Raw genomic sequence first — 57,671 nt, forward strand, 5'->3', positions numbered from 1 at the left:
TGGCGGAGCCCGTCGAGAGCAACTAGGACAGACTGACACAGTGAGCAACGAACGCCGGGTGCTGGTTCACCCCGACAAGGAATCGCTGGGCGCCTCAGTCGCCGCGCGCTTCATCACCAAGATCATCGACGTCCTGGAGGAGCAGAACTACGCCTCCGTCGTCGTCAGCGGCGGGTCGGTGAGCACGGTCGTGCTCGCGGCCATCAACGCCTCCCCCGCGCGGGACAGCGTCGACTGGTCCAAGGTCTCGTTCTGGTGGGCCGACGAGCGCTGGGTCGAGAGCGGCCACGACGACCGCAACGACCGGCAGGCCGAGATCGACCTGCTCGGGCACATCGGGGTCGAGCCGCAGAACGTGCACCGCTTCGGCGCCGTAGGCGAGTTCGGCGATGTCGAGGCCGCCGCGGTCGCGTACCGGGCCGAGCTCCTCGAGCACGCCCAGGGCGACGACGAGGCGCCTCGCTTCGACATCACGCTCCTCGGCGTGGGCCCCGACGGCCACGTCGCGTCCCTCTTCCCGGACGCGCCCCAGGTGCGCATGAGCGGACCGACCGTGCTGACGGTGGACGACTCCCCCAAGCCGCCGCCGGTCCGGCTCACGTTGAGCCTGCCCGTCATCAACAACTCGCAGCGGGTGTGGATGATCCTCGCCGGCGCGGAGAAGGCGTCGTCGCTGGGCCTCGCCCTCGCCGGTGCCGGTGCCGACCAGGTCCCCGTGGCCGGCGTCAAGGGCCGGAAGCGCACGGTGTTCTTCGTGGACAGCGACGCCGCGTCAGAGGTCCCCGAGAACCTGATCGCCTCGACGTACTGATCCACGGGCCCGGTCCGGCGACGGACCGGGCCTCGACACGAGAGAAGCCCCGCAGCCGAGCTGCGGGGCTTCTCTTGCGGGCGACCGGTGGCGACCGGACGCGGGGGCCGGGCTAGGCCTTGCCCCGGCGGACGCGCAGCTGCTGCAGCGCCTCCTCCAGGAGCTGGGCAGCCTCCTCCTCGGACCGTCGCTCCTTGACGTACGCGAGGTGCGTCTTGTAGGGCTCGAGCTTCGCGACGGTCGGCGGGTCGGCCTTGTCGCGTCCGGCGGGGAGGCCGCTGGACGGGGAGTCGACCGTCTCGGGGATCTCTTCGTCAGGCACGTTCGCGGCGAAGTGGCGGACGACCTCGTTGCCCAGGGCGTCCCAGTACGAGATCGTCACGCGCTCGGCGTGGTACCCGCGGTCCTGCTCGCCCATGGGGCCGGCGCCGACGCGCGAACCACGGATGGCGCTGCCTCCGGAGGCCATCAGCTGACCGCCGAGAACTTCGTGATGAGGCCGAGGACCACGATGCACGTGATCCAGACGAGCCCGAGGAACACGGTGATGCGGTTCAGGTTGCGCTCGGCGACCCCGGATGCACCGAGGTTGCTCGTGACACCGCCGCCGAACATGTCGGACAGACCGCCGCCGCGACCGCGGTGCAGCAAGATGAGGAGGGTCAGCAGGAGGCTCGTGATGCCGAGCAGCACCTGCAGGATGACCTGCAGAATTTCCAAGGGGGACCTTTCGATGCGGTGAGACCGTTGACGAGTATAACTGCCGCACGCGGCGACGGGTCCCTCACCCGCGGGCGGGAGAGGGACCCGTCTGTCGGTCGGCGTCAGACGCCGACGTGGGACTCGAAGCGCACGATGCGGGCGAACTCGTCCACGTCGAGGCTCGCACCGCCGACGAGCGCACCGTCGACGTTCGGCTCGCGCAGGAACGACGCGATGTTCGTCGACTTGACCGATCCGCCGTAGAGGATGCGGGTCGCCGCGGCGCGGTCGGCCCCGACGAGCTCGACGAGGGCCTGACGGAGGGCTGCGCAGACCTGCTCGGCCTGGTCGGCGGTCGCCGCCTTGCCCGAGCCGATCGCCCAGACGGGCTCGTAGGCGACCACGATCTCGGCCGTGTCGGGGACCTCGGCCAGGGAGGCGCGGAGCTGGGCTACCGGGACGGCGCTCGGCCCGTGCGTCTCGAGGTCGTCCGCGGTCTCGCCGACGCAGATCACGGGGACGAGCCCGTTGCGGTGCGCGGCCGCGACCTTCGTCGCGACGACGGTGTCGTCCTCGGCGTGCAGGGTGCGGCGCTCGGAGTGGCCCACGAGGACGTAGTGCACGTCGAGCTTCGCCAGGGAGGCGCCGGAGACCTCGCCCGTGTACGCACCGCTGTCGTGCGCCGACAGGTCCTGTGCGCCGAGGACGAGCGAGAGGCCGTCCGCGTCGAGCAGGGTCTGCACGCTGCGCAGGTCGGTGAAGGGCGGGAAGACGGCGGCCTCGACGGAGGAGGGGTCGTGCTTCGCGTCCTTCAGGCTCCAGGCCAGCTTCTGCACGAAGGCGATGGCCTGCAGGTGGTCGAGGTTCATCTTCCAGTTGCCGGCGATGAGGGGCGTGCGCGTGGTCACCATCCGAGGACCTCCAGTCCGGGGAGTCGTTTGCCCTCGAGGAACTCGAGGCTGGCTCCACCACCGGTGGAGATGTGGCCGAACTGGTCGTCGTCGAAGCCGAGGGCACGGACGGCCGCGGCCGAGTCCCCTCCCCCGACGACGCCCAGGCCGTCGACGCGCGTGAGCGCCTCGGCGACCGTCTTCGTGCCGTGGGCGAAGGCGTCGAACTCGAACACGCCCATGGGCCCGTTCCAGAACACGGTCTTCGAGGCGGCGACGATCTCGGCGAAGCGGGTCGCCGTGTCCGGTCCGATGTCGAGGCCGATCGCCCCGTCCCCGAGCTCGGAGGTCTCGATGCCGTCCGCGGGGACGACCGCGTGCTCGGCGTCGGCCGAGAAGGCCGAGGCGACGACGACGTCGGTGGGCAGGACGATCTGCACGCCGCGCTCCTCGGCGTCGGCGAGGTAGCCCCTCACCCGGTCGAGCTGGTCCTTCTCGAGGAGGCTGCCGCCCACGGCGTGGCCCTGTGCGGCGAGGAACGTGAAGAGCATGCCGCCGCCGACCAGGATCGAGTCGACCCGGGGCAGCAGGTGCTCGATGACGCCGAGCTTGTCGGACACCTTCGAGCCGCCGAGCACCACCGTGTAGGGGCGCTCGGGCGTCTCGGTGAGCTTCTCCAGGACGGAGAGCTCGGTCTCGATGAGCGTGCCGGCCGCGCTCGGGAGGAGCTGCGGCAGCTCGTAGACGCTGGCCTGCTCGCGGTGCACGACGCCGAAGCCGTCCGAGACGAACAGGTCGCCGTGCGCCGCGAGCTGCTCAGCGAAGGCGCGACGCTCGTCGGCGTCCTTCGAGGTCTCCGCCGGGCTGAACCGGAGGTTCTCGAGGACGACCACCTGGCCGTCGGCCAGGCCGGCCACCGCCTCCTCGGCCTCGCTGCCGACGGTGGAGGGAACGAACGAGACGTCGGCGTCGAGCAGCTCGCCGAGGCGGGCCGCCACGGGGCGCAGGCTGAACTCGTCGACGGGCTGGCCGTCGGGGCGGCCGAGGTGCGAGATGACGACGACGCGGGCGCCGTCGGCCACGAGCGCCTGCAGGGTGCCGACGGAGGCGCGGACGCGGCCGTCGTCGGTGATGGCGCCGTCCTTCAGCGGGACGTTCAGGTCGCAGCGCACGATCACGCGCTTTCCCGACGTCGAGCCGAGCGACTCGAGGGTTCGGAGGGTCATGGAACTCGATTCTGTGGAGGGGGTCGGTGGAGAGACGAGAAGGCGGCCAGGCCGAGGGCCTGACCGCCTCCCGGGTCGATCGTGGTGCGGACGCCTACAGGCGGTCGGCGACGTACTTCGTCAGGTCGACGAGGCGGTTGGAGTAGCCCCACTCGTTGTCGTACCAGGACGTGATCTTGACCATGTTGCCGATGACCTTCGTGAGGCCCGAGTCGTAGATCGAGGAGTGCGGGTCGGTCGTGATGTCGGACGAGACCAGCGGGTCCTCCGAGTAGAGCAGGATGCCCTTGAGGTCGCCCTCGGCCGCGGCCTTGTAGGCCGCGTTGATCTGCTCGACCGTGACGGGGGTGCTGGTCTGCAGCGTGACGTCGGTGATCGAGCCGGTCGGCACCGGGACGCGGAGCGCGTAGCCGTCGAGCTTGCCCGACAGCTCGGGGATGACGAGGCCGATGGCCTTGGCCGCACCGGTCGAGGTGGGGACGATGTTGATCGCGGCGGCGCGGGCACGACGCGGGTCCTTGTGGGGGCCGTCCTGCAGGTTCTGGTCGGCCGTGTAGGCGTGCACCGTCGTCATGAGGCCGCGCTCGACGCCGAAGTTGTCGAGGAAGACCTTCATCAGGGGCGCGAGGCTGTTCGTGGTGCACGACGCGTTCGAGATGATGTGGTGGTTGGCGGGGTCGTAGATGCCCTCGTTGACGCCGAGGACGATCGTCGCGTCGTCGCCGGTGGCGGGCGCCGAGATCAGGACCTTCTTCGCGCCGGCGTCGATGTGCTTCTGCGCGTCCTCCGCCTTCGTGAAGAAGCCGGTCGACTCGACGACGATGTCGACGCCCAGCTCGCCCCAGGGCAGGTTGGCGGGGTCGCGCTCGGCGAGGACCTTGATCGGCTTGCCGTCGACGACGATCGAGTCGCCGTCGAGCTCGACCGTGGCGTCGAGACGGCCCGTGATGGAGTCGAACTTGAGCAGGTGCGCGAGGGCGGCGTTGTCGGTCAGGTCGTTGACGGCGACGATCTCGATGTCGGTGCCCTTGGCGAGCGCCGCGCGGAAGTAGTTGCGGCCGATGCGACCGAAGCCGTTGATGCCGATCTTGACGGTCAAGGGAACTCCTGTTGATCAGGCGTCGCGGGGACGCGTGGAGGGGGCGGGCGACCAGGCCCGTGGCTCACGATCCGGCCGGGGCGACCGGGCTTCGCGTCCGTCTACGACAGTACCAGTCGACCGCCTCCGTGACTCCGGGAGCGCGGCCCGCGTCGGAGGCGTCAGTCGAGGTCGAGGTCGGACGGCAGGCTGGCCTCGGTGCCGGGCAGGCCGAGGTCGGACGCCTTCTTGTCGGCCATGGCCAGGAGGCGGCGGATCCGCCCGGCCACGGCGTCCTTCGTCATGGGCGGGTCGGCGTGGTGGCCGAGCTCGTCGAGGCTCGCGTCCCGGTGCGCCAGGCGGAGGTCGCCGGCGTACTTGAGGTGGTCGGGGATGTCCTCGCCGAGCAGCTCCATGGCACGCTCGACCCGGGCGCAGGCGGCGACGGCGGCCTGCGCGCTGCGTCGCAGGTTCGCGTCGTCGAAGTTCACGAGCCGGTTGGCCGTGGCCCGGACCTCACGGCGCTGGCGCATCTCCTCCCACTCGCTGACGCTCTTGAGGGCGCCCATGACCGTGAGCATCGCGCTGATCGCCTCGCCCTCACGGACCAGCACCCGGTGGACGCCGCGGACCTCACGGGCCTTGGCCGCGATGCCGAGCCGCCCGGCCGCGCCGACGAGCGCCATGGCCGACTCGTTGCCGGGGCAGACGACCTCGAGCGAGGCGGACCGGCCGGGGTCGGTCAACGAGCCCTGGGCCAGGAAGGCACCGCGCCAGATAGCCGCCAGGTCGTCGCGGGACCCGGTCGTGAGACGGTTCGGCAGCCCGCGGACCGGACGACGGCGGGCGTCCATCAGACCCGTCTGGCGGGCCAGGGTCTCGCCGGCCTCGTGGACGCGCACGAGGTACTGGGCGGTGCGTCGCGTCCCCGACGCGGACACGACGGACACGTCGCTGCGTGCACCGTAGAGCTCCGCGAGGTCCTTGCGGACACGGCGGGCGATGACCGGGCTGTCGAGCTCGGCCTCGACGGCGATGCGGCCCGAGATGACGTGCAGCCCGCCGGCGAACCGCAGGATGGTCGCGACCTCGGCGGCCCGGACCGTCGTCCTGCTCACCTCGACGCGGGCGAGTTCTTCTTTGACGTCGGCGGTCTGTGCCACTGGTCGTTCCTCTTTCATCAGTCGTTGTCGGGCGTGCGGGGCACGGCCCCGCGCAGCCGGAGGGCGCGCCCGTGCGACCGCCGGGTCACTCCCGGCCCAGGTCGCGGTGCTTCACGGCGACGGCCACCCCGGGGAGCCCGCGCAGATGCGCCGCCAGCTCGCCGACCAGGGTGACGGATCGGTGCTTCCCGCCCGTGCAGCCGATGGCGATCGTAGCGTGTCTCTTGTTCTCGCGCTGGTAGCCGGCGAGCACGGGCTCGCAGGCGGCGCCGAAGGCCCGGACGAAGTCGCGGGCCCCGCTCTGGGCCATCACGTAGCTCGTCACGGGCTCGTCCAGGCCGGTCTGCGAGCGGAGCTCGGGGACCCAGAACGGGTTCGGCAGGAACCGGGCGTCGCCCACCATGTCGGCGTCCGCGGGCAGCCCGTACTTGAAGCCGAAGCTCAGCACCGTGACCTGCACCCCGGCGCGCTCGGACTCGGCGAACTTCTCGGTGATGGTGGTCGCGAGCTGGTGGATGTTGAGCTCGGAGGTGTCGATGATGACGTCGCTCGTCTCGCGCAGCTCCTCCATCCGCGAGCGCTCGGCGACGATGCCGTCGAGCAGCGTGCCGTCCCCCTGGAGCGGGTGGGGCCGACGGACCTGCTCGAACCGGCGCACGAGGGCGGCGTCGGTGGCGTCGAGGAACAGGACGCGGACCTTGCTCGGCATGCTCTCACGGAGCGTGCGCACCGCCTCCTGCGCCTCGGAGAAGAGGCGACCGCCTCGGACGTCGACCACCGCGGCGATCTTCGGCAGCGAGTCGCCGGCGCGCTCGGCGAGGTCGAGGAGGGGCCGCAGCATCTGGGCGGGCAGGTTGTCGACCACGTACCAGCCCAGGTCCTCGAGGGCGTTGCCGACCGTCGACCGGCCGGCACCGGACATCCCGGTGACGATCATGACCTCTTGCTGCTCGTGTGCGTCGCTCATGGTGGCGGGGCCTTCGCTGGTGGCGGGTCGGTGCGGGACGGGCGGATCGAGTCTAGGCGGGAGCGCGGGCGTCGTCGGCCTCGCTCGTGGTCTCGGCCGCCGCCTCGGCGTCGACCGAGGCGACGGTGTCGGTGTCGGCCGAGGTGACGGTGTCGGGCTCGACGTCTCCGAGCTCCGCGGACCCGAGCTGACCGACGACGGCCGCGGCGAGTGTCGGGCCGATGCCCCGGATCGACGAGATCTCGTCCGGCGTGGCCTGCTTGAGCCGCTTCACCGAGCCGAAGTGCTTCAGCAGGCGTGCGACGCGTGAGGGCCCGAGGCCGGGGATCTCGGCCAGCTGGGTCGTGATGTCGCGCTTGCGACGCTGTCGCTGGTGCGTGATCGCGAACCGGTGGGCCTCGTCGCGGATCCGCTGGATCAGGAAGAGCGCGTCGGAGTTGCGCGGCAGGATGACGGGGAAGTCGTCGTCGGGCAGCCAGATCTCCTCGAGCCGCTTGGCGATGCCGCAGAGCGCGATGTCGGTCACGCCCGCGTCGTCGAGCGCCCGCCGGGCGGCGGCCACCTGGGGCTGGCCCCCGTCGACGATCAGCAGGTTCGGTCGGTAGGCGAAGCGCTTGCGCTCCTCGCCGACCTCGGCGACCGGGGCGAGCTCGTCGTCGAGGCGCGAGAGCCGCCTGCTGAGCGTCTGGTAGATCGACTCCGTGTCGTCGGTCGACTGCGGGATGTTGAAGCGCCGATACTGGTCCTTCCGGGGCAGGCCGTCCTCGAAGACGACCATCGAGGCGACGATGTTGGTGCCGGACAGGTGCGAGACGTCGTAGCACTCCATCCGGAGGGGCGCCTCGGTCATGCCCAGCGCCTCCTGGATGTCGGCCAGGGCGGTGGACCGCGTCGCGAAGTCGGCGCTGCGACGGGTCTTGTAGAGCATCAGGGACTGCTGCGCGTTGAGCGTGGCCGTCTGCATGAGCGCGGCCTTCTCGCCGCGCTGCGCGGTGCGGACCTGCACCCTGCCTCTCCCCCGGATCTCGCTGAGGACGGCCTCCAGGGCGTCGTTGTCGTCGGGCACCGTCGTCACGACGATCTCGCGCGGCACCTCGGAGCCGGCGGTGTACCGGCCCTGCAGCACCTGCTCGACGAGCTCGCCCGAGGTGATGTCGATCTCCTTGTCGACGACCCAGCCCCGTGAGCCGCGGATGCGGCCGCCGCGGACCGTGAACAGCTGCACGGCGGCCGCCAGCTCGTCCTCGACGAGGGCGTAGAGGTCGAGGTCGACGGAGTCGCGGAGCACCACGGCGGACTTGTCGAGCACCGCCTCGAGAGCCTGAACCTGGTCGCGGTAGCGCGCCGCGTCCTCGTAGCGCTGCTCGAGCGCGGCCGTCTTCATGGCCTTCTGCTTGTCGGCGATGACCTTCTTGTCGTAGCTGCCCATGAACTTGACGAACTCGTCGACGATCGCGCGGTGCTCGTCGATCGACACCTTGTGCGAGCAGGGCCCGCCGCAGCGACCGATCTGGCCCGGGAAGCACGGCTTGCCGGATTCCATCGCCTTCTTGTAGCTGCTGTCGGAGCAGGTGCGGATCGGGAAGACCTTGATCATCTGGTCGATCGTGTCGTGCACGGCCCAGATCTTCGGGTACGGCCCGAAGTACTTCGCGCCCTTGATGCGCGGGTTGCGCGTGACCATGACCCGGGGGGCCTCGTCGCCGAGGGTCACCGCCATGAACGGGTACGTCTTGTCGTCCCGGAACTTGACGTTGAAGGGCGGGTCGAACTCCTTGATCCAGGTGTACTCGAGCTGGAGCGCCTCGATGTCGCTGCCGACGACCGTCCACTCGACGCTGCGGGCCGTGAGGACCATCCGCCGCGTGCGCTCGTGCAGGGTCGGCAACGGCGCGAAGTAGTTGCTCAGCCGGGCACGGAGGCTCTTCGCCTTGCCGACGTAGAGGACACGCCCGCGCTCGTCCCGCCAGCGGTAGACTCCGGGGTCGGTCGGGATCTCACGCGCTGGCGGCCGCCAGGAGACCGTGTTGCTCATCGAGCCTCGACTGCCTCCCGACGTCGGCTGCCCGTCGTCGTCGCGACCTTCTTCTTCTTGGCCGCGGCCGGGCCGGGCGCGGCGTGGCCTGACTCGAGGATCTCCGCGAGGAAGACGCCGGTGTGGCTCTCCGGCACGGTGGCGAGATGCTCGGGCGTGCCCGTGGCGAGGACGGTGCCTCCCCCGGCTCCGCCCTCGGGGCCCATGTCGATCAGCCAGTCGGCCGACTTGATCACGTCGAGGTTGTGCTCGATCGTGATCACGGTGTTGCCCTTGTCGACGAGGCCGTCGAGCACGAGCAGCAGCTTGCGGACGTCCTCGAAGTGCAGGCCGGTCGTGGGCTCGTCGAGCACGTAGATGCTGCGCCCGTTCGAGCGCTTCTGCAGCTCGGTCGCCAGCTTGACGCGCTGCGCCTCGCCGCCGCTCAGGGTGGTCGCGCTCTGGCCGAGGCGCACGTAGCCGAGGCCGACGTCCACCAGCGTCTTCATGAAGCGCGAGATCGCCGAGATGGGCTCGAAGAAGTCGGCCGCCTCGCTGATCGGCATGTCGAGCACCTCGGAGATGTTCTTGCCCTTGTACTGGACCGCGAGGGTGTCGCGGTTGTACCGCGCGCCCCCGCAGACCTCGCAGGCGACGTAGACGTCGGGCAGGAAGTTCATCTCGATCTTGATCGTGCCGTCGCCCGCGCAGTTCTCGCAGCGACCGCCCTTGACGTTGAAGCTGAACCGGCCCGGCAGGTATCCGCGGGCCTTCGCGTCGACGGTCTCGGCGAACAGGTTGCGGATCCGGTCGAAGACGCCGGTGTAGGTCGCGGGGTTCGAGCGCGGCGTCCGACCGATCGGCGCCTGGTCGACGTGCACCACCTTGTCGAGGTGCTCGAGACCGGTGACGCGCAGGTGGCGGCCCGGGATCTGGCGCGCACCGTTCAGCTTGTTGGCCATCACCTTGTAGAGGATGTCGTTGACCAGGGAGGACTTGCCCGAGCCGCTCACCCCGGTCACCGCGACGAAGACGCCGAGCGGGAAGTCGACGGTGACGTCGCGCAGGTTGTTGGCCTTCGCGCCGACGACGGAGACCACCCGGTCGCGGTCGACCGGGCGACGCGTGGTCGGCGTGGCGATCGAGCGGCGGCCGGCGAGGTAGTCGCCGGTGTAGGACTCGGTGTTGGTCAGCAGGTCCTCGTAGCTGCCCGAGTGCACCACCTTGCCGCCGTTGACGCCGGCGCCCGGTCCGATGTCGACGACCCAGTCGGCGGTCTTGATCGTGTCCTCGTCGTGCTCGACGACGATGAGCGTGTTGCCGAGGTCGCGGAGCTTGACGAGGGTGTCGATCAGCCGTCGGTTGTCGCGCTGGTGCAGGCCGATGCTCGGCTCGTCCAGCACGTAGAGCACGCCCGTCAGGCCCGAGCCGATCTGGGTCGCCAGCCGGATGCGCTGTGCCTCGCCGCCGGAGAGCGATCCCGCGGCACGGCCGAGGGACAGGTAGGTGAGCCCCACCTCGAGCAGGAACTCGAGGCGCACGCGGATCTCGCGGAGCACCTGCGCGGCGATGCGCGCCTCGCGGGTCGTCAGCGTGAGCCCGTTCATGAACGCGAACGCGTCGGTGAGGCTGAGCTCGGCGACGTCCGCGATGCTCTGCTCGGCGACCGTGACCGCGAGCACCTCGGGCTTGAGCCGCTTGCCGCCGCAGACGGAGCACGGGATCTCACGGAGGTACTCGGAATAGCGCTGGCGCTGTGTGTCGGTCTCGGCCTCGGCGTACTTGCGCTCGATGTAGGGCATCACGCCCTCGAACCCGGTCGAGTACTTCATCTCACGGCCGAAGCGGTTCTTCCACTTGACCGTCACCTCGAAGTCGTTGCCCTGCAGGACGGCCTGCTGGATGCGGGCCGGCAGCTCTCGCCACGGGGTCTTGAGGCTGAAGTCGAGGTCGGCCGCGAGCCCCTCGAGCAGCTTCTGGAAGTAGTTGTAGAGGCCCTTGCCCGAGTTCGTCCAGGGCAGGATGACGCCCTCGGCCAGGCTCAGGTCGGGGTCGCCGAGCACGAGGTCGGTGTCGACCGACATGCGCGTCCCCAGACCGGAGCACTCGGGGCACGCGCCGAACGGGGCGTTGAACGAGAAGGTGCGGGGCTCGATCTCGGTGAGCTGCACCGGGTGGCCGTTCGGGCACGAGAGCTTCTCGGAGAAGGTGCGGTACTTGCCGGCGGCACCGGCGTCCGTGTCGACGAAGTCGACGGTGACCAGGCCGTCGGTGAGGCGCAGGGCGGTCTCGAGCGAGTCGGTCAGGCGCGTGAGGCCCTCGTCGGAGGCGACGAGACGGTCGACGACGACCGAGATGTCGTGCTTGACCTGCTTCTTCAGCTTGGGCGGCGAGCTCAGCTGCACCTGCTCGCCGTCGACGATCGCCCGGGAGTACCCGCTCGAGGCGAGCTCGGCGAAGAGGTCGACGAACTCGCCCTTCTTCTGCGAGACGACTGGGCTGAGCACCTGGAAGCGCGTGCCGGTCTCGAGCGTCATCAGCTGGTCGGCGATCTGCTGCACGGTCTGGCGGCTGATCACCTCGCCGCACACGGCGCAGTGCGCGATGCCGATGCGGGCCCAGAGCAGACGCATGTAGTCGTAGATCTCGGTGATCGTGCCGACCGTGGACCGTGGGTTGCGGTTCGTCGACTTCTGGTCGATCGACACGGCCGGGCTGAGGCCCTCGATGAAGTCGACGTCGGGGCGGTCGACCTGCCCGAGGAACTGGCGCGCGTAGGCGGAGAGCGACTCGACGTAGCGCCGTTGGCCCTCGGCGAAGATCGTGTCGAACGCGAGGGACGACTTGCCCGACCCGGAGAGGCCGGTGAAGACGACCATCGAGTCGCGGGGGATCTCGAGGTCGACGTTGTCGAGGTTGTGGACTCGGGCACCCCGCACGCTGAGCACGGAGGAACCTTCTACGGGTGAGATTGACACTCTTACCATTCTACGGAAGCCCCTGACATCGAGGTCGGCCGACGGGGAGATCGGCCGGGTGACGGCACCAGGAGGAGCGTCCGCGCGCTAGAGGACGGGTTCTGTGTGGGTGAGCTCGGCCGAGACGGCCCAGAGCCGTTCTGCCGCGGCTGGGTCTCGTGCGTGCTTCTTCGTGGGGACGACAGCGGGCGCGCCGGTCAGCTGGAACCACCCGGAGGGGCCCCAGTATTCCCCGCCCTGCACGCCGGGGTCGACGGTCGCGTGGACGAGCGGCTCGGCCCCGGCTTCCTTGCCCTGCGAGAAGACGTGCATGGCCGAGGTGACGACGGCGGGCGGTCGGCGAGGCTCGACGACGGGCGGTCGCGGGTCGCTCAGCGACTCCCACGACAGCCCCGGGTGGGCGATCACGCTCGACACCGACGAGCCGGCGGCCCGGAGGCGCCGGTCGAGCTCGAGGCCGAAGGTCATGACCGCGAGCTTCGATCGTGCGTAGGCGACGGCCCCCGAGTAGCTCGAGACCATCATCGGGTCGTCGAGGTCGAGGCGGACGAAGCGGTGGCTGATGCTGCCGAGGTGCACGACCCGGCCCCGAGGAGACTCGGAGAGCGCCGGCAGCAGGTGCGAGACGAGCGCGAAGTGCCCGAGGTGGTTCGTGCCGAACTGCAGCTCGAACCCGTCGGCCGTCGTCTGACGCCGGCGCGAGCCGACGACCCCCGCGTTCGCGAGCAGGGCGTCCACTCCCCCGGCGGCCGTGAGCGCGTCCGCGCCGGACCGCACCGAGGACAGGTCGGCGAGGTCGAGGTCGACGGTCGAGACGTCGGCGCCGGGGACGCGGTCGCGCACGGTGTCGGCCGCACGGACGGCCCGCTCCGGGCTCCGGGCCGCCACGACGACCTGGTGACCGAGGGCGGCGAGGCGCTCGGCCGCGAAGTAGCCCAGCCCCGCGGTCGCCCCGGTGACGACGACGCGGAGGCGACGATCAGCGGGCATGGCCGGCCGCCTCCATCTGTCGCAGGTCGCGCTTGAGGTCGGCGACCTCGTCACGCAGGCGACCGGCGAGCTCGAACTTGAGCTCGGCGGCGGCCTGGAGCATCTGGTCGTTGAGGTCGGCGATGATCGACTCGAGTCCGTTGGCGGCGTTCGCCGCCTTGCCCTCTCGACGGAGGTTCGGGGTCGGGGCGCGCTTGCCGCCCTGGCGGCCTGCCAGCAGCTCGGCCGTGTCCGCGCCCTCGCGAGCCAGGACCTCGGTGATGTCGGCGATCTTCTTGCGGAGCGGTTGCGGGTCGATGCCGCGCTCGAGGTTGTAGGCGACCTGCTTCTCGCGCCGCCGGTCTGTCTCCTCGAGGGCGTTGCGCATCGAGTCGGTCATGACGTCGGCGTACATGTGCACCTCGCCGGAGACGTTGCGCGCCGCGCGTCCGATGGTCTGGATGAGCGACGTCGACGACCGCAGGAACCCCTCCTTGTCGGCGTCGAGGATGGCGACCAGCGACACCTCGGGCAGGTCGAGGCCCTCGCGGAGGAGGTTGATGCCGACGAGGACGTCGTAGACGCCCTGACGCAGCTCGGTCAGCAGCTCGACCCGTCGCAGGGTATCGACGTCGGAGTGCAGGTACCGGACCCGGACGCCGGCCTCGGTGAGGAAGTCAGTCAGTTCCTCGGCCATCTTCTTCGTGAGCGTCGTGACGAGCACGCGCTCGTCCTTCTCGACCCGGACCCGGATCTCGTCGAGCAGGTCGTCGATCTGGCCCTCGGACGGCTTGACGACGATCTGCGGGTCGACGAGACCCGTCGGGCGGATGATCTGCTCGACCACGCTGTCGGTGATCCCGAGCTCGTATTTGCCCGGGGTCGCCGACAGGTAGACCTTCTGCCCCACCCTGCCGAGGAACTCCTCGAACTTGAGCGGGCGGTTGTCGAGGGCACTCGGCAGCCGGAAGCCGTGGTCGACGAGCGTGCGCTTGCGAGAGGCGTCGCCCTCGTACATCGCGCCGATCTGCGGGACCGTCACGTGGGACTCGTCGATGACGACGAGGAAGTCGTCGGCGAAGTAGTCGAGGAGGCAGTGCGGGGCCTCGCCCGGACCGCGGCCGTCGATGTGCGCCGAGTAGTTCTCGATGCCGTTGCAGAACCCGATCTGCTCCATCATCTCGAGATCGAAGGTCGTGCGCATGCGGAGGCGCTGCGACTCGAGCAGCTTGCCCTGCTTGTCGAGCTCGTCGAGGCGGGTGGCGAGTTCTTCCTTGATGGTGCCGATGGCGCGGTGCATCACGTCGGTGCCCGCGACGTAGTGCGAGCCGGGGAACACCGACACGGCGTCCATGGTGCGGACGACGTCGCCCGTGAGGGGGTGGAGAGCGTAGAGCGCCTCGATCTCGTCGCCGAACATCTCGATGCGGATGGCCAGCTCTTCGTACATCGGGATGATCTCGATGGTGTCGCCGCGCACTCTGAAGTTGCCACGGGAGAAGTCGATGTCGTTGCGCTGGTACTGCATCGAGACGAAGCGCCGGATCAGCGTCTCGCGGTCGATCTTCATGCCGACCTGCAGGGCGATCATCGCCTGCATGTAGCCCTCGGGCGTGCCGAGGCCGTAGATGCAGGACACCGTCGAGACGACGATGACGTCGCGACGGCTGAGCAGAGAGTTGGTCGTGGAGTGCCGCAGCCGCTCGACCTCGGCGTTGATCGAGCTGTCCTTCTCGATGAAGGTGTCGGTCTGCGGGACGTATGCCTCGGGCTGGTAGTAGTCGTAGTACGAGACGAAGTACTCGACGGCGTTGTGCGGGAACATCTCGCGGAACTCGTTGGCCAGCTGGGCCGCGAGGGTCTTGTTGTGGGCCAGGACGAGGGTCGGGCGCTGGACCTGCTCGACGAGCCAGGCGGTCGTCGCGGACTTGCCGGTGCCGGTCGCGCCGAGCAGCACGACGTCGGTCTCGCCCGCGTTGATGCGCCCCGCGAGCTCGGCGATGGCGGCCGGCTGGTCGCCGCTCGGCTCGTACTCGCTGACTACTTCGAAGGGGCGGACACTGCGGGTCGGTTCCATGTCTCCGAGTCTAGGAGCGACCACTGACACTCGGCCCCGAGGGACCCGCTGCCTTCGCCGCTGACAGCGAACGCAGCACCTCTGCGACCTCGTCCGCCCTCGCGAGGGTCGCCTCCAGCGAGATCGAGGAGTCGACCACGAGGTCGGCGACGGCGAGGCGGGCCTCGTCGTCGGCCTGGGCGTCGACGCGGCGGACCGCCTCCTCGGGGCTCATCCCCCGGAGCTCGACCAGGCGCGTCAACCGCACCTCGCGAGGCGCGTGGACGACGACGACCACGTCGAACTCGCCCGCACCCCGCGTCTCGACCAGGAGGGGCACGTCGTACACGACGACCCTGGTCGGGTCGTCAGCCACCGCCTCCTCCATGCGCCGGCGGGAGAGCTCGCGGACGGCCGGGTGGGTGATCGCCTCGAGGTCCCGACGGGCAGCCGGGTCGGAGAAGACGACGGCGCCGAGCGCCGGCCGGTCGAGCTCTCCCGAGGGCGTGAGCACGTGGTCGCCGAAGCGCCGCCGGATCGCTTCGAGGCCCGGCGTGCCCGGCGCGACCACCTCGCGGGCGAGCTGGTCGGCGTCGATGTGCGCCGCACCCCGCTCGGCGAGACGGCGGGACACGACGCTCTTGCCGGCGGCGATGCCACCGGTCAGGCCACAGACGAACATCCGTCGAGGTTACCCGTGCCCCGGAACGCCGAACGGCGGCCCCCTCCAGGAGGGGACCGCCGTTCGACGTGGTCAGGTGCCGAGGCACCGACCGGGGCGTGCTAGTTGCTGCTGGACAGCTTCTCGCGCAGAGCGGCGAGCGACTCGTCGTCGGCGAGGGTGCCGGCACCGGCGGTCTCGCTCGAGAAGGTCGAGCCCGAGGGAGCCTCGAAGGAGGCCTCTTCGGTGAGCGACGCAGCGACCTGCTTCTTGTGCGCCTCCCAGCGAGCCTGGGCGGCAGCGTAGTCCTGCTCCCACTTCTCGCGCTGCGAGTCGAAGCCCTCGCGCCACTCGTTCGTCTCCGGGTCGAAGCCCTCGGGGTACTTGTAGTTGCCCTGGTCGTCGTACTCGGTGAGCATGCCGTAGAGCGCCGGGTCGAACTCGGTGCCCTCGGGGTCCACGCCCTCGTTGGCCTGCTTGAGGCTCAGCGAGATGCGGCGACGGTCGAGGTCGATGTCGATGACCTTGACGAACACCTCGTCGCCGACGGCGACGACCTGCTCGGCCAGCTCGACGTGCTTCGCCGACAGCTCGGAGATGTGCACGAGGCCTTCGATGCCGTCCGCGACGCGGACGAACGCGCCGAAGGGGACGAGCTTCGTGACCTTGCCCGGCGCGACCTGTCCGATCGCGTGGGTGCGGGCGAAGACCTGCCACGGGTCCTCCTGCGTCGCCTTGAGCGAGAGCGACACGCGCTCACGGTCGAGGTCGACCTCGAGGATCTCGACGGTGACTTCCTGACCGACCTCGACGACCTCGCTGGCGTGCTCGATGTGCTTCCAGCTGAGCTCGGAGACGTGCACGAGGCCGTCCACGCCGCCGAGGTCGACGAAGGCGCCGAAGTTGACGATCGAGGAGACGATGCCCTTGCGGACCTGGCCCTTGTGCAGGTTGTTGAGGAACGTGGTGCGGCTCTCGGACTGCGTCTGCTCGAGGAGCGCACGGCGCGACAGGACCACGTTGTTGCGGTTCTTGTCGAGCTCGAGGATCTTCGCCTCGATCTCCTGGCCCAGGTAGGGCGTGAGGTCGCGGACGCGGCGCAGCTCGATGAGCGACGCGGGCAGGAAGCCACGGAGGCCGATGTCGACGATGAGGCCGCCCTTGACGACCTCGATGACCGTTCCGGTGACGACGCCGTCGGCGTCCTTGATCTTCTCCACGTCGCCCCAGGCACGCTCGTACTGAGCGCGCTTCTTGGACAGGATCAGACGGCCTTCCTTGTCCTCCTTCTGGAGGACGAGGGCCTCGACGGTGTCGCCGACCTCGACGACCTCGGTGGGGTCGACGTCGTGCTTGATCGACAGCTCGCGCGAGGGGATGACGCCCTCGGTCTTGTAGCCGACGTCGAGGAGGACCTCGTCGCGGTCGATCTTGACGACGGTGCCCTCGATGAGGTCGCCGTCGTTGAAGAACTTCAGGGTCTTCTCGACCGCGGCCAGGAAGTCATCAGCGGATCCGATGTCGTTGATGGCGACCTGCTTGGGTGCCTTGGTCGTTACGGTTGTCATGTAGTTAGTGCTCCAGTGAAAGCATGTATCGGGCCGTGGTCGTCCCGAGGGCTGGGCCTTCTCGGGGGTGTCGACCGCGGCGTGCGGACAGATCGGCGCAGATAGCGCTGGTACATACTACCTGCGCGTCGCCCCGACGGGCAACGATCAAGAGAGCAGCGCGCGCCGCAGCGTGTCGAGCCCGACGCCGCCGAGCTGCAGCGCCTCGCGGTGGAACGCACGGAGGTCGAAGTCGGCTCCCTCGCGACGAGCCCGCTCAGCCCGCAGGTCCTCCCAGATGCGCTGTCCGACCTTGTACGAGGGCGCCTGGCCGGGCCAGCCGAGGTAGCGGTCCACCTCGAAGCGCACGAACTCGTCGTCCATGTTGACGTTGGCGCGCATGAACGTCAGGGCGGTCTCGTGGCTCCAGGGCTCGGTCGAGCCGGGGAACGTCTTGCCGAGGTGCACGCCGACGTCGAGCACCACCCTGGCGGCGCGCATCCGCTGGCCGTCGAGCATGCCGAGGCGGTCGCCCGGGTCGGAGAGCCAGCCGAGCTCGTCCATCAGCCGCTCGGCGTAGAGGGCCCAGCCCTCGGCGTGCCCCGACGTGCCGGCGAGCTGACGGCGCCAGGTGTTCAGCTGCGCGCTGTTGTAGACCGCCTGGCCGAGCTGGAGGTGGTGCCCCGGCACGCCCTCGTGGAACACGGTCGTCGTCTCGCGCCAGGTGCCGAAGCGCGTGACGCCCTCCGGCACCGACCACCACATGCGGCCGGGACGGGAGAAGTCGTCGCTGGGGCTCGTGTAGTAGATGCCGCCGTCCTTCGTCGGGGCGATGCGGCACTCGAGGCGCCGGACGGGCTCCGGAACGTCGAAGTGCGTGCCGGCGAGCTCGGCCACGGCGCGGTCGCTGAGCCGCTGCATCCACTGCTGGAGCGCCTCCGTGCCCTCGAGCTGCCGCGCGGGGTCGGCGTCGAGGACGGCGATCGCCCGCGCCACGTCCGCGCCCGGCTCGATCTCGCGGGCCACCGCCTCCTGCTCGCTCGTCATGCGGGCGAGCTCGTCGAGGCCCCACTCGTAGGTCTCGTCGAGGTCGACGGTCGCCCCGAGGAACCGCCTCGAGTGCAGGGCGTAGGCGTCGCGGCCGACGCCGTCCTCGACGGCGGCCGCGGGCAGCAGCTCGTCGAGCAGGAACCGGCGGGCGGCGAGGTAGCCCTCACCCGCCGAGGAGGCGCCCCTCGCGAGGTCGGACGCGAGCGCCGACGAGGGGGCGGTGCCGTCGGCCAGTCGTGCGGACGAGGCGAGCTCGGCGAAGAAGCCGTCCGGCGACCCGATGCGGGCGCACTGCTCGGCCACCGCCTCCACCTGACGCCGCGCCGGGACGACGCCCTCGGCGATGCCTTGCCGGAAGGTCTCCACCAGCTGCCCGATTGCCCGGTCGACCCGTCCGAGCCGCGAGGCGACGTCGGCCCAGTCGCCCTCGGTCTCGGTGGGCATCAGGTCGTAGACCTCGCGGATCGCCTGGATCGGCGAGGCGATGACGTTGAGGTCGCGCAGCTGCAGACGCTGCTCGGCGTACTCGAGGTCGAGGCGGAGCTCGGCCCCCAGGTCGTCCTGGGTGACGCGGTCGACGTCGTCGACGGGCACCGCGTCGTCCAGCTCGGCGAGCACGCGGCGGACCGCCTCGACGTGGCGCTCGTGGCCCGCCGGCGAGTAGTCGCCGTACTCGCCCGTGCGGCCCTCGCGCCCGATCCACGTCGCGGTGGTGGGGTCGAGGTCGACGAGCTGGTCGACCCAGCGCTCGGCGATGCCGTCGATCGGGGTCTGCGGTCGGACGGGAGGCGTCGTGGGCTCGGTCATGGGACNGAGCAACGTGGCCAGCTCGTCGAGGGCCGCGTCGGCGTTGTCGCCGTCGGTGGCGAGGACGACCTCGTCGCCGTGGCCGATGCCGAGCGAGAGGACGCCGAGGATGCTGGCGGCGTTGACGGTCTTGCCCGCGGGCGAGGTCAGCGTGACCTTGGCGCCGCTCTTGCCGGCGGCCTGGCTGAACAGCGAGGCGGGGCGGGCGTGCAGGCCGACGCTCGAGGCGATGGTGACGGTGCGTTCTGGCATTTCTTCTCCTTGGTCGAGACCGGTCTGGTCGGGGTGCGGGCCGGGGCCCTGGACATGTCAGTCGTGGGTGGTCGGTCGATCGTCGCGGTGGGGCTCGATCGTGACCTTGATGGCCTCGCCGCTGGCGATGGCCTCGAGGGCGTCGTGCAGGCGGTCGAGCGGGAAGCGGTGGGTGATCAGGTCGCCCACCACGACCTCGCCCGAGGCGATGAGCCGCAGCGCCTCGCGGTTGTGGGCCGGGCTCGACCCGTTCACGCCCACGATCGTCAGCTCACGGTAGTGCACGAGGTTCGAGTCGATGCTGATCTGCGAGTCGTCCCGGGCGAGGCCGCCGAAGAGGCTGAGGCGGCCGCCGGGCGCGAGGAGTGCGAGAGCCTGCTCCTGGGCGGGTCGTGACGCCGCGGCCGTGATGACGACGTCGACCCCCAGACCGCCGGAGGCGGCACGGACCTGGTCGAGGACGACCTGGCGTCCGTCCGCTCCCGCCTCCACCGCGAGGGCGAGGTCCGGGCGGACGAGGGCGGCAGCCCGCGCGAGACGGTCCGCGTTCGCGTCGACGAGGATCACCTGACGCGCGCCCCGGGCGCGGGCGAGGCGGACGTGCATGCAGCCGATCGGTCCCGAGCCGATGACGAGGACGCTGTCCCCCGCGCCGACCCGCGCGAGCTCCTGGCCGTTGAGGACGCAGGCGAGGGGCTCGACGAGCGACGCCTCCTCGGAGGAGACGTGGTCGGGGACTCGGTTCACGCCGTCGACGGCCAGGACGGCCGCGGGGACGACCATGAACTCGGCGAAGCCGCCGGCGTACTGGTAGCCGATGCTCGTCTGGCGGGGGCAGACGCTCGGCCGGCCGGCTCGGCAGACGTCGCAGGTGCCGCACGGCACGGCCGCGATCACCTGGACGCGGTCGCCGACGGCCCAGCCGTCGACGTCGTCGCCGGCCTCGACGACGGTGCCGGCGACCTCGTGGCCCATCACCTGCGGGCCGGTCATGTGGGGGTGGCCCGACCGCAGGATCTTGAGGTCGGTGCCGCAGGCGGAGCAGTTGTCGACGCGGAGGAGGAGCTCACCGCGAGAGACCCCGGGCGTCGCCACGTCGTCGAGACGCACGTCGCCCGGGGCCCACCACTTCGCTGCTCTCACGAGGAGTCCGAGCCGCCCGTCACTCGTCGTCGTCGGTCGACGCGAGCAGCTCGTAGACCTCCGACGTCGTCGTGGCACCGCGCAGGGCCGCGGCGGAGTCGGGGTCCATCAGGATGCTGGCGAGCTGGCTGAGGATGGCGATGTGGCCGTTGCCCGCCGCGGCGATGCCGACGGCGACCGAGACCTCGTTGCCGTCCCAGTCGACCGGGGTCGGGAAGCGGAGCACGACGAGCGCGTCCTTCTTCACCGAGTCCTTGCCGGCGAGCGTGCCGTGCGGGATCGCGACGCCCTCGCCGACGTAGGTCGACACCGAGTTCTCGCGCTCGAACATGGCGTCGACGTAGGTCTCGTCGATCGCCCCGGCCTCGATGAGCGCCTTGCCCGCGGCGCGGATGGCCTCGTCGCGGCTCGAGGCCTTCTCGTCGAGACGGATCGACGACTCCGCGAGGAGCGACGTCAGCTCGGGTGCCTGCTGGTCCGCCATCGTCAGACCTCGACCGTCGTGCCGTCCTGGATGGCCTTGACCACCTTGGCGACCGAGGGGTCGCCCATGAACAGCTGGAACGGGACGACGGGGATGTTCGGCACGACGCCGCGCGCGCGCTCGGCGAGGTTGTTCTGCGTCACGACGACGTCGGCGTCGGCCGGGATGTCGGCGACGGGCGAGTGCTCGACGGTGACGCCGCTCTTCTTGAGCTGCTTCTTGAGGGTCGAGGCCAGCATGACGCTGCTGCCCATGCCCGCGTCGCACGCGACGATGAGCTTCTTGATGGAGGAACCGTCGAGGGTTGCCATGTCAGTCTCCTTGTTTCTCAGGGTGGGGGGCCGGCCGGAGCCGACCCCCCGAGTCAATCAGTTGGACGCTGAGGGCGCGGCCGTGCCCTTGCTGGTCGCCTTGTTGGCGGCCGTGGCGGCCTGGGCGTCGGCGAGTGCCTGCGCCTGGGCGGCGTCGTCCTCGGCGGCGGCCTCGCGCTTCTCCTTGCGGCCGAAGCCCATGAGGAACGAGCAGACCACGAACGAGACGGCGGCGGACAGCAGGATGCCGACCAGGATCACCGGGAAGTCACCGGGGGCGGCGACGAGGGCGTAGGCGATGATGCTGCCGGGCGAGGGGCTGGCGACCAGGCCGACGCCCGTCAGGAGGAAGAAGCCGACTCCGGTCGCACCGCCGAGCACGGCGCCGATCAGGAGGATCGGCTTCATCAGCACGTACGGGAAGTAGATCTCGTGGATGCCGCCGAAGAACTGCACGATGATCGCAGCCGGTGCCGACGGACGGATGGCGCGCGGTCCGAAGAAGAGGAACGCGAGCAGGATGCCGAGGCCCGGGCCGGGGTTCGACTCGAGCATGAACAGGATGGACTTGCCGGACTCGGCAGCCTGGTCGATCCCGAGGGGCGTGAGCACGCCCTGGTTGATGGCGTTGTTGAGGAACAGGATCTTCGCCGGCTCGATCAGCAGGGACGCCAGCGGCAGCAGGCCGCGCTCGACGAGGAAGTCGACCCCGTTGCCGAGGACCGTGGTCAGGCCCGAGGTGAGCGGCGCGATGCCGAAGTAGGCGCCGATCGCCATGGCCCCGCCGAAGATGCCGAGCGAGAAGTTGTTGACGAGCATCTCGAAACCGGACTTGATGCGGCCGTCGAGCGCGCGGTCGAACTGCTTGAGCAGCAGCGCAGCCAGCGGGCCGACGATCATCGCGCCGAGGAACTGCGGCTTGTCGGTCGCCACGATGACGCCCATCACGGCGATCGAGGCGATGACGGCGCCGCGCTGCCCGTGGACCATGCGGCCACCGGTGTACGCGATCAGGATCGGGAGCAGGTACAGGATGATCGGGTCGACCAGCGACGCGACGGTCTCGTTGGGCGTCCAGCCCGTGGGGATGAAGAGGGCCGTGATGAGGCCCCAGGCGATGAACGCGCCGATGTTCGGCATGACCATGCCGGCCAGGAAGCCGCCGAAGCGCTGGACGCGCGCGCGGACTCCCGTTCCGGTGACCGTGGGGGTGAATTCGGACATGAGGGGCGGTACTCCTTCGTACTCAGTGGTGAGTCTCGGTGAGGGTGGTGGGCAGGGACGTGGTGCGTCGGGTGGGGATCGAGGAGGCGGCGGCCGCGTCCCCGACGAGCGGGCTCGTCAGGTCGGGCTGCGCCAGGAGCGACGCCTCGGAGGCGTCGAGGTCGGAGGGCGCCGGGACCGCGGTGCCGGGCAGCCTCGTGGCGGCGGCACCCCAGGTCAGGGCGGCGAGGAGGGCGTCGCGGGGGGCGCCTCCTGCGGTCTCGCTCGCGAGGTACCCCGCGAGGAAGCTGTCGCCCGCGCCGACGGTGCTGCGCGGGACGGCGACGTGGGACGTGCCGACGACGACGCCGTCGGGGCCGACGAGGACGGCGCCCTCCGCCCCGAGGCTGACGAGCACGGTGCCGACGCCGGAGGCGCGGACGGCCTCGGCGGCCGCCACGACGTCGCCCAGCGTGTCGAGCGTGCGGCCGGCGAGCTCGGCGAGCTCGGCGAGGTTCGGCTTCAGCAGGTCGGGCCGGGCCTCGACCGCCGCGGACAGGGCGTCGCCGCTCGTGTCGACGGCGAGCTTGGCGCCGGTCCGGCGCACGTCGTCGACGAAGCGGGCGAACGTCGCCGTGCTGATCTCGGGCGGCAGGCTGCCGGACACGACGATCCAGGTGGCGTCCTCCGCCGTCGCCCGGACGACGGCCGTGATCGCGGTCAGGTCGTCGTGGCTCAGGGCGAGACCGGGCTCGTTCAGCTTGGTCACCGTGCCGCCGGGCTCGGCGACGGTCAGGTTGGACCGGGTGCGACCCGAGACGGGCACGTACCGTGCGCTCACGCCAGCTGCGTCGAGCAGGGCGCTCAGCTCGGCGCCCTCGCGGCCGCCGACCGGGAGCACGGCCACGCTGTGCACCCCGTGGGCGGTCAGGGCGCGGGCGACGTTGACGCCCTTGCCCGCCGGCTCGAGGAGCGGTGCGCCGGTTCGGACGACGTCGCCGCGGTCGAGACGACCGACCTCGACGGTGCGGTCGAGGCTCGGGTTGAGGGTCACGGTGACGATCACACGATCACCACCCGGGGGCCGGAGCGCTCGACGTCGTCGGCGAGGTCGGCGTCGACGCCCGTGTCGGTGATGACCGTGTCGACCTCGGAGAGCGGAGCCACGCGGGCGAAGTCCTCCCGGCCGAACTTCGAGTGGTCGGTGAGGATGACCGTGCGCCGGGAGGCCGCCATCAGGGCCTTCTTCACCCGCGCCTCGGCGAGGTCGGGCGTGGTGAGGCCCCGCTCGGCCGAGAGGCCGTTCGTGCCCATGAAGGCCACGTCGGCGAACACCTCGGCGATCTGCGTCCGGGTCCACTCCCCCACCGCGGCGAGGGTGCGGCCGCGGACGACTCCGCCCAGGAGGTGGAGGGTCACGTTGGGCCGGGCGACGAGCACGTTCGCGACGGGCAGCGAGTGCGTCACGACGGTGAGCTCGCGGTCCGTCGGCAGCAGCTCGGCGAACCGGACGGTCGTCGTGCCGGCGTCGACGATGATCGACCCGCCGTCAGGCAGCTCGTCGAGGGCTGCGCGGGCGATGCGCTCCTTCTCGCCGGCAGCCGAGCCCTCACGGTCGGCGACGTGCGGCTCGATGCCGAGGCGCTCGACGGCGATGGCCCCGCCGTGCACGCGCCGCAGGACCCCGCGCCGCTCGAGCGCGGTCAGGTCGCGGCGCACGGTCTCCGGCGTCACGGACAGCTCGCGGGCCAGACCGGCGACCTCGACGCGGCCGCGCGTGCGCGCCGAGTCCAGGATCTGCTGGTGGCGCTCGGGAGCGTACATGCGCGGAGACTCCGTCGTCAGTCGTGCGGCTCGCGGGGCGGTGAGGCCGAGCGGGGAGAGCGGGGGTGGACAGCTGGGGCAGGCAGAGCAGGAACAGATGTTGTTCCGGGTTTATATAAGTCCGTTCGCGTCCCCTGGTCAAGTCAGACGCGCGTGTCGCCCCCGCTTGTGCCCGTTTCGGGGGACGAGAGCGACGTCGCGACCCCCGACATCGTCGACGTGACGGTCCGGTGCCGGCCCTGGTGCGTCGCTGATCTGCCGCTAGTGAGCCGCAGCGTCCCAGCTGCTGCCGAGGCCCACGCTGACGTCGAGCGGCACGCGGAGTTCGGCGGCCCCGCTCATGCGACGGCTGACGATGTCGCGGACGTCGTCGACCTCGCCCGGCGCGACCTCGACGATCATCTCGTCGTGGACCTGCAGCAGCACACGGCTGGCCATCTCGCGCTCGTCGAGTTCGCTGCGGACGCCGAGCATGGCCCTCTTCATGATGTCGGCCGCCGAGCCCTGGATGGGCGCGTTCAGCGCAGCGCGCTCGGCGTTCTCGCGCAGCACCCGGTTGGGCGACTTGAGGTCGGCGAAGGGGCGCCGGCGACCGAAGATCGTCTCGGTGTAGCCGTCCTCGCGTGCCTTCTCCACGACGTTGCGCAGGTACTCCCTCACCGCGCCGAAGCGCTCGAAGTAGTCGGTCATCAGCTGCTTCGCCTCGGAGCTCTCGATGCGCAGCTGCTTCGACAGGCCGAACGCGCTGAGCCCGTAGGCCAGTCCGTACGACATCGCCTTGACCTTGGTCCGCATCGCCGGGCTGACGTCGGCCGGCTCGACGCCGAAGATGCGGGCGCCGACGAAGCGGTGCAGGTCTTCTCCGGCGTTGAAGGCCTCGATCAGGCCGGCGTCACCGGAGAGGTGGGCCATGATGCGCATCTCGATCTGCGAGTAGTCGGCCGTGAGGAGCGTCTCGTACTCGGGGCCGTGGACGAAGGCCGCGCGGATCTCGCGACCGACCGCGGCCTTGACCGGGATGTTCTGGAGGTTCGGGTCGACGGACGAGATGCGACCGGTGGTGGTGCCGGTCTGGTCGTAGGTCGTGTGGATGCGGCCGTCGTCGGCGATCGACTTGTCGAGCGTGTCGATGATCTGACGGAGCTTGGTGGCGTCGCGGTGCTGCAGCAACAGACCGAGGAACGGGTGCGGGTGCTTCTCCTGCAGGTCGGCGAGGGACGCGGCGTCGGTGGAGTACCCGGTCTTGGTCGCGCGGGTCTTGGGCATCTCGAGCTGCTCGAAGAGGACCTCCTGCAGCTGCTTCGGCGAGCCGAGGTTGACCTCGCGGCCGATCTCGGCGAACGCGTCCGTGGCGAGACCTGCCGCCGTCTCGCCGAGGCGCGTGGAGAGCTCGGCCAGGACCGGGTGGTCGGCCGCGACGCCCGTGAGCTCCATGTCGCCGAGCACGGGGACCAGGGGCAGCTCGAGGTCGGTGAGGACGGTGCGGGAGCCCTCGTCGAGGGACTCGTGGAACGACTCGGCGAGCCGGAGCGTGTACCAGGCCTCCGTCGCGACGCTCACCTGCTCGTCGGCCGGGACGAGCTGGTTCGGGTCCGCGACCGGGAGGGTCTCGCCGAGCTGCTCGTAGACGAGGTCGGTCAGGGCGAAGGAGGTGCGGCCCGGCCTGAGCAGCCACGCCGCGACCCGCGTGTCGCCGGCGATGCCGGTGAGCGCGAGACCCGCCTTGGACAGGGCCTTGTAGGCACGCTTGGCGTCGTGCAGCACCTTCGGCGAGTCCGCGTCGAGCCAGGCCTCGAGTGCGACGTAGTCGCCGCGGCCCGTGGCCCACGGCACGTAGGCGGACTCGTCGTGCGACGAGATGCCGAGCCCCACGACGCCCTCGGCGCCGTACTCGACGCTGAGCCCGACCGGCGACGCCGGGTCGGACGCGTGCTTCTTCAACCAGAACGCGAGTTCCTCGTCGATCAGGGTGCGGACGACGGGCAGGCCCGCCGGGGCCGCCACGACGGCCCCCTCACCCGAGGCGTCGGGCGCGGCGCCGCTCGCGTCGGCGAGGGTGAGCACCCGCTCGAGGAGGGTGCGGAACTGGAGCTTGTCGAAGAGCTCGCGGACGGCCTCGGCGTCGACGGCGCGGCGCTCGAGGTCGCCGGGCGCCACGGGCAGCTCGACGTCGGTCACGAGGCGGTTGAGCCGCCGGTTGCGGATCGCGCGCTCTTTCTGCTCACGGAGGTTGCCGCCCACGACGCCCTTGATGTCGTCGGCGTGGGCGATGACCTCGTCGAGGCTGCCGAACTGGGTGATCCACTTGACGGCGGTCTTCTCGCCGACCTTGTCGATGCCGATCAGGTTGTCGCTCGTCTCGCCGACGAGGGCCGCGATCTCGGGGTACTGGTGCGGTTCGATGCCGTAGCGCTCGAACACCTTGTCGCGGTCGTAGCGGGTGAGCTCGCTGACGCCGCGCGCCGAGGGGTAGAGCAGGGTCACGTCGTCGTTGACCATCTGGATGGCGTCGCGGTCGCCGGAGACGACGAGGACGCGGTAGCCGTCGTCGCGACCCCGCACGGCGAGGGTCGCGAGGATGTCGTCGGCCTCGAAGTCCTCTTTCGTGATGGTGGTGATGCCCATGGCGTGCAGCGCCTCCTGCAGGAGGGGGATCTGCCCCACGAACTCGACCGGCGTCTCGGAGCGCGTGCCCTTGTATTCGGGGTACTCACGCGTGCGGAACGAGAACCTCGAGATGTCGAAGGCGACTGCGAGATGGGTCGGCTTCTCGTTCTTCAGGAGGCTGAGCAGCATCGAGATGAACCCGTGGATCGCGTTCGTGTGCTGACCCTCCCGGTTCACGAAACTGTCGACGGGCAGGGCGTAGAACGCCCGGAACGCGAGGGAATGGCCGTCGATGACCAGGAGGGTAGGCTTCGTTTCGTCCGACACCCCGTCAGCCTAGCGGGCGCCCCCGACAGCGGATCCGGAGCACCATGACCGACGCGACCACCTCCTCCTCGTCCAACGACGCCGAGCGGACCGTGCGTCCCGACGCCGCCCTCAGCGACGACGCGGTCGAGCTCTTCGGGCGCCGAGGCGTCGGCGCCCTCGCCGAGAAGATGGGCATCGAGATCCTCGAGATGAGCGCGGAGCGCGCGGTCGGCCGGATGCCCGTCGAGGGCAACACCCAGCCGGTCGGCATCCTGCACGGCGGGGCGCACGTGGTCCTGGCGGAGACCCTCGGCTCCGTGGCGGCGAACGTCCACGCGGGGGCGGGGCGGCTCGCCATGGGGATCGAGCTGAACGCCAGCCACAGCAGGTCGGCCACGACCGGGTGGGTGACGGGCACCTGCACCGCGGTCCACCTCGGCCGCACCCTCGCGACGCACCAGGTCGTCATGACGGACGACGACGGACGCCTGTTGTCGACGGTCCGCATCACGAACTACCTGACGGACGCCCGCGGCTGACTTCCTCGGCCGGCGCCTCACGGCCGGTTCCGAGGACGTGCCCGCATGACGAGAGGCCCGCCCCCACCGGGGACGGGCCTCTCGTCGCGAACGGGCTCGCTACTTCTTGACGCTCAGCTGCTCGATGATCGCCTGGGCGACGTCGTGCATCGTGAGGCGACGATCCATCGACGCCTTCTGGATCCAGCGGAACGCCTCCGGCTCGGTGAGGCCCATCTTCTCGTTGAGCAGGCCCTTGGCCCGGTCGACGAGCTTGCGGGTCTCGAAGCGCTCGACCAGGTCGGCGACCTCGGCCTCGAGAGTGATGATCTGCGTGTAGCGCGAGAGGGCGATCTCGATCGCGGGGAGGAGGTCGTTGGGCGTGAAGGGCTTGACCACGTAGGCCAGGGCGCCGGCCTCGCTGGCCCGCTCGACGAGCTCTTTCTGGCTGAACGCCGTCAAGAGCACGACGGGGGCGATGTGGTTCTTGCTCAGCGTCTCGGCCGCGGAGATGCCGTCGAGCTTCGGCATCTTGACGTCCATGATGACGAGGTCGGGTCGCAGCTCGGTCGCGAGGGCGACAGCGGTCTCGCCGTCTCCGGCCTCGCCCACCACCTCGAATCCGTTGTCGCGGAGGATCTCGACGATGTCGAGGCGGATGAGGGACTCATCCTCTGCGACGACGACGCGACGGGGTGCTGCTGGTGTTGCTTCCTGGTCACTCACGAAGCAGAGCCTACGGTATTCTCGCCTCGGTCGTCGTGAGCCGGATTGGCGGAATGGCAGACGCGGGGCACTCAAAATGCTCTGTCCGAGAGGGCGTGTGGGTTCGAGTCCCACATCCGGCACGGTCGACGACTCCCCCACCTGCCCCGCGCCGTGCGGGCGGTGCGAGCGCCCGTCCGCAGGTCGCGAGATCGAGACGATCTCGACTTCCTGCGTCGAAACGGTTGACCCGGGCCGCTCGTGCACTACGCTGGTGGAACTGGTTGTTGTGTTACGCATTTGTATCTCGCGACGTGCCAGGTCGAGATTCCTCGGGATCGCGGCCAGGGGGCGTCGTTCTCAGAGGGAGCGGACAAAAAGGCACCGCGACGAGCGATCTCGAAATCGAGATCGACAACTCTGATTGAAGGAACAAGAAAAATGGCAACAGGTACCGTTAAGTGGTTCAACTCCGAAAAGGGCTTCGGCTTCATCACCCCCGACGACGGATCCACTGACGTCTTCGCGCACTTCTCCGCGATCGCCGGCGACGGCTACCGCAACCTGGAGGAGAACCAGAAGGTCGAGTTCGACACGGCTCAGGGCAACAAGGGCCTCCAGGCCGAGAACATCCGCGTCATCTGACTCGGCGGCGTCCTCGAGACGCCGACGGGAGACGATCTGATCGTCCCCGACACTGAAGCCCCGATCTGCTCCGGCAGGTCGGGGCTTCTCTCATGCCCACAGCGGCCCCCGGCGGAGCCGCCGACGCGTCGGCGCCGCGAGCTCGCCGTGCGGCTGCGTCCGGTCGAGGTCGACTAGAGGGGCAGCGGCAACGGCAGCCCCAGGAGGCGCGCCACCGGTTCGTAGTCCGCCGCGGCTTCCCGGTACTCCGCCTCCGCCTCCGCGCCTCCGCCGTCGACGTCGGGGTCGACACGGAGCTCGCGTGCCTCCCTGGCTGCCCGGGCGAGGCGCCAGCGCTCCGCGCGCAGGGACCACAGCGCGAGCTCGTCACCGTCGGCGTCGTCCGGGGCCGCGTTCGCGACGTCCCACGGCACACGCACGGCCGGCAGGTCGCGGTCCGGCCCGTCCGGTCGTGCGACGTCCGGCCGGGGGTCGCTGAAGTCCGCGAAGAGCCGTTTCGTGCCCACGGCGAGCACGGCGCCGACGAGGGCACCCGAGAGGACGAACGCCGCGAGGTCGCCGAGGCCCTCGACGTGCCAGACGGCACCCGCCACGGTCCCCATGAAGAAGCCCCCGGTCACTCCCCCGGTCGACGTCCAGGCGTCCACGAGGGCGGGCCGGGCGCCGTCGGCGGCCCCGGTGCCCGCACGGCTGCGCCGAGTCGTGGCGACGTCGTGGCCGGTGCCGCTCGGCACGACCCACAGGGCGCCTCCGACGACGAAGCAACGAGGGTGCGAGGGGCCGACGGACATGCCGGGAGGCTACGCCCGCAGTCTGAGGGCGGGCGGCCGACCTCGCGGACCCGGCGGACCCGCGCGCACCCCGCCTCGCGCGAGAGGGCGAGCGCGGGTCCTGCGGGTCTCGGCAGGAGCGGGTCCGCGAACGACGACGGCCGGGCCGCCTCCGGGGAGGCGACCCGGCCGTGCCGGGGTCGTGCTGCTGTCGCCGCTAGTTCGTGCTGGCGTAGGCCGGTGCGGCCTCGCCGTGCGCGTCGCCCACGCGGTGCACGCGGAGGTCGTTCGTCGACCCCGCGATGCCGGGAGGGGACCCGGCGATGACGATGACCTTCTCGCCCGAGAGGGCGAGCGCGTTGCCCAGGAGGATGTCGTCGACCTGCTCGAACATGGCGTCCGTGTGGGTCACGTTCTCGACGAGGAAGGACTGGACCCCCCAGCTGAGCGCCATGCGGCGACGCGTCGCCTCGTTGGGCGTGAAGGCCAGGATCGGGATCGAGTGGCGGAGGCGCGACATGCGACGCACGGAGTCGCCCGACTCCGTGAACACGCAGAGGTAGCGCGCCTGGACGAACTCGGCCACGTCGGCCGCCGCCAGGGTGATGGCGCCGCCCTGGGTGCGCGGCTTCGTGCCGAGCGGGGGGATGCGCTCGAGGCCGTGTTCTTCGGTGGAGGCGACGATGCGGGCCATGGTCTGCACCGTGACGACGGGGTACTCGCCCACGCTCGTCTCGCCGCTGAGCATGACCGCGTCGGCACCGTCGAGGACGGCGTTCGCCACGTCGGACGTCTCGGCGCGCGTCGGGATCGGGCTGGAGATCATCGACTCGAGCATCTGCGTCGCGACGATGACCGGCTTGGCCATGCGGCGGGACAGCTCGACGGCGTGCTTCTGGACGATGGGGACCGCCTCGAGCGGCAGCTCGACGCCGAGGTCGCCGCGGGCGACCATGATGCCGTCGAACGCGTCGATGATCGCCTCGAGGTTGTCGACGGCCTGCGGCTTCTCGATCTTGGCGATGACGGGCAGACGACGCCCCTCCTCGGCCATGATCTCGTGCACGCGGGTGACGTCGTCGGCGTCGCGGACGAACGAGAGCGCGATGAAGTCTGCGCCCAGGGCCAGGCCCCAGCGGAGGTCCGCCTCGTCCTTCTCGGACAGGGCGGGGACGCTCACGGCGACGCCGGGCAGGTTGATGCCCTTGTTGTTCGAGACCGTGCCCGCCACGACGACCTCGGTCGTCACGGTCGTCCCATCGGTCTCGAGCACGCGCAGCTTCACGCGACCGTCGTCGATCAGCAGAGGGTCGCCCACGGCGACGTCGCCGGGCAGGCCCTTGAAGGTCGTGCCGCAGATATCCTTCGTGCCGAGGATGTCGTCGGTCGTGATCTTGAAGACGTCGCCGACCGCGAGGTCGTGCGGACCGTCGGAGAACTTGCCGAGGCGGATCTTCGGGCCCTGCAGGTCGACGAGCACGGCCACGGGACGCTCGGCGTCCGCCGCGGCCTGGCGCACGTTGGCGTAGACGGACTCGTGCACGTCGTAGCTGCCGTGGCTGAGGTTCATCCTGGCCACGTCGACGCCGGCGTCGATGATGGCCCGGATGTCGTCGTAGCTCGACGTCGCCGGCCCGAGGGTGGCGACGATCTTTGCGCGTCTCATGTGTTCCTTACTGTAGGTAGGGGGTGGGACGGCTGAGGACCCGTTCCACCAGCCTATTCCCGACTCGAGCCGGGTCAGACCGAAATGGCGCGATCCGTGGGCTTCACCGGGAACGGCAGGATCGTCTCGCCCTCGAGCCAGGCGTCCACGGCCGAGGCCGCCGCTCGGCCCTCGGCGATCGCCCAGACGATGAGCGACTGGCCGCGGCCGGCGTCGCCCGTCACGAACACGCCGGGCTCGGACGTCTGGTAGTCGCCGCCGCGGTCGAGGTTTCCCCGGGAGTCGAACGGAACGCGCAGCTGCTGCTCGATGGCGTCGCGCTCCGGGCCGGTGAAGCCGAGGGCCAGGAGGACGAGGTCCGCGGGGATCTCGCGCTCGGTGCCGGCCTTGGGAACGCGACGACCGTCGAGGTACTCGGTCTCGGCGACGCGGACGGCACGGACCTCGCCGACCTCGTTGCGGAGGAACTCGACGGTGGAGGCGAGGTACATCCGCTCGCCGCCCTCCTCGTGCGCGCTCGCGACCTCGAACAGGGTCGGGAAGGTGGGCCAGGGCTGGGACTCGGCCCGCTCCTCCGGGGGCTGCTGGCCGATGGCGAGGTTCGTCACGGACAGGGCGCCCTGACGGTGCGCCGTGCCGATGCAGTCGGCACCGGTGTCGCCGCCGCCCAGGACGACGACGTGCTTGCCCTCGGCCGTGATCTGGTCGTCGACCCGGTCGCCGGCACCGGTGCGGTTCTGCTGCACCAGGTACTCCATGGCGAAGTGGACGCCGGAGAGGTCGCGGCCCGGGATGTCGAGGTCGCGCGGGACGGTGGAGCCCGTGGCGACCACGACGGCGTCGTAGCGCGCCCGGAGGTCGTCCCAGGCGATGTCGCGGCCGATCTCGACGCCGGCGCGGAAGCGCGTGCCCTCGGCGCGCATCTGCGCGAGCCGCTGCTCGATCTGCTTCTTCTCCATCTTGAAGTCGGGGATGCCGTAGCGGAGGAGGCCGCCGATGCGGTCGTCGCGCTCGTAGACCGCGACGGTGTGCCCCGCCCGCGTCAGCTGCTGTGCCGCGGCGAGGCCGGCCGGGCCGGACCCGACGACGGCGACGGTCTTGCCCGTCAGGCGCTCGGGCGGGTGAGGCGTGACCCAGCCCTGCTGGAAGGCCTGGTCGATGATGCTGACCTCGACCTGCTTGATGGTCACCGGCGGCTGGTTGATCCCCAGGACGCACGACGCCTCGCAGGGCGCCGGGCACAGGCGGCCCGTGAACTCGGGGAAGTTGTTGGTCGCGTGCAGCCGCTCGCTGGCCTGACGGCCCTCGCCGCGCCACATGAGGTCGTTCCACTCGGGGATGAGGTTGCCGAGGGGGCAGCCCTGGTGGCAGAACGGCACGCCGCAGTCCATGCAGCGGCCCGCCTGTCGGCGGAGCTCGCCGCTCTCCTGCTGCTCGTACACCTCCCTGTAGTCCATCAACCGCACGGACACGGGACGACGCTTCGGGAGCTCGCGCTTCTGGGTCTTGAGGAACCCCTTCGGATCAGCCACCGGTCACCTCCAGGATTCGCTTCCAGGCTTCGTCGCCATCGGGGTCGAGACCCTCGTCGACGGCCGTCTGCCGGGTGGCGAGGACGGCGGCGTAGTCACGCGGCAGGACCTTGACGAACTCGGACGCCGCGGCGTCGACGTCGGCGAGCAGGCGCTCGGCGACGGGCGAGCCCGTCTCGGCGAGGTGCCGCGACAGGAGGTCGGAGAGGATCTCGACGTCGGCGCTGCCGAGAGGGTGCAGCTCGAGCTCGCCGGACGCGAGGGACTCGGCGTTCACCCGCTCGCTGCGGAGCCGGTGCACGTAGGCCGTCCCCCCGGACATGCCGGCGCCGAGGTTGCGTCCCGTGTCGCCGAGGATGACGGCGAGCCCGCCGGTCATGTACTCGAGCGCGTGGTCGCCCACGCCCTCGACGACCGCGCTGGCGCCCGAGTTCCGCACCAGGAACCGCTCGCCCACGATGCCGCGGATGAACAGGCTGCCCTGGGTCGCGCCGTAGCCGATCACGTTGCCGGCGATGACGTTCTCCTCGGCCACGAAGGTGCTCTCCCGCGACGGGCGCACGACGACCGTTCCGCCGGAGAGGCCCTTGCCGACGTAGTCGTTGCTGTCGCCCTCGAGGCGGAGCGTGATGCCGGCCGGGAGGAACGCGCCGAGCGACTGCCCGGCGGACCCGGTGAGGGTGACGTCGATGCTGCCCTCGGGGAGGCCGTGCTCGCCGTGGCGGACGGTCACCTCGTGGCCGAGCATCGTCCCGACAGCACGCTCGGTGTTGCGGATGGGCAGCGAGATCGCGACCCGGCCGCCGTTCTCGAGCACGTCGGAGCTGCGGGCGATGAGCTCGACGTCGAAGTGCGACTCGAGCTCGTGGTCCTGCTGCCGGTGGTTGCGGCGGGGCTCGTCCTCGTCGAAGTGCGGTCCGACCAGCACGGGCGACAGGTCGAGCCCGGAGGCCTTCCAGTGGTCGAGCGCACGGTCGACGTCGAGGGCGTCGGTGCGTCCGACCGCCTCGTCGAGGCTGCGGAAGCCGAGGGAGGCGAGGATCTCACGCACCTCCTGGGCCAGGAACTCGAAGAAGTTGACGACGAACTCGGGCTTGCCCGAGAACCGCGCCCGGAGCTCGGGGTTCTGCGTCGCGACGCCCACGGGGCAGGTGTCGAGGTGGCAGACCCGCATCATGATGCAGCCCTCGACGATCAGCGGCGCGGTCGCGAAGCCGAACTCCTCGCCGCCGAGCAGCGCGGCGATCACGACGTCGCGGCCCGTCTTCATCTGGCCGTCGACCTGCACCACGACGCGGTCGCGCATGCCGTTGAGCATCAGCGTCTGCTGGGTCTCGGCGAGGCCGATCTCCCACGGGGTGCCGGCGTGCTTGAGCGAGTTCAGGGGGCTGGCGCCCGTGCCGCCGTCGTGGCCCGAGACGAGGACCACGTCGGCGAGGGCCTTCGTCACGCCCGCGGCGACCGCGCCGATGCCCGACTGGCTCACGAGCTTGACGTGCACCCGGGCCGTCGGGTTGGCGCGCTTGACGTCGAAGATGAGCTGCTTGAGGTCTTCGATCGAGTAGATGTCGTGGTGCGGCGGCGGGCTGATCAGGCCGACGCCGGGCGTCGCGTGGCGGGTGCGTGCCACCCACGGGTAGACCTTCGTCGGGGGCAGCTGTCCGCCCTCGCCGGGCTTGGCGCCCTGTGCCATCTTGAGCTGGATGTCGGTGGCGTGCGTGAGGTACATGCTCGTCACGCCGAACCGACCCGACGCGACCTGCTTGACCGCACTGCGGCGCTCGGGGTCGAGCAGTCGGTCGACGTCCTCGCCGCCCTCGCCCGTGTTGGACTTGCCGCCCAGGCGGTTCATGGCGATCGCGAGGGTCTCGTGTGCTTCCTTCGAGATGGAGCCGTAGCTCATCGCGCCGGTCGAGAACCGCTTCACGATCGACTCGATCGGCTCGACCTCGTCGAGGGGCACCGGCTCGCGGAGGCCCTGCCGGAACGAGAAGAGCCCGCGGAGGGTCATCAGGTCCTCCGACTGGTCGTCGACGAGCTTCGTGTACTCGCGGAAGATGTCGTACCGGCGCGTGCGCGTGGCGTGCTGCAGGCGGAAGACGGTGTCGGGGTTGAACAGGTGCCGCGGGCCCTCGCGGCGCCACTGGTACTCGCCCCCGGTCGCGAGGCGCTCGTGCGCCACGACGGACCCGTCGGTCGGGTACGCGCTGGTGTGGCGCTGCTTGTTCTCGGCCGCGACGACGTCGATGCCCACCCCGCCGAGCACGCTCGACGTGCCGGTGAAGTAGGTGTCGACGAACTCCTGGCTGAGGCCGACGGCCTCGAAGGCCTGGGCGGCGGCGTAGCTCGACACGGTCGAGATGCCCATCTTGGACATGATCTTGAGCACGCCCTTGCCGAGCGCCTTGATCAGGTTGTGGACGGCGTCCTCCGGCGAGATGCCGGTGATCATGCCCGACCGGACGAGGTTCTCGCAGGTCTCCATGGCGAGGTACGGGTTGATCGCCGAGGCGCCGTAGCCGATGAGGGTGGCGACGTGGTGCACCTCGCGGACGTCGCCGGCCTCGACGATCAGGCCGACCGACATGCGCTTCTCGGTGCGGATCAGGTGGTGGTGGACCGCGGCGAGCATGAGGAGGGACGGGACGGGCGCGAAGTCCTGGTTCGAGTCGCGGTCGGAGAGCACGATGAACTCGGCCCCGGCCTCGATGGCGTCGTCGACCTCGTTGCACATGGCCGCGATGCGCTTCTCGAGCGCGCGCGGCCCCTTGTCGGCCCGGTACAGGCCGCGGATCGTCGAGGTGACGCGCGACCCGGGGCTGGGGTCGATGTGCTGGATCTTCGCGAGCTCGTCGTTGTCGATGACGGGGAAGTCGAGCACGACCTGTCGGGCGTGCTCCGGCGTGGCCGAGAGCAGGTTGCGCTCCGGGCCGAGACCGAGCGAGAGCGACGTGACGACCTGCTCGCGGATCGAGTCGAGCGGCGGGTTGGTCACCTGGGCGAACTGCTGGGTGAAGTAGTCGAAGAGGAGGCGCGGACGCTCGGACAGCACGGCGATCGGCGTGTCGCTGCCCATGGCGCCGAGGGGCTCTGCCCCGGTCTTCGCCATCGGCGTGAGCAGGATGCGCACCTCTTCTTCGGTGTAGCCGAAGGTGCGCTGGCGACGGATGACGGAGGCCGGCGTGTGCACGATGTGCTCGCGCTCGGGCAGCTCGGAGAGGCGGATGCGCCCTTCGGCGAGCCACTCGCCGAAGGGCTCGGAGGCCGCGAGGTCGCGCTTGATCTCGTCGTCCTCGATCAGGCGACCTGCCTCGGTGTCGACGAGGAACATCTTGCCGGGGCGGAGCCGGCCCTTGCGGACGATCTTCGCGGGGTCGATGTCGGGCAGCACGCCGATCTCGCTGGCGAGCACGACGAGGCCGTCGTCGGTGACCAGGTAGCGGCCGGGGCGCAGGCCGTTGCGGTCGAGGGTGGCGCCCACGAGGCTGCCGTCGGTGAAGGTGATGGCGGCGGGGCCGTCCCACGCCTCCATGAGCATCGAGTGGTACTCGTAGAAGTCGCGCAGGGTCGGGTCGATGTCGACCTGGTTCTCCCACGCCTCGGGGACCATCATCATGATGGCGTGCGGCAGGGAGCGACCGGTGAGGCTCAGCAGCTCGACCACCTCGTCGAACGACGCGGAGTCGCTGGCTCCCGGGCTGACCACCGGCAGCAGCGGCTTGAGGTCGCCGAGGAGCTCGGACTCGAGCTGCGACTGGCGCGCCCGCATCCAGTTGCGGTTGCCCCGGACGGTGTTGATCTCGCCGTTGTGCGCGATCATCCGGAACGGCTGCGCGAGCGGCCAGGACGGGAACGTGTTGGTGGAGTAACGGGAGTGCACGACGGCCAGCTTCGAGGCGAAGCGCTCGTCGCTGAGGTCGGGGTAGAAGGGCTCGAGCTGCAGCGTCGTGACCATGCCCTTGTAGACCATGGTGCGGCTGCCGAGCGACGTGAAGTACGCGCCGAGCTTGGACTCGGCGCGCTTGCGCAGACGGTAGGCCTGGCGGTCGAGCGCCACGCCCGAGAGGAGCTCGCCGTCGGCCCCGTGACGACGGCTGCGGACGAAGAGCTGCTCGAAGGCCGGCATCGCGCCGCGGGCCAGCGTCCCGAGCTCGTCGGGGCGCACGGGCACCTCGCGCCAGCCGAGCACGTCGAGCTGCTCGAGGTTCGCGATCCGCTCGACGCCGGTCTTCAGCTCGGCCCGCTCCTGCTCGTCGGTGGGCAGGAACGCGATGCCCACGGCGTACTGCCCGGCCTCGGGCAGCTCGAAGTCGACGACGGCGCGGAGGAAGGCGTCGGGGACCTGGCAGAGGATGCCTGCCCCGTCGCCCGTGCCCGCGTCGGAGCCGATGGCGCCGCGGTGCTCGAGGTTGCGGAGGGCGCCGAGCGCGGCGTCGACGATGTCGTGGCCCGGGGTCCCGCGGAGGGTGGCGACCATGGCGAGGCCACAGGCGTCCTTCTCGTTGCGCGGGTCGTACAGGCCCGCAGCAGCGGGAACGGTGCTGAACTGCTGGTGAACTGGCGTGAGCGCCATGTGATCCGTCCTCACGGGGAGATCCGATGGGGGTCGGGACGTCGTCGGCCCGTCGTCGAGACGACGCCGCGGAGGCGGCCGTCGTCGGCAGGTGCTGTCCGGGCGGTGGTGGCGGGCCCGGGTGCGGCGCAGCGTGACTTCCCGAGGCTGCTTGTGGCAGCCGTGAGGCGGTGCTCGTCGCGGAGGGTGTCCCTGAGGGAGCAGGTCGTGTCGTCGGTGTCGACGGTGCCTGTCGGACTCAGGAGCGTGGCGTGGTCTCGGTGTTGTCGTCCGATGATGCCACGGTGACCAACTCGGGTTCGTCGTCCTCCGTGTACGTGTCGCGCGAGTCTACCTCAGCCGCACGATCCGACGGCGCTCGGCCGGGCACGTACGGGCCGGGGAGCAGCCCGGTGTGGCGACGGTTCGCGACGGCCCAGATGGCGACGCCGAGGACGATGGCGGCGAAGGACATCCAGACGTTGGTGCGGATGCCGAAGAACAGGAGGCTCGGGTCGGTCCGGATGGACTCGAAGACCGAGCGGCCGATCCCGTACCAGATCAGGTAGAACGCCAGGGCGCGGCCCCACTGCATCGCGGTCTTGCGCTCGATCAGCAGGAGGACGGCGACGCCGGCCAACATCCAGATGATCTCGTAGAGGAAGGTCGGGTGGAACAGCGTGCCCTCGGGCAGGCCCACCGGGTAGGCGGGGTTGGTCGACTCGATCTCGAGGCCCCACGGGAGGTCGGTCGGCAGGCCGAAGAGCTCGTGGTTGAACCAGTTGCCGAGACGTCCGAAGGCCTGGGCGACGAGAAGCCCGGGGGCGAGGGCGTCGGCGAAGACGGAGAAGCGCAGTCCGGAGGCGCGGCAGCCCAGCCAGACGCCCAGGGCGCCGAAGAGCAGGGCGCCGTAGATCGCGAGCCCGCCCTCCCACACGGCGAGGGCGCGCCACCACTCCTGACCGGCGAAGTAGTCGGCGGGGTGCGTGACGACGTGGAAGAACCGACCGCCGACGATGCCCAGCGGCACGGCGAAGATCGCGACGTCGATGACGACCCAGCGCTCGGCGCCCCGGTCGGTCAGCCGCTTGTTGGTGAGGAGCACGGCCGCGACGATGCCCACGAGGATGCAGATCGCGTACGCGTGGATGCGGAGGGACCCGGGCAGGGCGGCGCCGAACGTCGAGTTGATCCAGCTCGTCAGGTCGAAGTACTGCCAGTCGACGGAGGGGCTCGGGATGCTCAGGGGAACGAACACGTTCGGGGCGCCTTTCAGGGGGGACTAACGGGACGACGGCGGGCCGACGCGAGGACGACTCTAGCGCGGGCCGTCCTCGGCGTCGGACGTCAGCGACGGACGGCGGCGCCGGACGACAGGTCGGCGGCGACCTCGGCGAGGCGGGGCAGCCCGCCGTCGGCGAGGGCCCGGACGAACGCGGAGCCGACGATGGCCCCGTCGGCGTACTCGAGCACCTCGCGGACCTGCTGCGCGGTCGAGATGCCGAGGCCGACGCAGGCGTGCTCGACGCCCGCGGCGCGCAGCCGGTCGACGAGCGTGTGGGCCGCGGAGTCGACGTCGGTCCGTGTGCCGGTGATGCCCATCGTCGAGACCGTGTAGACGAAGCCGCGGCTCCGATCGACGGACTGGCGGAGGCGGTCGTCGCTCGAGGACGGAGCGGCGAGGAACACGCGGTCGAGGCCCGTGGCCTCGGAGGCCTCGAGCCAGGCGGCTGCCTCGTCGGGGATGAGGTCGGGCGTGATGAGCCCTGCTCCCCCGGCCGCGGCCAGGTCGTCGGCGAAGCGCCGGACGCCGTACTGCTCGACCGGGTTCCAGTAGGTCATGACGACGACCGGGGCGGCGGTGCGCGACGTGATCTCGCGGACGGCCGTGAACACGTCGCGGACCCGGAAGCCCTCGGCCAGTGCCCGCTGCGTCGCCGCCTGGATCACGGGCCCGTCCATGACGGGATCGGAGTAGGGCAGGCCCAGCTCGATGACGTCGACGCCGTTCTCGGCGAGGGTGACGGCGGCCTCGATGCTCGTGGCGAGGTCGGGGAAGCCGACGGGCAGGTAGCCGATCAGGGCGCCGGTGCCCGCGTCGCGGCGGGCACGGATGGCCGTCGCGACCTTGCTGCCCGCCTGCGGGGCGGAGGTGGTGTCGGTCACAGCTGCTGCGCCTCCTCGTCGAGGACCCCGAAGTAGCGGCTCGCGGTCGCCACGTCCTTGTCGCCTCGGCCGCTCATCGACACGAGGATCGTCCAGTCGGGGTGGCGCTGGCCGAGCTTGATGGTGCCGGCGAGGGCGTGTGCCGTCTCGATGGCGGGCAGGATGCCCTCGGTCTGCGTGAGCAGCTTGAAGGCGGCCATGGCCTCGGCGTCGGTGACGGGCTCGTAGTGGGCGCGACCGCTCTCGGCGAGCCAGGCGTGCTCCGGCCCGACGCTCGGGTAGTCGAGGCCGGCCGAGATGGAGTGGCTCTCGAGGGTCTGGCCGTCCTCGTCCTGCATCAGGTACGACTTCGTGCCCTGGAGGTTGCCGATGCGGCCGAGCGTGATCGAGGCCGCGTGGCGCCCCGTCTCGACGCCGTCGCCGCCCGCCTCGTAGCCCCAGAGCTCGACCGAGGGGTCGTCGAGGAAGGCGTGGAAGATGCCCATGGCGTTGGAGCCGCCGCCGACGCACGCCGTGACGGCGTCGGGCAGCCGGCCGGTGAGGGCGAGCACCTGCTCGCGGGCCTCCTCGCCGATGATCTTGTGGAAGTCGCGCACCATGGCGGGGAACGGGTGCGGGCCCGCCACCGTGCCGAGCACGTAGTGCGTGCTGTCGACGCTGGCGACCCAGTCGCGCATGGCGTCGTTGATCGCGTCCTTCAAGGTGCGCGAGCCCGTCGTGACCGAGACGACCTCGGCCCCGAGCAGGCGCATCCGGGCGACGTTCAGCGCCTGGCGCTCGGTGTCGACCTGGCCCATGTAGACGACGCAGGACATGCCGAAGAGGGCGGCGGCGGTCGCCGTGGCGACGCCGTGCTGGCCCGCCCCGGTCTCCGCGATGAGGCGGGTCTTGCCGAGCTTGCGGGCGAGGAGCGCCTGGCCGAGAACGTTGTTGATCTTGTGCGAGCCCGTGTGGTTGAGGTCTTCGCGCTTGAGGAGGATGCGCGCTCCCCCGGCGTGCTCGGCGAAGCGCGGCACCTCGGTCACGATCGACGGGCGACCGGTGTAGGTCGCGTGCAGCGCGGCCAGCTCGGCCTGGAACTCGTGGTCGACGGCGGCGGCCTTGTAGGCGGCGTCGAGCTCGTCCAGCGCCGCGACCAGCGACTCGGGGACGAAGCGCCCGCCGAAGGAGCCGAAGTACGGCCCGGTCTCGTCTCGCAGTGCCACGGTCAGACCTCCAGGAAGCGGGTGAGCGCGTCGACGGGGTCGCCGTGCGTGACGAGGGCCTCGCCCACGAGCACGACGTCGGCGCCGGCGCGACGGTAGTGCGCCACGTCGGCGGGCGACATGACGGCGGACTCGGCGACGCGGGTGACGCCGGCGGGGATCGAGTCGGCCAGGCGGCCGAACAGGTCGGGGTCGAGCTCGAAGGTCGAGAGGTCGCGCGCGTTGACGCCCAGCACCTCGGCCCCGGCGTCGAGGCCGCGAGCGACCTCGTCGGCCGAGTGCGTCTCGACGAGGGCGGTCATGCCGAGCTCGCGCACGAGGTCGTGCAGCTCGACCAGGCGGGCCTGCTCGAGCCCGGCCACGATGAGCAGGACCAGGTCGGCGCCCGCGGCGCGGGCCTCGAACACCTGGTACGGGTCGGCGATGAAGTCCTTGCGGAGCACGGGCACGTCGACGACGGCGCGGACGGCCTCCAGGTCGGCCAGGCTGCCCTTGAACTTGCGGCCCTCGGTGAGGACGCTGATCGCGCTCGCTCCCCCGGTCGCGTACGACAGGGCCAGGGAGGCGGGATCCGGGATCGCGTGCAGGTCGCCCCGCGACGGGCTCGCGCGCTTCACCTCGGCGATGATCTTCACGCCCGCGGCAGGAGCCAGGGCGGCCCGGGCGTCGAGCGCGGGGGCGCGGTCGAGCGCGGCGACCTCGACAGCGGCGAAGGGCAGGGACTCGCGGCGGGCGTCGGCGTCGGCCAGAGCGCCCGCGTACAGGTCGTCGAGCACCTAGTTGTGCGCCTTCGGCACGTAGCGGTGGCCGCCGACGCCGTAGCCGGCGCGCTTGAGCACGAGGCCGACGACGAGACCGACGAGCAGCAGCGCGGCCGAGGCCCAGACGACCCAGACGACGGCGAAGAAGAAGGCGACCGTGCCGATCGAGAAGGCGACCAGCATGATCACGACGGCCGTCCAGGCCGCCGGGGAGTTCCCGTGGCCGAGGTCGTCGGCGGTCTCGGTCTCGGCGGCTTTCGTCATCTGCTGGCTCACGGTGCTCCTCGGATCAGTGCGGTACGGGGCGAGTCTACCGGCTGGGTCGGTCGTCGGCGCCCGGGCGGGGCCCGGCGTCGTCGACCGGCGCGGCCGGCTCGTCGGCGGCGGCGAGCTCGGTCGGGTCGTCGGCGTCGGTCGGGCCGTCGGGGTCGGTCGGGTCGTCGCCGACCGAGAGGCTGTCCCACGTCGCGCTCGGGTCGCTCGCGGGGTCGGCGGGCACGAGCCTGGTCGCCGTGTACTTGCGCCCGGCCTGCGGCCAGGCGCCCGAGGTGACGACGATCGCCACGCCGAGCAGCGCGGCGGACACGCCGACGACGAGCGCGAGCCAGGGCCACGGGGTGGCCGACGTCGACGAGACGAGTGCGCGCAGGCTGTCCTGGCCGTCGACGCCGGTCGCGTCGGTGACGACGCTGCCGGAGGCGCGGACCGGGTCGGAGAGGGCGGTGCCCGCCGTCACGGCGATACTGGCGCCGAGCGCGACCTGCAGCAGGCCGAGGACGACCCGGAAGACGCGCCCCGCGATCGTGAGGGCGCCCACGAGGGCCAGGGCGGCCAGGGAGAGCGCGGAGACGGGCGACCCGGCGACGTCGCCGGCCGCGGTCAGGTCGAGCCGTCCGCCCTGCGGGGACTCGACCACCACGCGGAACCACGGCTGCGTCCAGGTGAGCAGGCCGACCCCGGCGAGGAGGACCCCGACGAGGATCGTGACGAGCTTCAGCCGCCGCGGCGCCATCAGCGGAGCCTCGTCATGGCGTTGGCCACGGCGACGGCGCGGAGGGGGGCGGCGGCCTTGTTGCGCGCCTCCTGTGCCTCGGCGTCGGGGTCGCTGTCGGCGACGAGGCCGGCACCGGCCTGGACGCGGGCGACGCCGCCCTGCAGGAGGACCGTGCGGATCGCGATCGCGACGTCGGCCGAGCCGGCGAAGTCGAAGTAGCCCACCACGCCGCCGTACACGCCGCGCTGGGCCGGCTCGAGCTCGTCGATGATCTCGAGGGCTCGCGGCTTCGGCGCGCCCGAGAGCGTGCCGGCAGGGAACGTCGCGCGGAAGGCGTCGATGGCGTTCCGCCCGGGGGCGAGGTCGCCCTCGACGCTCGAGACGAGGTGCATGATGTGGCTGAAGCGCTCGACCTGCATGAACTCGGTCACCTCGACGGTGCCCGGCGTGCAGACCTTGAGCAGGTCGTTCCGGGCCAGGTCGACGAGCATGAGGTGCTCGGCCCGCTCCTTCTCGTCGCCGAGCAGGCGCTCGGCGTGTGCGCCGTCCTCCTCCGGCGTCGCGCCGCGGGGGGCCGAGCCGGCGATGGGGTGGGTGAAGGCGCGCCGTCCGTCGACCTTGACCAGCGCCTCCGGCGACGAGCCGACGATCTGGTAGGGCTCGCCCGTGGCGTCCTCGAGGCTCACCAGGTACATGTAGGGGCTCGGGTTGAGGGTCCGCAGCACCCGGTAGACGTCGAGGGCGTCGGCGGTCAGCTCGTGGTCGAAGCGCTGCGAGACGACGACCTGGAACACGTCGCCGTCGACGATGAACTGCTTCGAGCGCTCGATCGCCTCGGCGTAGTCCGCCCGCGGCGTCCGGTCGACCGGCGAGGGCTGGACGCCCAGGTCGACGTCGGAGAGGAAGGCTTCGCTCGGCGCCGCGAGGCCCGACTGCAGCCGGTCGAGGCGCGCCTGGGCGTCGGCCCAGAGAGCGTCGGCGTCGTCGGCACCGTCGTTGAGGACCGTCGCGATCAGCATGACGGCTCCGGTGCGGTGGTCGAGCGCGACGAGCTCGGAGACGAAGCTGAGCGCCTGCGACGGGACGGTGAAGTCGACGGGAGGCGCGTCGGGGAGGTGCTCCAGCTCGCGGACCGCCTCCCAGCCGACGAAGCCGACCAGGCCGCCGGTGAGCGGCGGGAGGTCGGGGATGCGCGGCGTCGCCCAGCGCTCGTGCAGGGCGGAGAGCACCTCGAGCGGACGACCGGTCGCACCGCCGAGGGCCCGGTCGGCGTCGAGGCCGTGGCCCAGCCAGCGAACCTCGCCGTCGTGCGTCGTGAGGACGCCGAACGACGAGACGCCGACGAACGACCAGCGCGACCAGATGCCGCCCTGTCCGGCGGACTCGAGGAGGAAGGTGCCCGGACGGCCGGCGGCGAGCTTGCGGTAGATGCCCACCGGCGTCTCGCCGTCGGCGAAGAGGTCACGGACCACCGGGATCACCCGGTGGCCGTCGAGCAGGGCGTCGAATCCGGCACGCGTGGTGGACGAGCGGTCAGCCACGGTCGGCCTCGGCTGCACTGTCGGGGTGCGCGCTGTCGGTGCCCGCGTCCGTCGAGGAGGCGGTGGCCGGCCTGAGCGGGTCGACGTCGAAGCACGAGTGAGCGCCGGTGTGGCACGCGGCGCCGATCTGCTCGACCGTGACGAGGAGCGCGTCGTCGTCGCAGTCGAGGGCTGCGGCCCGGACGAACTGGGCGTGGCCTGAGGTGTCGCCCTTGCGCCAGTACTCCTGCCTCGAGCGCGACCAGAAGGTCACGCGACCCTCGGTCAGGGTGCGGCGCAGCGCCTCCTCGTCCATCCAGCCCATCATCAGCACGTCGCGCGAGTCGGCGTCCTGGATGATCGCGGGCAGCAGCCCGCTCGCGTCGAAGCGGGCACGCGCCACGACCGGCTCGACGGTCTCGCGGGTGAGGGTCTGGTCGCGCGCTGTCTGGTCGGTCATGAGGACTCCCGGTGTCATCGGACGACGGCGCCGGAGGCCGCCAGCTCGCGCTTCACGTCGCCGACGGTCAGCTCGCGGTTGTGGAACACGGAGGCGGCGAGGACGGCGTCGGCGCCGGCGGCCACCGCAGGCGCGAAGTGCTCGAGGGCACCGGCCCCGCCGGAGGCGATGACCGGGACGCGGCTGTTCGACCGCATCAGGGCCACGAGCTCGAGGTCGAAGCCCTGCTTCGTGCCGTCGGCGTCGATGCTGTTGACGAGCAGCTCGCCCGCGCCGCGCTCGATGGCCTCACGTGCCCAGGCCACGGCGTCGATGTCGGTCTCGGTGCGGCCGCCGTGGGTCGTCACGACGAAGCCGGAGGGCATGCGGGCCGATCGCTTGACGTCGAGGGAGAGCACGACGCACTGCGCGCCGAAGCGGTCGGCGATCTCGCCGACGAGCGCGGGTCGGGCGATCGCCGCGCTGTTGACGCCGATCTTGTCCGCGCCCGCCGCCTGGAGACGCGCGACGTCGTCGGTCGAGCGGACTCCCCCGCCGACGGTCAGCGGGATGAAGACCTGCTCGGCGGTCGCCCGCACGACGTCGTAGGTGGTCGCCCGGTCGTCGACGGTCGCGGTGACGTCGAGGAACGTGATCTCGTCGGCGCCCTGCTCGTAGTAGGTCCGGGCGAGCTCGACGGGGTCGCCCGCGTCGCGCAGGTCGAGGAAGTTGACGCCCTTGACGACGCGCCCCGCGGCGACGTCGAGGCAGGGGACGACGCGGACCGCGAGGGACGGATCGGCGGCCGTCACGGTCAGAGCCTCGCGGCGTGGATCGGGCTCACGAGGATGGCCCGGGCGCCCAGGTCGTACAGGGCGTCCATCACCTGGTTGGTGTCGCCGCGGGGCACCATCACGCGGACGGCGGCCCAGTCGGCGTCGTGCAGGGGCGCCACCGTCGGCGACTCCATGCCCGGCGTGACGGCGGTCGCCGCGTCGAGGGCCGACACCGGCACGTCGTAGTCCATCATCACGTAGCGTCGCGCGACGAGGACGCCCTGGAGGCGGCGGTGCAGCACGTCGATGCCCGCGGCCTGCGCGTCGGAGGCGATCAGCACGGCGGTCGACTGCAGGATGACCGGCCCGAAGACCTCGAGTCCGGCGGCGCGGAGGGTCGTGCCCGTCTCGACGACGTCGGCGATCGCGTCGGCCACGCCGAGCTTGACGGCGCTCTCGACGGCCCCGTCGAGGCCCACCAGCTGTGCGGTGACCCCGGCGTCGCGGAGGAACGCGCCGACCAGGCCGACGTAGCTCGTCGCGACCCGGAGGCCCTCGAGGTCGGCGAGCTCGCGGAAGCGACCGGCCGGGCCGGCGAAGCGGAAGGTCGAGGAGGCGAAGTCGAGGGGCGCGATCTCGCCGGCGGTCGAGCCGGAGTCGAGCAGCAGGTCGCGGCCGGTGATGCCGACGTCGAGCGCACCCTGGCCGACGTAGGTCGCGATGTCGCGGGGCCGGAGGTAGAAGAACTCGACGCCGTTGCGCTCGTCGGCCTGGTAGAGCGACTTCGGGTCGCGGCGACCCTGGTAGCCCGCCTCGTGGAGCATCTGGCTGGCGGTCTCGCTGAGGGAGCCCTTGTTGGGCACTGCTACGCGGAGCATGGTGGTGAGCTGTCCGTTCTGGGGCCGCCGGTCGGCGGCGTCACGTCGTGAGGTGGTGGGGACGGGCTCAGAGATGTCGCCACACGTCGTCGGGGGTCAGGCCCTGGGCGATCATGAGCACCTGCACGTGGTAGATCAGCTGCGAGATCTCCTCAGCCGTGGCGACGTCGCCCTCGTACTCGGCGGCCATCCACACCTCTGCCGCCTCCTCGACGATCTTCTTGCCGATCTGGTGGACCCCGGCGTCGAGCTCGGCGACGGTGCCGCTGCCCTCGGGACGGTCACGGGCCTTGTCGCTGAGCTCGGAGAACAGCTGGTCGAAGGACTTCACGACGACAAGGCTACCGTCGCCGCGGCCGCCCTCAGCGCGGCTATGCGCTCGGCGGGCTCGCCGCCGTAGACGGCCGACCCCGCGACGACCGTGTCGGCGCCGTTCTCGACGGCCGTCACGATCGTGTCGAGCCCGATGCCGCCGTCGACCTCGAGCCAGACGTCCAGGCCGGAGGCGCGGACCGCCTCGCGCGCACGAGCCAGCTTGGGCATCGTCTCGGGCATGAACGACTGCCCGCCGAAGCCCGGCTCGACCGTCATCACCAGGATCATGTCCCACTCGTCGAGGGTCTGCAGGTAGGGCTCGAGGTCGGTGCCGGGCTTGACCGCGACGGACGCGCGCGCCCCGCTGCTGCGGATCGCCCGCGCGGTCGCCACCGGGTCGGCGGCGGCCTCGGCGGAGAACGTCACGGAGAAGGCGCCGAGCTCCGCGTAGCGCGGCGCCCAGCGGTCGGCGTCCTCGACCATGAGGTGCACGTCGAGCGGGACCGGGCTGACCTGCTGGAGGCGCTCGACGACCGGCAGGCCGAGGGTGAGGTTCGGCACGAAGTGCCCGTCCATCACGTCGACGTGGACGAGGTCCGCGTCGGAGATGCGGGCGAGGTCGCGCTCGAGGTTGGCGAAGTCGGCCGAGAGGATGCTGGGGCTGATGCGAACGGACACCGGACGATCTTACCGGCGACGCGCCTCCTCGGCCCCAGGCCCTCTCGTGCGTCAGGCCTTCTTCTGCACCAGGGCGACGAACATGGCGTCGGTGCCCTGGCGGTGGGGCCACAGCTGGACGTAGGGCCCAGAGGCGAGGTCGACCTCGCCCACGGCGACCCGGGCGACGGCCTCGGGGCCGTCGAGCAGCTCGACGTCGTCGCGGCGACGCAGCCCGGACTCGACGATCGCCCGGGTCTCGGCGAGGTGCGGCGAGCACGTGACGTAGGCGAGCAGGCCCCCGGGCGCGAGCGCGTCGAGGGCGCTGGCGAGGAGGTCGGCCTGGAGGCGGGTGAGCTCGCCCACGTCGCCGGGCTGCTTGCGCCAGCGCGCCTCCGGACGACGGCGGAGGGCGCCGAGGCCGGTGCACGGCGCGTCGAGCAGGATGCGCTGGTAGCCGCCGGGCTCGTCGACGCCGAAGCGGACGGCGTCGCCCTCGCGGACGTCGACGTCGCCGGGGACGGCCGCGAGTGCCTGGCGGACCAGCCCCACGCGGGCCGGCACGAGCTCGTTGGCGACGAGGTGCGCACCGACCCTGGCCGCCTCGGCGGCGAGCAGGGCCGCCTTGCCGCCGGGGCCGGCGCACATGTCGAGCCAGCGCTCGCCGGGCGTGGCGTCGTGGTGCCGGCTCAGCAACAGGGCGGCGAGCTGCGAGCCCTCGTCCTGGACACGGGCTCGGCCCGTCCGGACGACGGGCTGCTGGGCAGGGTCTCCCCCGGCGCTGACCCGCGCGAGGGGCGAGAGCAGCGCGTCGTCGCCGCCGAGCTCGGACGGCTCGGCGAGCCCCGGCAGAGCGACCAGGCTGACTCGCGGCGCGACGTTGTCCGCGGCCAGCAGGTCGACGAGCTCGTCCTGTCGGCCCTCCGCCGCCAGCGAGCGGCGGAGGGCGCGGATGACCCACACGGGGTGCGACCACTCGGCGGCGAGCCGGTCGTCGTCGCTCGTCGCGGCCGCGAGCACGCGCTCGCGCCACTCGTCGGGCGTCGACCGGCCGACCGTCCGCAGGACGCCGTTGACGAAGCCGGTGCCGGCGCGGCTGCCGACCTGGCGCGCGAGCTCGACCGACTCGTCGACCGCCGCGTGCGCAGCCACCCGCGTCGACAGCAGCTGGTGCACGCCGAGCCGGAGCACGTCGAGCAGGGCCGGGTCGATCGCGTCGGCCGGGCGCCGGGCGGCGAGGGCGACGACGCGGTCGTAGTAGCCCGACATGCGGAGCGTGCCGTAGGTCAGCTCGGTCGCGAGGGCGGCGTCCTGCGCGTCGAGGCCGGCGCGGACGATGCGAGGGGGCAGGAGCAGGTTGGCGTAGGCGTCGTCGTCGGCGACGGCACGCAGCACGTCGAGGGCGACCTGGCGGGCGGGCTGGACGCGGCTCACGCGGGGGCCTCCTCGTCGGTCGTGGTGGTCGTGGTCGTCGTGTCGTCGCCCGTCGTCGCGGCCGGCGGCGTCAGCAGCACGTCGTCGAGCGACGGCAGCCCGCGGCTCCAGTCGGCCCCGGCCATCGGCTTCTTGCCGGGCGGCTGGACGCGTACCAGCTCGAGCGGTGCCGTGCCCGTGCCGACGAGGAGGCGGCGGCCCCGGAGCGAGATCCGCCCCGGCGCGAGCGGCTCGCCCTCCGCGGCCGCGCCGGCCGCGTCGTCTGCGCCCGCGCCAGCGTCCACGGCACGGAGCTCGAGCACCTTGAGCCGGGCGTCGCCGAGCGGCAGGTGGGCGCCGGGCTCGGGTGTGGTGCCCCGCCAGCGGTCGACCACCTGGGTCGCCGGGAGCGTGAGGTCGAGCGCGCCGTCGTCCAGGACGAGCTTGGGGGCGAGGGTCACCTCGCCGACCTGGGCGACCGCCTCGGCCGTGCCCGCGGCGAGCCGGTCGACGACGTCGCCGAGGAGGTCCGCACCGGTGGCCGCGAGCTCGTCGAGCAGCGCGCCGGCGGTCTCCGTGCCGTCGAGGGGACGTTCGAGGGCGCCCAGCAGGTCGCCGGCGTCGAGCTCGGGCACGAGCTGGAAGACCACGGCGCCCGTGCGATCGTCGCCGGCCATGAGCGACCGCTGCACCGGGGCCGCCCCGCGCCAGCGCGGGAGCAGGGAGAAGTGCAGGTTGACCCAGCCGAGCCGGGGCGCGGACAGGACCGGCTCCCTGAGGAGGGCGCCGAAGGCGACCACGACCCCGAGGTCGGCGTCGAGGGCGGCGATCCGCTCGGCGACCTCGTCGGTGATGCGCCGCGTCTTGACGACCGGCAGCCCGAGGCGCTCGGCCTCGAGGGCGACCGGCGTCGCGGTGAGGACACGGCGACGGCCCTGGGGCGTGTCGTCGCGGGTGACGACGGCGACCACCTCGTGCTCGCTCGCGGCGAGGGCGGTCAGGGACGGGACGGCGGCCGACGGGCTGCCGGCGAAGACGAGGCGCAAGGGGTTCCTGGAGGTCAGTCGGTGAACGGCTCGACGTCGTCGAACCGCACCCTGAGTGTAGGCAGCCCCCGGCCACGCCGGGAGCCGATCGCCTTGCGGCGCTCCGTCGCGGCGCGGATGACCTGGGACCGCAGCACCTGCGCGACGTCGTGCCCGCTGGCGTAGTCGAACCGCACGATGGCGCGGACGCCGGCGTCGGGCACGTCGACCGGACCCAGGGTCTCCTTCCGGACGCCGTCGGGCAGCTCGTCGAGGGCGCGGGCGACGGTCTCGACGCCGCCCGTCACGGTCGCGACGCGGACGGCGGGCGGGAACCGCAGCTCCCGCCGGTCGGCCAGCTCGCCGGACGCGTAGCGAGCCAGTTCCCAGGTCGCGAGCGAGGAGGCGATCGCCCCGCCGACGCCGACCAGCACGATCGGCGCACGGCGAGCCGCCAGGGCCGCCGCGTTGGCCCACCAGCGGAGGCAGTCCTCGGCGACCCGGAGGCTCTCCCGCGCGAGCATCCGCTCGCCGTCGAGCAGCAGGACGGCACGGTAGCCGCCGGGGGCGATCGGCTCGGCCCCCCGGGTCGCGACGACGATCGCGGGCTCGGCGTCGACGTGCGTCACCTGGCGCGAGCCGTCGGACACGATGACGCGGACCCCCGGGAACGCCTTGCCGAGCTCGTCGGCGGTGCGGGACGCACCCGTGCCGACCGACTTCATCGCCGTGCCCTCGCAGGTCGAGCATCGCCAGCCCACGGCGAGGGCGCCGCACCACGAGCAGGCCGGCTGGGCGCCCTGCGCGCGCTGGACGAGCGGGCCGCCGCAGCGCGTGCACCGGGCCGTGTCGCCGCACTCGGTGCAGGCCAGGCGCGGCGAGTAGCCGGGGTGGGCCACCTGCACCAGCACCGGCCCGTGCTCGACCGCGGCCCGCGCCTCCGTCCAGGCCGTCGAGGGGATCCGCGCCTGGGCGGCGAAGCCGTCCTGGGCCGCCTGCTGGGACGTGGGCACGACGTGGGGCTGGTAGCGGGGGTCGGGGCGGACCTCGGCGAGGAAGCCGATCTCGACGAGTCGCTGCACGTCGGTGCTCCGCGCGTGGCCGAGGAACACGAGCGCGGTGTGCTGCTGGGACTGCCGCACCAGCGCGGTGTCCCGCGCGTGCACGTACGGGCTCAACGGCTCGCCCATCAGGGGGTCGCCGTCGTCGAAGACGACGATCAGGCCGAGACGCGCCGACGGCGCGAGGAGCACGGACCGGTTGCCGACGAGGACGAGCGGCTGGTCGCCCCTCGCCCGCAGCACCGAGCGGTAGCGGTCGGCGTTCGACTGCTTCGAGTCGAGCCGGACCACGCTCTCCGCGGGGAGCAGCGCGGCCAGGGCCCGCAGCACCTGGTCCTCGTCACGGTGGTCGGGCACGGCGACGACCGCGTTCTCGCCGGCGGCCAGGGCCACCGTCGCGAGCTGGGCGACCGTGAGGGCCCACCGGCCGACCCACGAGCCGTCGGGCAGCTCGTCGAGCAGAGGCACGGCGTCGACGGCGGCGCGGCCGCGGGCCGCGACGATGCCCGCGAGCTGGCCGGCGCCGTAGCCGGTGACCTCGGAGGCGACGACGACGGGGTGCGAGACCGTCTCGCCCGACTCGGCGGCGGCCGTCGCGGCCGCGAGCACCTGCTTCTCGACCCTCGCCTGGCGGGGCGGCACGGCCAGGCGCAGCACGTCGCTCGCGGAGCCGCCCGCACGGTCGGCCACGGCCCTGGCCAGGGCGTACACCTCGGGCGCGAGGACGGAGGCGGTCGAGACGATCGCCTCGACCTCGCTCAGCTCGCCCCCGTGCGCCGACGACTCGACGACCTCGACCACGAAGCCGTCCGCGATGCGCCCGGCCGACCGGAGCGGGACCTTGACCCGGATGCCGGGCACGACGTCGTCGCGCAGGTGCGACGGGACGGCGTAGTCGAAGAGCCGGTCGAGCTGCGGCAGCGGCGACTCGACCAGCACCCGCGCCACGGCACGCGGCGACGGCCGCTCGCTCGCGACGGGCACGCTCACGGAAGCCGGGTCAGAGACCGGCGGCGGCCCGGAGCGCGTCGACGCGGTCGAGGGCCTCCCAGGTGAACTCGGGCAGCTCGCGGCCGAAGTGGCCGTAGGTCGACGTGGCCGCGTAGATCGGCCGCAGCAGGTCGAGGTCGCGGATGATCGCCGCCGGGCGCAGGTCGAAGACCGCCTTGACGGCCTCGATGATGACGTCGTCGGCCACGTGCCCGGTGCCGAAGGTCTCGACGTAGAGCCCGACGGGGGCCGCCCGGCCGATGGCGTAGGCGATCTGCAGCTCGATGCGGTCGGCCAGGCCCGCCGCGACGGCGTTCTTGGCGACCCAGCGCATGGCGTAGGCGGCCGAGCGGTCGACCTTCGACGGGTCCTTGCCCGAGAACGCGCCGCCGCCGTGGCGGCTCGCGCCGCCGTAGGTGTCGACGATGATCTTGCGGCCCGTGAGGCCGGCGTCGCCCTGCGGGCCGCCGATCTCGAAGCGCCCCGTGGGGTTGATGATGAAGCGCGTGCCGGTCGAGTCGAGCCCGGCCTCGTCGAGCACCGGTCGCACGACGTGGGCGATCACGTCGGCCTCGAGCTGCTCGGTCGAGACGCTCGGCGAGTGCTGGGTGGAGACGACGACCGTGTCGACCGTGCGCGGGACGACGCCGTCGTAGCCGACCGTGACCTGGGTCTTGCCGTCGGGACGGAGGTAGTCGAGCTCGCCGCTCTTGCGGACGTGCGCCAGCCGCTCCGCCAGCCGGTGGGCCAGCCACACCGGGAGGGGCATGTACTGCGGCGTCTCGTTGGTGGCGTAGCCGAACATGATGCCCTGGTCGCCGGCGCCCTGGCGGTCGAGGGCGTCGTCCGAGGTGCCGCCCCGCGCCTCCAGTGCCGTGTCGACGCCCTGGGCGATGTCGGGCGACTGGGCGCCGATGGACACCTCGACGCCGCAGGTGCGGCCGTCGAAGCTGACGGCCGAGGAGTCGTAGCCGATGCCGACGATGAGGTCGCGGACGATCGTGGGGATGTCGACGTAGCCCTTGGTCGTGACCTCGCCCGCGACGTGGACGAGCCCGGTCGTCACCATCGTCTCGACGGCGACCCGGCTCTGCGGGTCGACCGCGAGCAGCGCGTCGAGGATGCCGTCGGAGATCTGGTCGCAGATCTTGTCGGGGTGGCCCTCGGTGACCGACTCCGACGTGAAGAGCCGGAGGCTCCTCGGTGCGGTCGCGGTGCTGGCGGATGTCACGTCGGAAGAGGTCACAGGGGCTCCGGGGTCGGTGTCGAGATCAGGGGTGAGGACGTCAGGCGTCGTCGGACGCGGCGAGGCCCCGCGGGACGGTCTCCCAGGGGGCCTCGTTCGATGCTACGGCCGGCCGCCGACAGTGACGTCGGACGACGCTGACGTCCGACGACGCTGACGTCGGACGGCGACGGGCAGCCGTGCGGCGCCTACTCCGCGGCGGCGGGCAGGGGCTTGGCCTCGAGCTTGTCCTCGTTGATCTCGTGCATCGCGACGGAGAGGGGCTTGTCGTCGATGGTGCTGTCGACGAGGGGGCCCACGTTGTCGAAGAGGCTGCCCTCGTGCAGGTCGGCGTAGTAGTCGTTGATCTGACGCGCGCGCTTCGACGCGAAGATGACGAGCGCGTACTTCGACTCGACCTTCGAGAGCAGCTCGTCGATGGGCGGATCGATGATGCCCTTGTTCTTGTCGGCCATGGTCACTCCTCGTTGTGGGGTTCTGTCAGGCACCGGCAGGTGCAGAGATCGGGGCGCGAGTCACGCCTGCGGGCGTGCGTCCTCGGGCGCAGTCATCAATTCTACGACCTCGCGGGCCGCTTCGGGCACGTCGTGGTTCACGACCTTCACGTCGAACTCGTCCTGGGCGGCCAGCTCGACCTTCGCGGTCTCGAGTCGGCGCTGCTGCTCGGCCGCGTCCTCCGTGCCCCGGCCGATCAGCCGGCGGACGAGTTCGTCCCACGTGGGCGGCAGCAGGAACACGAGGACGGCCTCGGGCATCGCCGTGCGGACGAGGCGGGCGCCCTGGAGGTCGATCTCGAGCAGGACGCTCCGTCCGGCCTGCAGGGCGGCGTCGATCGGGGGCCGCGGCGTGCCGTAGCGGTACGAGTTGTGCACGGTGGCCCACTCGAGCAGCTCGCGCTCGCGGATCATCCGGTCGAACTCGGCGTCGTCGACGAAGTAGTAGTGCACGCCGTCGACCTCGCCCGGTCGCGGCGCCCGGGTCGTCGCCGAGATGGAGAGGTGCACGTCGGGGTAGTTCTCCCGGATGTGGGTCGAGACGGTGCCCTTGCCGACGGCCGTGGGCCCGGCGAGGACGACGAGTCGGGACCGCACGCGTCCCCGGGCCTCGCGGACGGCGAGCCAGTCGCCGAGGATGCGACGCTGCCGGACGCCGAGGCCGCCGACCCGCTTCGACTCGGCGATGCCGAGGTCGGTCATGATCCGCGCGACCCGGGTGGGCCCGATGCCGGGGATGCTCGTGAGCAGCTCACGGACGCGCAGCGTCGCCTCGGGCGCCGTCGGCTCGCCGGCCCAGGCGGCCTCGGCGACGTCGAGCGCGGTGCGCCGTCGCTCGGCGACGGAGGCCTTGACGGCGGCGCGGGCACGACGGGCGGCGACCGCGGCCCGGGCGGCGGCGGCACGGTCGACCGGCGGCGGGGTCATGCGAGGCACGAGCGCACCTCCTCCGCGGCGTCGCGGACGGCCGCGGCCATCCCGTCGGGGCCGGATGCGAGGACGCCGCGGGAGGTCGAGACGAGGACGGTGCGTGCTGCCGCGCCGTAGAGGGCCGTAAGGTCGGACACCCGAGCCCCCTGGTGGCCGAAGCCGGGGGCGAGGACGGGCACGCCGGTCAGCGCCGCCGTGTCGATGCCGTACGACGCGAGGTCGACGGTCGCCCCGAGCACGAGGCCCACGGAGCCGAGTCGGGTCTCCCCTGCTGCCTGGTCGTCGTCTCGCACCTGGTCGACGATACCTGCCGCCAGGGTCCGTGACGTGCCGTCGGGGCCGGCGACGCGCGCGGTCTGCCCGGCCCGCGCCTCCGGGTTGGAGGTCGCCGCGAGGACGAAGACGCCCGCACCGACCTGACGGGCCCGGTCGATCGTGCTGCGGAGCGAGTCGAAGCCGAGGTACGGGGACACCGTGAGGGCGTCGACCCGCAGGGGCGAGTCGGGGGCGAACCAGGCTTCGGCGTAGCCGTCCATCGTGCTGCCGACGTCGCCGCGCTTGGCGTCGCCGATCACGATCAGCCCGGCGTCGCGGGCGGCCGCGAGGACGTCCTCGAGCGCGGCGAAGCCGGCCGAGCCCCAGCGCTCGAAGAAGGCGACCTGGGGCTTCACGACCCCGGCCGACCCCGCGGTCGCCTCGACCGCGCGCAGGCCGAGCTCGCGGACACCGGCCGCGCTGGTCGGCAGTCCCCACTCCTCGAGCAGCCAGGCGTGCGGGTCGATGCCGACGCAGAGGCCGCCGGACGTCTCGAGGACGTCGGCGAGGCGAGACCCGAAGGAGGCGCCCGCCCCGCCGGCCGGGACCGCAGCGGCGACGGAGGCGGCCGTCACCGCCGTGCCGCCCGCGCCAGACCGTAGTCCTGCAGGCTCGTGACCTCGAAGGGCGTGTGGATGGCCTCGATCGAGGCCACCGCCGCGCCGAGCTGCGCGATCGTCGTGAAGAGGGCCTTGTCGGCCGCGACGGTGGCGGCGCGGATCTCGTAGCCGTCCGCGCGGGCGCTCGAGCCGCTCGGCGTGTTGATCACGATGTCGACCTCGTCGCGGTTGATCAGGTCGACGACGCTCTCGCCGCCGGCGCTGTACTTGCCGACGATCTCGGCCGCGATCCCGTTGCGGATGAGCACGGTCGCCGTGCCCTCGGTCGCGAGCACGCGGAAGCCGAGCTGCTGGAGGCGCAGGACGGGCAGCACGATGGCGCGCTTGTCGCGGTCGGCGACGCTGACGAAGACGGTGCCCGTCGATGGCAGCCCGCCGTACGCCGCTGTCTGGCTCTTCGCGAAGGCACGGGGGAAGTCCCGGTCGATGCCCATGACCTCGCCGGTCGAGCGCATCTCGGGGCTGAGGACGCTGTCGACGACCTGGCCCTCCTTCGTGCGGAAGCGCTTGAACGGGAGCACCGCCTCCTTGACGGAGATCGGGGAGTCGAGGGGCACGTCCGAGCCGTCCTGGGCGGGCAGCAGCCCGCTCTCGACGAGCTCGCGGATGCTCTGGCCGACCATGACGAGCGACGCCGCCTTGGCGAGCGGGATGCCGAGCGCCTTCGAGACGAACGGCACCGTGCGGCTCGCCCGGGGGTTCGCCTCGATCACGTAGAGGACGCCGGCCGCGATCGCGAACTGCACGTTGAGCAGGCCGCGGACGCCGATGCCCTCCGCGATGGCGAGCGTGGCCTCGCGGACGCGGTCGATCTCGCCCTTGCCGAGCGTCACCGGCGGCAGGGTGCAGCTCGAGTCGCCCGAGTGGATGCCCGCCTCCTCGATGTGCTCCATGACGCCGCCGACGTAGAGCTCGGCGCCGTCGTAGAGGGCGTCGACGTCGATCTCGACGGCGTCGTCCAGGAACCGGTCGACGAGCAGGGGCGCATCCGGGCCGATGATCGCCTGGTCGCTCACGCGGACGAAGTAGTCGGCGAGGGAGGGGCTGTCGTAGACGATCTCCATGCCGCGGCCGCCGAGCACGTACGAGGGGCGGACGAGCACGGGGTAACCGATCTCCTCCGCGACGGCGACGGCGGTCTCGTAGTCGGTCGCGGTGCCGTTGCGCGGGGCCAGCAGGCCGGCCTCGTCCAGGATCGCGGAGAACAGACCCCTCTCCTCGGCGGAGTCGATGGCGTCGGGCGAGGTGCCGAGGATCGGGACGCCCGCCGCCTCGAGGCCCTTGGACAGGCCGAGCGCGGTCTGGCCACCGAGCTGCACGACGACGCCGACGAGCTCGCCGCTGGCTGACTCGGCGTGCACGACCTCGAGGACGTCCTCGAGGGTGAGCGGCTCGAAGTAGAGCCGGTCGCTCGTGTCGTAGTCGGTCGAGACCGTCTCGGGGTTGCAGTTGACCATGATCGTCTCGTAGCCCGCGTCGCTCAGGGCGAAGCTGGCGTGCACGCACGAGTAGTCGAACTCGACGCCCTGGCCGATCCGGTTCGGGCCCGAGCCGAGGATGATCACCTTGCGGCGGTCGCTCGGCGCGACCTCGGTCTCGAGGTCGTAGCTCGAGTAGTGGTACGGGGTCAGCGCGGGGAACTCGCCCGCGCAGGTGTCGACCGTCTTGAAGACGGGACGCACGCCGAGCGACCAGCGCAGCTCGCGCACCTCCTGCTCGCCGAGCCCGCGCAGCTGTCCGATCTGCACGTCGCTGAACCCGTGGTCCTTGGCGTGCGCGAACAGGTCCGCGTCGAGCTCGGGCGCGGCGGCGATCTCGTCGGCGACCTCGTTGATCAGGACGACCTGGTCGATGAACCAGGGGTCGATCGCGGTCGAGTCGAAGACCTGCTCGGCCGTGGCGCCGGCGCGGAGGGCCTGCTGGACGGTGACGATGCGGCCGTCGGTGGGCGTGTGCGCCAGGCTCAGCAGCGCCTCCCGGTCGCCGGGCTCGCCCTCCCAGTGGAAGCTGGACCCGCGCTTCTCGAGCGAGCGCAGCGACTTCTGCAGCGCCTGGGCGAAGTTGCGGCCGATGGCCATGGCCTCGCCGACGCTCTTCATCGTCGTGCTGAGCGTCGTGTCGGCCGCGGGGAACTTCTCGAAGGCGAACCGCGGCACCTTGACGACCACGTAGTCGAGGGTGGGCTCGAAGGAGGCGGGCGTCACCTTGGTGATGTCGTTCGGGATCTCGTCGAGGCGGTAACCGAGGGCCAGCTTCGCGGCGATCTTGGCGATCGGGAAGCCCGTCGCCTTCGACGCCAGCGCGCTGGAGCGCGAGACGCGCGGGTTCATCTCGATGACGATGACGCGGCCGTCGGCCGGGTCGATCGCGAACTGGATGTTGCAGCCGCCCGTGTCGACGCCCACGCGACGGATGATGTCGATCGA

General features: G+C 71.6%; 50 protein-coding genes, 1 tRNA gene and 1 pseudogene (2 of these 52 only partly in view). 5 read left to right on the forward strand and 47 right to left on the reverse strand.

The features are described from left to right. Positions 1–26, forward strand: partial view of a glucose-6-phosphate dehydrogenase assembly protein OpcA gene (locus tag IFT90_RS07475; protein WP_192041670.1) — the final stretch only. 919 nt of this gene lie to the left of the window's left edge; 26 of the gene's 945 nt are visible here — the last part of the coding sequence; its start codon lies beyond the left edge, outside the window; its stop codon occupies positions 24–26. A gap of 14 nt (positions 27–40) precedes the next feature. Beyond that, the gene (pgl, locus tag IFT90_RS07480; protein WP_192041671.1) at positions 41–811 is read left to right on the forward strand and encodes a 6-phosphogluconolactonase; all 771 of its coding nucleotides are present in this window, start codon (positions 41–43) and stop codon (positions 809–811) included. 112 nt (positions 812–923) lie between these two features. On the opposite strand, the gene IFT90_RS07485 is transcribed toward pgl, so the two are convergent. The 22 genes and pseudogenes from IFT90_RS07485 to polA form a co-directional block, all read right to left on the reverse strand. Continuing rightward, positions 924–1,280: an RNA polymerase-binding protein RbpA gene (locus IFT90_RS07485; RefSeq protein WP_192041672.1), complete on the reverse strand. Its 357-nt coding sequence runs from the start codon at positions 1,278–1,280 to the stop codon at positions 924–926. Then, entirely contained in the window at positions 1,280–1,531 is a 252-nt protein-coding gene (gene secG, locus IFT90_RS07490; RefSeq protein WP_056054823.1) for a preprotein translocase subunit SecG, read from the reverse strand. Before secG ends, IFT90_RS07485 begins: the two co-directional genes overlap by 1 nt. Before the next feature lie 104 nt (positions 1,532–1,635). Continuing rightward, positions 1,636–2,424: a triose-phosphate isomerase gene (gene tpiA, locus IFT90_RS07495; RefSeq protein WP_192041673.1), complete on the reverse strand. Its 789-nt coding sequence runs from the start codon at positions 2,422–2,424 to the stop codon at positions 1,636–1,638. Then, on the reverse strand, positions 2,418–3,629 hold the full coding sequence (gene pgk / locus IFT90_RS07500) for a phosphoglycerate kinase (RefSeq protein WP_192041674.1): 1,212 nt from the start codon (positions 3,627–3,629) through the stop codon (positions 2,418–2,420). The genes tpiA and pgk overlap by 7 nt, the downstream gene beginning before the upstream one ends. 94 nt (positions 3,630–3,723) lie before the next feature. Further along, a complete protein-coding gene (gap, locus tag IFT90_RS07505; RefSeq protein ID WP_123545822.1) occupies positions 3,724–4,728 on the reverse strand; it encodes a type I glyceraldehyde-3-phosphate dehydrogenase in 1,005 nt (334 codons plus the stop codon). Positions 4,729–4,889: 161 nt separating this feature from the next. Continuing rightward, a complete protein-coding gene (whiA, locus tag IFT90_RS07510; RefSeq protein WP_123545824.1) occupies positions 4,890–5,870 on the reverse strand; it encodes a DNA-binding protein WhiA in 981 nt (326 codons plus the stop codon). Positions 5,871–5,955: 85 nt separating this feature from the next. Next, the gene (gene rapZ / locus IFT90_RS07515) at positions 5,956–6,837 is read right to left on the reverse strand and encodes an RNase adapter RapZ (RefSeq protein WP_123545826.1); all 882 of its coding nucleotides are present in this window, start codon (positions 6,835–6,837) and stop codon (positions 5,956–5,958) included. A gap of 52 nt (positions 6,838–6,889) precedes the next feature. After that, positions 6,890–8,872 carry an excinuclease ABC subunit UvrC gene (gene uvrC / locus IFT90_RS07520; RefSeq protein WP_192041675.1) on the reverse strand — a complete coding sequence of 661 codons (1,983 nt, stop codon included), beginning with the start codon at positions 8,870–8,872 and terminating at the stop codon, positions 6,890–6,892. Further along, on the reverse strand, positions 8,869–11,838 hold the full coding sequence (gene uvrA / locus IFT90_RS07525) for an excinuclease ABC subunit UvrA (RefSeq protein ID WP_192041676.1): 2,970 nt from the start codon (positions 11,836–11,838) through the stop codon (positions 8,869–8,871). Before uvrA ends, uvrC begins: the two co-directional genes overlap by 4 nt. 78 nt (positions 11,839–11,916) lie before the next feature. Continuing rightward, entirely contained in the window at positions 11,917–12,819 is a 903-nt protein-coding gene (locus tag IFT90_RS07530) for an SDR family NAD(P)-dependent oxidoreductase (RefSeq protein ID WP_192041677.1), read from the reverse strand. Next, positions 12,809–14,875: an excinuclease ABC subunit UvrB gene (uvrB, locus tag IFT90_RS07535; protein WP_123545834.1), complete on the reverse strand. Its 2,067-nt coding sequence runs from the start codon at positions 14,873–14,875 to the stop codon at positions 12,809–12,811. The genes IFT90_RS07530 and uvrB overlap by 11 nt, the downstream gene beginning before the upstream one ends. Positions 14,876–14,885: 10 nt before the next feature. Further along, positions 14,886–15,536, reverse strand: a complete 651-nt coding sequence (gene coaE, locus IFT90_RS07540; protein ID WP_192041678.1) for a dephospho-CoA kinase — start codon at positions 15,534–15,536, stop codon at positions 14,886–14,888. 101 nt (positions 15,537–15,637) lie between these two features. Further along, positions 15,638–17,083, reverse strand: coding sequence for a 30S ribosomal protein S1 (gene rpsA / locus IFT90_RS07545; protein ID WP_123545838.1), 1,446 nt, complete (start codon positions 17,081–17,083; stop codon positions 15,638–15,640). Positions 17,084–17,230: 147 nt separating this feature from the next. Then, entirely contained in the window at positions 17,231–18,919 is a 1,689-nt protein-coding gene (locus tag IFT90_RS07550) for a DUF885 domain-containing protein (RefSeq protein WP_207106320.1), read from the reverse strand. A 6-nt stretch (positions 18,920–18,925) separates the two neighbouring features. Then, a pseudogene (locus IFT90_RS17520) lies at positions 18,926–19,171 on the reverse strand (HPr family phosphocarrier protein); the annotation flags it as partial. 57 nt (positions 19,172–19,228) lie between these two features. Continuing rightward, positions 19,229–20,314: an alcohol dehydrogenase catalytic domain-containing protein gene (locus IFT90_RS07555; RefSeq protein WP_192041680.1), complete on the reverse strand. Its 1,086-nt coding sequence runs from the start codon at positions 20,312–20,314 to the stop codon at positions 19,229–19,231. 19 nt (positions 20,315–20,333) lie between these two features. Then, on the reverse strand, positions 20,334–20,798 hold the full coding sequence (locus tag IFT90_RS07560; RefSeq protein ID WP_192041681.1) for a PTS sugar transporter subunit IIA: 465 nt from the start codon (positions 20,796–20,798) through the stop codon (positions 20,334–20,336). Positions 20,799–20,800: 2 nt separating this feature from the next. Continuing rightward, a complete protein-coding gene (locus IFT90_RS16645) occupies positions 20,801–21,109 on the reverse strand; it encodes a PTS lactose transporter subunit IIB (RefSeq protein ID WP_146900799.1) in 309 nt (102 codons plus the stop codon). 57 nt (positions 21,110–21,166) lie between these two features. After that, a complete protein-coding gene (locus IFT90_RS07565; protein ID WP_146900796.1) occupies positions 21,167–22,333 on the reverse strand; it encodes a PTS mannitol transporter subunit IICB in 1,167 nt (388 codons plus the stop codon). A gap of 22 nt (positions 22,334–22,355) precedes the next feature. After that, complete coding sequence (locus IFT90_RS07570) at positions 22,356–23,366, reverse strand: 1-phosphofructokinase family hexose kinase (protein WP_371812181.1); 1,011 nt, start codon at positions 23,364–23,366, stop codon at positions 22,356–22,358. 8 nt (positions 23,367–23,374) lie between these two features. After that, positions 23,375–24,136, reverse strand: coding sequence for a DeoR/GlpR family DNA-binding transcription regulator (locus IFT90_RS07575; RefSeq protein ID WP_123545849.1), 762 nt, complete (start codon positions 24,134–24,136; stop codon positions 23,375–23,377). A gap of 261 nt (positions 24,137–24,397) precedes the next feature. Further along, positions 24,398–27,070 (reverse strand): DNA polymerase I, encoded by a 2,673-nt coding sequence (gene polA / locus IFT90_RS07580; protein WP_192041683.1) that lies wholly within the window; start codon positions 27,068–27,070, stop codon positions 24,398–24,400. Between the two features lie 44 nt (positions 27,071–27,114). On the opposite strand from polA, the gene IFT90_RS07585 reads away from it, so the two are divergent. After that, positions 27,115–27,591, forward strand: a complete 477-nt coding sequence (locus tag IFT90_RS07585) for a PaaI family thioesterase (protein ID WP_192041684.1) — start codon at positions 27,115–27,117, stop codon at positions 27,589–27,591. Positions 27,592–27,690: 99 nt separating this feature from the next. On the opposite strand, the gene IFT90_RS07590 is transcribed toward IFT90_RS07585, so the two are convergent. Beyond that, positions 27,691–28,296 (reverse strand): ANTAR domain-containing response regulator, encoded by a 606-nt coding sequence (locus IFT90_RS07590; protein ID WP_146900783.1) that lies wholly within the window; start codon positions 28,294–28,296, stop codon positions 27,691–27,693. Positions 28,297–28,335: 39 nt separating this feature from the next. Between IFT90_RS07590 and IFT90_RS07595 the strand changes: the two genes are divergently transcribed. Together IFT90_RS07595 and IFT90_RS07600 are read left to right on the forward strand one after the other, a co-directional pair. Beyond that, positions 28,336–28,418 (forward strand) — tRNA-Leu (locus IFT90_RS07595). Positions 28,419–28,716: 298 nt separating this feature from the next. Continuing rightward, entirely contained in the window at positions 28,717–28,920 is a 204-nt protein-coding gene (locus IFT90_RS07600) for a cold-shock protein (protein WP_055797427.1), read from the forward strand. Positions 28,921–29,093: 173 nt separating this feature from the next. Here the strand turns inward: IFT90_RS07600 and IFT90_RS07605 are convergent, their stop codons facing one another. The 24 genes from IFT90_RS07605 to carB form a co-directional block, all read right to left on the reverse strand. Further along, positions 29,094–29,711 (reverse strand): hypothetical protein, encoded by a 618-nt coding sequence (locus tag IFT90_RS07605; protein ID WP_192041685.1) that lies wholly within the window; start codon positions 29,709–29,711, stop codon positions 29,094–29,096. A 196-nt stretch (positions 29,712–29,907) separates the two neighbouring features. Further along, on the reverse strand, positions 29,908–31,356 hold the full coding sequence (gene pyk / locus IFT90_RS07610; RefSeq protein ID WP_192041686.1) for a pyruvate kinase: 1,449 nt from the start codon (positions 31,354–31,356) through the stop codon (positions 29,908–29,910). A gap of 74 nt (positions 31,357–31,430) precedes the next feature. Further along, the gene (locus IFT90_RS07615; RefSeq protein ID WP_192041687.1) at positions 31,431–32,888 is read right to left on the reverse strand and encodes a glutamate synthase small subunit; all 1,458 of its coding nucleotides are present in this window, start codon (positions 32,886–32,888) and stop codon (positions 31,431–31,433) included. Next, entirely contained in the window at positions 32,881–37,461 is a 4,581-nt protein-coding gene (gene gltB, locus IFT90_RS07620; protein ID WP_192042305.1) for a glutamate synthase large subunit, read from the reverse strand. The genes IFT90_RS07615 and gltB overlap by 8 nt, the downstream gene beginning before the upstream one ends. A gap of 238 nt (positions 37,462–37,699) precedes the next feature. Beyond that, on the reverse strand, positions 37,700–38,698 hold the full coding sequence (gene lgt / locus IFT90_RS07625) for a prolipoprotein diacylglyceryl transferase (RefSeq protein ID WP_371812182.1): 999 nt from the start codon (positions 38,696–38,698) through the stop codon (positions 37,700–37,702). Positions 38,699–38,787: 89 nt separating this feature from the next. Beyond that, positions 38,788–39,606, reverse strand: a complete 819-nt coding sequence (trpA, locus tag IFT90_RS07630; RefSeq protein WP_192041688.1) for a tryptophan synthase subunit alpha — start codon at positions 39,604–39,606, stop codon at positions 38,788–38,790. Beyond that, on the reverse strand, positions 39,603–40,811 hold the full coding sequence (trpB, locus tag IFT90_RS07635; protein ID WP_192041689.1) for a tryptophan synthase subunit beta: 1,209 nt from the start codon (positions 40,809–40,811) through the stop codon (positions 39,603–39,605). Before trpB ends, trpA begins: the two co-directional genes overlap by 4 nt. Positions 40,812–40,813: 2 nt before the next feature. Further along, positions 40,814–41,587: an indole-3-glycerol phosphate synthase TrpC gene (trpC, locus tag IFT90_RS07640; RefSeq protein ID WP_192041690.1), complete on the reverse strand. Its 774-nt coding sequence runs from the start codon at positions 41,585–41,587 to the stop codon at positions 40,814–40,816. After that, positions 41,588–41,836, reverse strand: a complete 249-nt coding sequence (locus IFT90_RS07645) for a DUF6704 family protein (protein WP_123547220.1) — start codon at positions 41,834–41,836, stop codon at positions 41,588–41,590. A 46-nt stretch (positions 41,837–41,882) separates the two neighbouring features. Beyond that, a complete protein-coding gene (locus tag IFT90_RS07650) occupies positions 41,883–42,584 on the reverse strand; it encodes a Trp biosynthesis-associated membrane protein (protein ID WP_192041691.1) in 702 nt (233 codons plus the stop codon). Then, positions 42,584–44,107 carry an anthranilate synthase component I gene (locus IFT90_RS07655; RefSeq protein ID WP_192041692.1) on the reverse strand — a complete coding sequence of 508 codons (1,524 nt, stop codon included), beginning with the start codon at positions 44,105–44,107 and terminating at the stop codon, positions 42,584–42,586. The genes IFT90_RS07650 and IFT90_RS07655 overlap by 1 nt, the downstream gene beginning before the upstream one ends. Continuing rightward, positions 44,100–44,546 (reverse strand): phosphoribosyl-AMP cyclohydrolase, encoded by a 447-nt coding sequence (gene hisI, locus IFT90_RS07660; RefSeq protein WP_192041693.1) that lies wholly within the window; start codon positions 44,544–44,546, stop codon positions 44,100–44,102. Before hisI ends, IFT90_RS07655 begins: the two co-directional genes overlap by 8 nt. Before the next feature lie 14 nt (positions 44,547–44,560). Continuing rightward, positions 44,561–45,337: an imidazole glycerol phosphate synthase subunit HisF gene (hisF, locus tag IFT90_RS07665; protein ID WP_146900754.1), complete on the reverse strand. Its 777-nt coding sequence runs from the start codon at positions 45,335–45,337 to the stop codon at positions 44,561–44,563. A gap of 2 nt (positions 45,338–45,339) precedes the next feature. Then, positions 45,340–46,179 carry an ATP phosphoribosyltransferase gene (hisG, locus tag IFT90_RS07670; RefSeq protein ID WP_146900751.1) on the reverse strand — a complete coding sequence of 280 codons (840 nt, stop codon included), beginning with the start codon at positions 46,177–46,179 and terminating at the stop codon, positions 45,340–45,342. Positions 46,180–46,246: 67 nt separating this feature from the next. Beyond that, positions 46,247–46,510, reverse strand: a complete 264-nt coding sequence (locus IFT90_RS07675; protein WP_192041694.1) for a phosphoribosyl-ATP diphosphatase — start codon at positions 46,508–46,510, stop codon at positions 46,247–46,249. Beyond that, positions 46,507–47,172 carry a ribulose-phosphate 3-epimerase gene (gene rpe / locus IFT90_RS07680; protein ID WP_192041695.1) on the reverse strand — a complete coding sequence of 222 codons (666 nt, stop codon included), beginning with the start codon at positions 47,170–47,172 and terminating at the stop codon, positions 46,507–46,509. The genes IFT90_RS07675 and rpe overlap by 4 nt, the downstream gene beginning before the upstream one ends. A 51-nt stretch (positions 47,173–47,223) precedes the next feature. Further along, positions 47,224–48,585 (reverse strand): transcription antitermination factor NusB, encoded by a 1,362-nt coding sequence (locus tag IFT90_RS07685; RefSeq protein WP_192041696.1) that lies wholly within the window; start codon positions 48,583–48,585, stop codon positions 47,224–47,226. Further along, positions 48,582–49,610, reverse strand: coding sequence for a methionyl-tRNA formyltransferase (locus tag IFT90_RS16870; protein ID WP_192041697.1), 1,029 nt, complete (start codon positions 49,608–49,610; stop codon positions 48,582–48,584). Before IFT90_RS16870 ends, IFT90_RS07685 begins: the two co-directional genes overlap by 4 nt. Before the next feature lie 14 nt (positions 49,611–49,624). After that, positions 49,625–51,640: a primosomal protein N' gene (locus IFT90_RS07695; protein WP_371740874.1), complete on the reverse strand. Its 2,016-nt coding sequence runs from the start codon at positions 51,638–51,640 to the stop codon at positions 49,625–49,627. Between the two features lie 10 nt (positions 51,641–51,650). Beyond that, a complete protein-coding gene (gene metK, locus IFT90_RS07700) occupies positions 51,651–52,871 on the reverse strand; it encodes a methionine adenosyltransferase (protein ID WP_192041698.1) in 1,221 nt (406 codons plus the stop codon). Positions 52,872–53,074: 203 nt separating this feature from the next. Next, positions 53,075–53,341, reverse strand: coding sequence for a DNA-directed RNA polymerase subunit omega (gene rpoZ, locus IFT90_RS07705; RefSeq protein ID WP_123545886.1), 267 nt, complete (start codon positions 53,339–53,341; stop codon positions 53,075–53,077). Positions 53,342–53,401: 60 nt separating this feature from the next. Beyond that, positions 53,402–54,307 carry a guanylate kinase gene (gene gmk / locus IFT90_RS07710; protein ID WP_192042308.1) on the reverse strand — a complete coding sequence of 302 codons (906 nt, stop codon included), beginning with the start codon at positions 54,305–54,307 and terminating at the stop codon, positions 53,402–53,404. Further along, a complete protein-coding gene (gene pyrF, locus IFT90_RS07715) occupies positions 54,304–55,200 on the reverse strand; it encodes an orotidine-5'-phosphate decarboxylase (RefSeq protein ID WP_192041699.1) in 897 nt (298 codons plus the stop codon). Before pyrF ends, gmk begins: the two co-directional genes overlap by 4 nt. Next, positions 55,197–57,671: the 3' portion of a carbamoyl-phosphate synthase large subunit gene (gene carB, locus IFT90_RS07720; protein ID WP_192041700.1), read on the reverse strand. It continues 801 nt past the right edge of the window; the window shows 2,475 of its 3,276 coding nt (coding positions 802–3,276); its start codon lies beyond the right edge, outside the window; it ends in the stop codon at positions 55,197–55,199. The genes pyrF and carB overlap by 4 nt, the downstream gene beginning before the upstream one ends.

The organism is Frigoribacterium sp. CFBP 8766 (assembly GCF_014841435.1).
Lineage (GTDB): Bacteria > Actinomycetota > Actinomycetes > Actinomycetales > Microbacteriaceae > Frigoribacterium.

What these genes read in the sequence shown, in the direction of transcription:
- IFT90_RS07585 (WP_192041684.1), top strand. Translation starts at nt 27,115, where the DNA reads ATGACCGACGCGACCACCTCCTCCTCGTCCAACGACGCCGAGCGGACC.
- uvrC (WP_192041675.1), bottom strand. Translation starts at nt 8,872, where the DNA reads ATGAGCAACACGGTCTCCTGGCGGCCGCCAGCGCGTGAGATCCCGACC.
- rpsA (WP_123545838.1), bottom strand. Translation starts at nt 17,083, where the DNA reads ATGACAACCGTAACGACCAAGGCACCCAAGCAGGTCGCCATCAACGAC.
- IFT90_RS07550 (WP_207106320.1), bottom strand. Translation starts at nt 18,919, where the DNA reads ATGACCGAGCCCACGACGCCTCCCGTCCGACCGCAGACCCCGATCGAC.
- gltB (WP_192042305.1), bottom strand. Translation starts at nt 37,461, where the DNA reads ATGGCGCTCACGCCAGTTCACCAGCAGTTCAGCACCGTTCCCGCTGCT.
- rpoZ (WP_123545886.1), bottom strand. Translation starts at nt 53,341, where the DNA reads ATGGCCGACAAGAACAAGGGCATCATCGATCCGCCCATCGACGAGCTG.
- uvrA (WP_192041676.1), bottom strand. Translation starts at nt 11,838, where the DNA reads ATGGTAAGAGTGTCAATCTCACCCGTAGAAGGTTCCTCCGTGCTCAGC.
- coaE (WP_192041678.1), bottom strand. Translation starts at nt 15,536, where the DNA reads ATGTTCGTCTGTGGCCTGACCGGTGGCATCGCCGCCGGCAAGAGCGTC.
- IFT90_RS07560 (WP_192041681.1), bottom strand. Translation starts at nt 20,798, where the DNA reads ATGGCGGACCAGCAGGCACCCGAGCTGACGTCGCTCCTCGCGGAGTCG.
- pgk (WP_192041674.1), bottom strand. Translation starts at nt 3,629, where the DNA reads ATGACCCTCCGAACCCTCGAGTCGCTCGGCTCGACGTCGGGAAAGCGC.
- tpiA (WP_192041673.1), bottom strand. Translation starts at nt 2,424, where the DNA reads ATGGTGACCACGCGCACGCCCCTCATCGCCGGCAACTGGAAGATGAAC.
- IFT90_RS07565 (WP_146900796.1), bottom strand. Translation starts at nt 22,333, where the DNA reads ATGTCCGAATTCACCCCCACGGTCACCGGAACGGGAGTCCGCGCGCGC.
- pyk (WP_192041686.1), bottom strand. Translation starts at nt 31,356, where the DNA reads ATGAGACGCGCAAAGATCGTCGCCACCCTCGGGCCGGCGACGTCGAGC.
- uvrB (WP_123545834.1), bottom strand. Translation starts at nt 14,875, where the DNA reads ATGGAACCGACCCGCAGTGTCCGCCCCTTCGAAGTAGTCAGCGAGTAC.
- IFT90_RS07530 (WP_192041677.1), bottom strand. Translation starts at nt 12,819, where the DNA reads ATGCCCGCTGATCGTCGCCTCCGCGTCGTCGTCACCGGGGCGACCGCG.
- IFT90_RS07605 (WP_192041685.1), bottom strand. Translation starts at nt 29,711, where the DNA reads ATGTCCGTCGGCCCCTCGCACCCTCGTTGCTTCGTCGTCGGAGGCGCC.
- IFT90_RS16645 (WP_146900799.1), bottom strand. Translation starts at nt 21,109, where the DNA reads ATGGCAACCCTCGACGGTTCCTCCATCAAGAAGCTCATCGTCGCGTGC.
- hisI (WP_192041693.1), bottom strand. Translation starts at nt 44,546, where the DNA reads ATGACCGACCAGACAGCGCGCGACCAGACCCTCACCCGCGAGACCGTC.
- IFT90_RS07650 (WP_192041691.1), bottom strand. Translation starts at nt 42,584, where the DNA reads ATGGCGCCGCGGCGGCTGAAGCTCGTCACGATCCTCGTCGGGGTCCTC.
- IFT90_RS07485 (WP_192041672.1), bottom strand. Translation starts at nt 1,280, where the DNA reads ATGGCCTCCGGAGGCAGCGCCATCCGTGGTTCGCGCGTCGGCGCCGGC.
- rapZ (WP_123545826.1), bottom strand. Translation starts at nt 6,837, where the DNA reads ATGAGCGACGCACACGAGCAGCAAGAGGTCATGATCGTCACCGGGATG.
- hisG (WP_146900751.1), bottom strand. Translation starts at nt 46,179, where the DNA reads ATGCTCCGCGTAGCAGTGCCCAACAAGGGCTCCCTCAGCGAGACCGCC.
- gmk (WP_192042308.1), bottom strand. Translation starts at nt 54,307, where the DNA reads ATGACCCCGCCGCCGGTCGACCGTGCCGCCGCCGCCCGGGCCGCGGTC.
- IFT90_RS07600 (WP_055797427.1), top strand. Translation starts at nt 28,717, where the DNA reads ATGGCAACAGGTACCGTTAAGTGGTTCAACTCCGAAAAGGGCTTCGGC.
- IFT90_RS07645 (WP_123547220.1), bottom strand. Translation starts at nt 41,836, where the DNA reads ATGACGAAAGCCGCCGAGACCGAGACCGCCGACGACCTCGGCCACGGG.
- IFT90_RS07575 (WP_123545849.1), bottom strand. Translation starts at nt 24,136, where the DNA reads ATGTACGCTCCCGAGCGCCACCAGCAGATCCTGGACTCGGCGCGCACG.